This window comes from Paenibacillus sp. SAFN-054 (genome assembly GCF_051966755.1).
GTDB lineage: Bacteria > Bacillota > Bacilli > Paenibacillales > Paenibacillaceae > Paenibacillus_AQ.
Genome location: NZ_JBQCKS010000003.1, coordinates 115,344 through 157,377 on the forward strand (window position 1 = coordinate 115,344; position 42,034 = coordinate 157,377).

The 42,034-nt window shown below is 50.3% G+C and carries 39 protein-coding genes (1 of these 39 running past the window's edge); 31 read left to right on the forward strand and 8 right to left on the reverse strand.

Annotated features, from left to right (window positions below):
• The 8 genes from ACTHPM_RS16400 to ACTHPM_RS16435 form a co-directional block, all read left to right on the forward strand.
• Positions 1 to 313, forward strand: the 3' portion of a protein-coding gene (locus ACTHPM_RS16400; RefSeq protein ID WP_440396712.1) for a putative quinol monooxygenase. Its footprint begins 11 nt before the window's first position; only the last 313 of its 324 coding nucleotides appear in the window; its start codon lies beyond the left edge, outside the window; its stop codon occupies positions 311 to 313.
• 178 nt (positions 314 to 491) lie between these two features.
• Positions 492 to 869, forward strand: a complete 378-nt coding sequence (locus tag ACTHPM_RS16405) for a MerR family transcriptional regulator (protein ID WP_440396819.1) — start codon at positions 492 to 494, stop codon at positions 867 to 869.
• Between the two features lie 59 nt (positions 870 to 928).
• The gene (locus tag ACTHPM_RS16410; protein ID WP_440396711.1) at positions 929 to 1,747 is read left to right on the forward strand and encodes an NAD(P)-dependent oxidoreductase; all 819 of its coding nucleotides are present in this window, start codon (positions 929 to 931) and stop codon (positions 1,745 to 1,747) included.
• A 168-nt stretch (positions 1,748 to 1,915) separates the two neighbouring features.
• Positions 1,916 to 3,076 (forward strand): tryptophan synthase subunit beta, encoded by a 1,161-nt coding sequence (trpB, locus tag ACTHPM_RS16415; RefSeq protein WP_440396710.1) that lies wholly within the window; start codon positions 1,916 to 1,918, stop codon positions 3,074 to 3,076.
• Between the two features lie 232 nt (positions 3,077 to 3,308).
• Entirely contained in the window at positions 3,309 to 4,505 is a 1,197-nt protein-coding gene (locus tag ACTHPM_RS16420; protein ID WP_440396709.1) for a winged helix-turn-helix domain-containing protein, read from the forward strand.
• A gap of 66 nt (positions 4,506 to 4,571) precedes the next feature.
• Positions 4,572 to 6,065: a leucine-rich repeat domain-containing protein gene (locus ACTHPM_RS16425; protein ID WP_440396708.1), complete on the forward strand. Its 1,494-nt coding sequence runs from the start codon at positions 4,572 to 4,574 to the stop codon at positions 6,063 to 6,065.
• A 75-nt stretch (positions 6,066 to 6,140) separates the two neighbouring features.
• Positions 6,141 to 7,778, forward strand: coding sequence for a catalase (locus ACTHPM_RS16430; RefSeq protein ID WP_440396707.1), 1,638 nt, complete (start codon positions 6,141 to 6,143; stop codon positions 7,776 to 7,778).
• Between the two features lie 231 nt (positions 7,779 to 8,009).
• Positions 8,010 to 8,342, forward strand: a complete 333-nt coding sequence (locus tag ACTHPM_RS16435) for a hypothetical protein (protein WP_440396706.1) — start codon at positions 8,010 to 8,012, stop codon at positions 8,340 to 8,342.
• A 102-nt stretch (positions 8,343 to 8,444) separates the two neighbouring features.
• Here the strand turns inward: ACTHPM_RS16435 and ACTHPM_RS16440 are convergent, their stop codons facing one another.
• Entirely contained in the window at positions 8,445 to 9,209 is a 765-nt protein-coding gene (locus ACTHPM_RS16440) for a YheC/YheD family protein (protein ID WP_440396705.1), read from the reverse strand.
• A 130-nt stretch (positions 9,210 to 9,339) separates the two neighbouring features.
• On the opposite strand from ACTHPM_RS16440, the gene ACTHPM_RS16445 reads away from it, so the two are divergent.
• Both ACTHPM_RS16445 and ACTHPM_RS16450 read left to right on the forward strand, forming a co-directional pair.
• Positions 9,340 to 10,176, forward strand: coding sequence for a DUF4405 domain-containing protein (locus tag ACTHPM_RS16445; RefSeq protein ID WP_440396704.1), 837 nt, complete (start codon positions 9,340 to 9,342; stop codon positions 10,174 to 10,176).
• A gap of 286 nt (positions 10,177 to 10,462) precedes the next feature.
• Positions 10,463 to 11,674, forward strand: coding sequence for a hypothetical protein (locus ACTHPM_RS16450; RefSeq protein ID WP_440396703.1), 1,212 nt, complete (start codon positions 10,463 to 10,465; stop codon positions 11,672 to 11,674).
• A 129-nt stretch (positions 11,675 to 11,803) separates the two neighbouring features.
• Here the strand turns inward: ACTHPM_RS16450 and ACTHPM_RS16455 are convergent, their stop codons facing one another.
• Positions 11,804 to 13,156, reverse strand: coding sequence for an MATE family efflux transporter (locus ACTHPM_RS16455; protein ID WP_440396702.1), 1,353 nt, complete (start codon positions 13,154 to 13,156; stop codon positions 11,804 to 11,806).
• Between the two features lie 138 nt (positions 13,157 to 13,294).
• Between ACTHPM_RS16455 and ACTHPM_RS16460 the strand changes: the two genes are divergently transcribed.
• A complete protein-coding gene (locus ACTHPM_RS16460; RefSeq protein WP_440396701.1) occupies positions 13,295 to 13,981 on the forward strand; it encodes a TetR/AcrR family transcriptional regulator in 687 nt (228 codons plus the stop codon).
• Positions 13,982 to 14,235: 254 nt separating this feature from the next.
• Here ACTHPM_RS16460 and ACTHPM_RS16465 read toward each other — a convergent pair whose 3' ends face one another.
• Positions 14,236 to 15,729, reverse strand: coding sequence for a peptide MFS transporter (locus ACTHPM_RS16465; protein WP_440396700.1), 1,494 nt, complete (start codon positions 15,727 to 15,729; stop codon positions 14,236 to 14,238).
• A 384-nt stretch (positions 15,730 to 16,113) separates the two neighbouring features.
• Here ACTHPM_RS16465 and ACTHPM_RS16470 point away from each other — a divergent pair, with 384 nt between their 5' ends.
• Positions 16,114 to 17,520 (forward strand): phytase, encoded by a 1,407-nt coding sequence (locus tag ACTHPM_RS16470; protein ID WP_440396699.1) that lies wholly within the window; start codon positions 16,114 to 16,116, stop codon positions 17,518 to 17,520.
• Positions 17,521 to 17,713: 193 nt separating this feature from the next.
• Here ACTHPM_RS16470 and ACTHPM_RS16475 read toward each other — a convergent pair whose 3' ends face one another.
• The gene (locus ACTHPM_RS16475; RefSeq protein ID WP_440396698.1) at positions 17,714 to 18,076 is read right to left on the reverse strand and encodes a winged helix-turn-helix transcriptional regulator; all 363 of its coding nucleotides are present in this window, start codon (positions 18,074 to 18,076) and stop codon (positions 17,714 to 17,716) included.
• A gap of 156 nt (positions 18,077 to 18,232) precedes the next feature.
• Between ACTHPM_RS16475 and ACTHPM_RS16480 the strand changes: the two genes are divergently transcribed.
• From ACTHPM_RS16480 to ACTHPM_RS16490, 3 genes are all read left to right on the forward strand, one after another.
• Positions 18,233 to 19,423, forward strand: coding sequence for an MFS transporter (locus ACTHPM_RS16480; protein WP_440396697.1), 1,191 nt, complete (start codon positions 18,233 to 18,235; stop codon positions 19,421 to 19,423).
• Positions 19,424 to 19,551: 128 nt separating this feature from the next.
• Entirely contained in the window at positions 19,552 to 20,397 is an 846-nt protein-coding gene (locus ACTHPM_RS16485; protein ID WP_440396696.1) for an aldo/keto reductase, read from the forward strand.
• A gap of 72 nt (positions 20,398 to 20,469) precedes the next feature.
• On the forward strand, positions 20,470 to 21,264 hold the full coding sequence (locus ACTHPM_RS16490; RefSeq protein WP_440396695.1) for an SDR family NAD(P)-dependent oxidoreductase: 795 nt from the start codon (positions 20,470 to 20,472) through the stop codon (positions 21,262 to 21,264).
• 137 nt (positions 21,265 to 21,401) lie between these two features.
• On the opposite strand, the gene ACTHPM_RS16495 is transcribed toward ACTHPM_RS16490, so the two are convergent.
• Positions 21,402 to 22,853, reverse strand: a complete 1,452-nt coding sequence (locus ACTHPM_RS16495; protein WP_440396694.1) for a DHA2 family efflux MFS transporter permease subunit — start codon at positions 22,851 to 22,853, stop codon at positions 21,402 to 21,404.
• A 167-nt stretch (positions 22,854 to 23,020) separates the two neighbouring features.
• Here ACTHPM_RS16495 and ACTHPM_RS16500 point away from each other — a divergent pair, with 167 nt between their 5' ends.
• A complete protein-coding gene (locus tag ACTHPM_RS16500) occupies positions 23,021 to 23,575 on the forward strand; it encodes a TetR/AcrR family transcriptional regulator (RefSeq protein WP_440396693.1) in 555 nt (184 codons plus the stop codon).
• A gap of 48 nt (positions 23,576 to 23,623) precedes the next feature.
• On the opposite strand, the gene nspC is transcribed toward ACTHPM_RS16500, so the two are convergent.
• Together nspC and ACTHPM_RS16510 are read right to left on the reverse strand one after the other, a co-directional pair.
• Complete coding sequence (gene nspC / locus ACTHPM_RS16505; RefSeq protein ID WP_440396692.1) at positions 23,624 to 24,751, reverse strand: carboxynorspermidine decarboxylase; 1,128 nt, start codon at positions 24,749 to 24,751, stop codon at positions 23,624 to 23,626.
• Position 24,752: 1 nt separating this feature from the next.
• Positions 24,753 to 25,991 (reverse strand): saccharopine dehydrogenase family protein, encoded by a 1,239-nt coding sequence (locus ACTHPM_RS16510; RefSeq protein WP_440396691.1) that lies wholly within the window; start codon positions 25,989 to 25,991, stop codon positions 24,753 to 24,755.
• A gap of 892 nt (positions 25,992 to 26,883) precedes the next feature.
• Here ACTHPM_RS16510 and helD point away from each other — a divergent pair.
• From helD to ACTHPM_RS16555, 9 genes are all read left to right on the forward strand, one after another.
• Positions 26,884 to 29,307 (forward strand): RNA polymerase recycling motor HelD, encoded by a 2,424-nt coding sequence (gene helD, locus ACTHPM_RS16515; protein WP_440396690.1) that lies wholly within the window; start codon positions 26,884 to 26,886, stop codon positions 29,305 to 29,307.
• Between the two features lie 255 nt (positions 29,308 to 29,562).
• Positions 29,563 to 30,417, forward strand: coding sequence for an ABC transporter ATP-binding protein (locus tag ACTHPM_RS16520; RefSeq protein ID WP_440396689.1), 855 nt, complete (start codon positions 29,563 to 29,565; stop codon positions 30,415 to 30,417).
• The gene (locus ACTHPM_RS16525) at positions 30,410 to 31,066 is read left to right on the forward strand and encodes an ABC-2 transporter permease (RefSeq protein ID WP_440396688.1); all 657 of its coding nucleotides are present in this window, start codon (positions 30,410 to 30,412) and stop codon (positions 31,064 to 31,066) included. The genes ACTHPM_RS16520 and ACTHPM_RS16525 overlap by 8 nt, the downstream gene beginning before the upstream one ends.
• A complete protein-coding gene (locus tag ACTHPM_RS16530) occupies positions 31,063 to 31,428 on the forward strand; it encodes a GntR family transcriptional regulator (RefSeq protein ID WP_440396687.1) in 366 nt (121 codons plus the stop codon). Before ACTHPM_RS16525 ends, ACTHPM_RS16530 begins: the two co-directional genes overlap by 4 nt.
• A 349-nt stretch (positions 31,429 to 31,777) precedes the next feature.
• Entirely contained in the window at positions 31,778 to 32,284 is a 507-nt protein-coding gene (locus ACTHPM_RS16535) for a MerR family transcriptional regulator (RefSeq protein ID WP_440396686.1), read from the forward strand.
• The gene (locus ACTHPM_RS16540) at positions 32,281 to 32,724 is read left to right on the forward strand and encodes an SRPBCC family protein (protein WP_440396685.1); all 444 of its coding nucleotides are present in this window, start codon (positions 32,281 to 32,283) and stop codon (positions 32,722 to 32,724) included. Before ACTHPM_RS16535 ends, ACTHPM_RS16540 begins: the two co-directional genes overlap by 4 nt.
• Positions 32,721 to 33,158: an SRPBCC family protein gene (locus tag ACTHPM_RS16545; protein WP_440396684.1), complete on the forward strand. Its 438-nt coding sequence runs from the start codon at positions 32,721 to 32,723 to the stop codon at positions 33,156 to 33,158. Before ACTHPM_RS16540 ends, ACTHPM_RS16545 begins: the two co-directional genes overlap by 4 nt.
• A gap of 190 nt (positions 33,159 to 33,348) precedes the next feature.
• Positions 33,349 to 34,056, forward strand: a complete 708-nt coding sequence (locus tag ACTHPM_RS16550; protein ID WP_440396683.1) for a DNA alkylation repair protein — start codon at positions 33,349 to 33,351, stop codon at positions 34,054 to 34,056.
• Positions 34,057 to 34,084: 28 nt separating this feature from the next.
• Positions 34,085 to 35,095, forward strand: a complete 1,011-nt coding sequence (locus ACTHPM_RS16555; protein ID WP_440396682.1) for a Gfo/Idh/MocA family protein — start codon at positions 34,085 to 34,087, stop codon at positions 35,093 to 35,095.
• A gap of 110 nt (positions 35,096 to 35,205) precedes the next feature.
• Here the strand turns inward: ACTHPM_RS16555 and ACTHPM_RS16560 are convergent, their stop codons facing one another.
• Positions 35,206 to 36,279: a hypothetical protein gene (locus ACTHPM_RS16560; RefSeq protein WP_440396680.1), complete on the reverse strand. Its 1,074-nt coding sequence runs from the start codon at positions 36,277 to 36,279 to the stop codon at positions 35,206 to 35,208.
• A gap of 220 nt (positions 36,280 to 36,499) precedes the next feature.
• Between ACTHPM_RS16560 and ACTHPM_RS16565 the strand changes: the two genes are divergently transcribed.
• The 6 genes from ACTHPM_RS16565 to ACTHPM_RS16590 all read left to right on the forward strand — a co-directional run bounded on the left by ACTHPM_RS16565 (position 36,500) and on the right by ACTHPM_RS16590 (position 41,208).
• Positions 36,500 to 36,655, forward strand: coding sequence for a hypothetical protein (locus tag ACTHPM_RS16565; RefSeq protein WP_440396678.1), 156 nt, complete (start codon positions 36,500 to 36,502; stop codon positions 36,653 to 36,655).
• 19 nt (positions 36,656 to 36,674) lie between these two features.
• Positions 36,675 to 38,054: an FAD-dependent oxidoreductase gene (locus ACTHPM_RS16570; protein ID WP_440396676.1), complete on the forward strand. Its 1,380-nt coding sequence runs from the start codon at positions 36,675 to 36,677 to the stop codon at positions 38,052 to 38,054.
• Between the two features lie 83 nt (positions 38,055 to 38,137).
• Complete coding sequence (locus tag ACTHPM_RS16575) at positions 38,138 to 38,716, forward strand: TetR/AcrR family transcriptional regulator (protein ID WP_440396675.1); 579 nt, start codon at positions 38,138 to 38,140, stop codon at positions 38,714 to 38,716.
• Positions 38,717 to 38,787: 71 nt separating this feature from the next.
• The gene (locus ACTHPM_RS16580; protein WP_440396673.1) at positions 38,788 to 39,348 is read left to right on the forward strand and encodes an NAD(P)H-dependent oxidoreductase; all 561 of its coding nucleotides are present in this window, start codon (positions 38,788 to 38,790) and stop codon (positions 39,346 to 39,348) included.
• A 29-nt stretch (positions 39,349 to 39,377) separates the two neighbouring features.
• The gene (locus ACTHPM_RS16585; protein WP_440396671.1) at positions 39,378 to 40,091 is read left to right on the forward strand and encodes an SDR family oxidoreductase; all 714 of its coding nucleotides are present in this window, start codon (positions 39,378 to 39,380) and stop codon (positions 40,089 to 40,091) included.
• Between the two features lie 85 nt (positions 40,092 to 40,176).
• On the forward strand, positions 40,177 to 41,208 hold the full coding sequence (locus tag ACTHPM_RS16590) for a zinc-binding alcohol dehydrogenase family protein (RefSeq protein WP_440396669.1): 1,032 nt from the start codon (positions 40,177 to 40,179) through the stop codon (positions 41,206 to 41,208).
• Positions 41,209 to 42,034 lie beyond the last annotated feature (826 nt).

A 42,034-nucleotide genomic window follows, 5' to 3' on the forward strand; every position in this document is an offset into this window, starting at 1 on the left:
AAAGAACCGCAACGTTACTGTACTCTGGGAGGCGAGAGCTAGGGCCGGGAGAGAAGCCGAGATGAAGGCATTCATGACGGCTGCTGTCACCCCCTCGCGCAACGACCTGGGCAACATTGACTACGAGGCTCACGAGGTAGAGGGCCAGCCTGGCACATTCATCATCTACGAGCGCTGGGAAAACCGGGACGCTCTCGATCGGCACCTGAGCGCCCCCCGGATGCAGGAACTGGTGCCCCAGCTCTTAGAACTGATGGAGGGATCCATCGAGGATGGGATTCGGCTCCTGCAGCCGTTCCGCCCAGCGCAGTAAAATGCAAGGCGGAGTGGTATCTTCCAATAAGTCTCCAGCTATTCCTGGAGACTTTAAAAAAACATCCCTTAACTCCCCTTTATTTCCTTTATTTACATTTCCCAATTCAGATGCTATCATGCAAACATGACGTTAACGTTATATTATACCTTGGAAGGAGTGATACATCTTGAACCGCATGCGCATTGGTGATTTGACAGAACGAGCCGGTGTAACCCAGCGCACGGTTCGCTATTACGAGAGCATTGGATTGCTTCCAACTGGCGAGCGCGAAGGCAATGGTCATCATTACTACACGGAAGAAACGGTTGCTCGTCTGCGTAAGATTGATCAGTTGAAGAAGATTGGCTTAAGTTTGGAGGAAATCCGGGACACAATCGAGCTTTATTTTACGGATACGAGCGGGGTGCTTCCGAAGCGGAAAGTCCTCGGCATCCTACGCCAGCATTTGGCCGATACGGACGAGAAGCTTGAAGCGCTTGGGCAGTTTCGAAGTGATTTGCTGTCACACATAGAACGTTTCGAGCAATGGCTCGAGGCCAATGATCGAGAATAATTTTTTTTGACCAAAACATGACGTTAACGTCATGTTTAATATCCTGTGGAGGTTAAATGATGAGAGAAAACATTGGATTTATCGGACTCGGACTGCTAGGCTTGCCCGTCGCAACGAATCTGCTCCAAGCAGGATATGCGTTGACTGTATACAACCGCACCCCAGAAAAAGCGGAGCCTCTTGTGGCCCAAGGCGCGCTGCAGGCGGCCCGCCCGGCTGATGCCGTGACGACGGGTGGTATTGTCGTTACCTTGGTGTGGAATGATGAAGCAGTGGAAGAGATCGTTAGCAGTGAGGATTTCCTGGATCGCCTGGGGCCGGGTGGTATTCATGTGTCAATGAGCACGGTTTCGCCGGAAACGGGCCGGAAGCTGGCCGACCTGCACGCGCGGCATGGTTCCGTCTATGTAGAGGCGCCTATCTATGGACGGCCGGAGGCAGCCGTCGCCAAGCAATTGTGGGTTCCGGTAGCCGGTCCTCAGGAAGCGAAGGAGCGGGTACGGCCGCTGCTGGAAGCGATGGGAGCTAAAGGGATCTTTGACTTTGGCGAGGAGACCGGTTCAGCTGTACTCGTCAAACTGATCGGTAACTTCCTTATCGTCTCTGCTGCACGCTCACTGGAGGAAGCATTAGGAATAGCCGAGCGCTGCGGAGTTGATCCCACAGCGGCGGTCAATATGCTTACCAGCACACTGTTTCCCGCCCCAATTTATCAAAGCTATGGCAAAGTGATAGCCGAGAAATTATCCATAGCCGAAAGTAAAATTCCGCAGAAAGATGTCGGCCTCTTGCTGTCGGCGGCGCATAATTCACAATATCCAGCCCCGCTTGCCAGCCTGCTCCTTGATATGCTGCAAGAAGGAGATCGGAGCAGTTAAAAGACCCTGAATGGAGGAGGCAAAACGTTGGCAACGATCGATGATTTTACGGGGCTCCCAAGCAACATTATTTTCTTGATTCTGGAAAGGAATCATCTCTTCAGAAGCTAGGTTTCATGATAATATGGTATGCATGGATGACCTATTAATCGTTAGGGAGGCATACTTATGGACCAACAATTGCAGCAAGAGGGATACTTCGGAGAGTTCGGAGGCAGCTTTGTCCCGCCGGAATTGCAGGAAGTGCTGAACTATTTAAGTGAGCAATTTTACAAGTTTCGAGACGATCCAGACTTCAAGGAAGAGCTTAGCTATTACCTGCGTGAATATGTTGGTCGCAAGAGCCCGCTAACGTATGCCGAGCGGCTGTCCGAGGCTTGGGGTGGCCCCAAGATCTACTTAAAGCGCGAGGATCTGAATCATACGGGAGCGCATAAGATTAACAACGCGATAGGCCAGATTCTGCTGGCGAAGCGGATGGGAGCCAAGCGGATTATTGCCGAGACGGGTGCCGGACAGCACGGTGTCGCTACAGCAACGGCTTGCGCCATGTTTAATATGGATTGCGTCATTTACATGGGAGCTGAAGATATGCGCCGCCAAGCGCTGAATGTGTTCCGGATGGAACTGCTCGGCGCAACCGTCGTTCCGGTTCATAAGGGCCAGGGCCGCCTGAAGGACGCGGTGGATGAAGCGCTGGACGATCTGGTTAGAAACTATCAAAATACGTTTTATTTGCTCGGATCCGCGGTGGGTCCGCACCCGTTCCCGACGATGGTCAAACACTTCCAGGCGGTCATCAGCGAAGAGTCGAAGCTGCAGATGATGGAGAAGGAAGGCCGTTTGCCGGATGCAGTGGTAGCATGCGTGGGCGGCGGCAGCAACGCGATTGGTGCATTCGCCCATTACATCGACGAACCGGGCGTCCGTTTAATTGGCGTCGAGCCCGACAAAGCGCCAACCTTAACTCAGGGTGTGCCCAGCGTCATACACGGCTTCAAGTGCTTAGTGCTGTTGGACGAAGAAGGCCAGCCGCAAAAGACGTATTCGATCGCTGCGGGGCTCGATTATCCGGGGATCGGACCGGAGCATAGCCATCTGAAGGTGACAGGACGGGCTGAATATGTCACCGTCACCAATGAGGAAGTGCTGGAAGCCTTCCAAGAGCTGTCCCGCACGGAGGGAATTATCCCTGCTCTCGAAAGCGCGCACGCGGTTGCATACGCCAAGAAGTTAGCACCGACGATGGGCATGGATCAAATTCTCATCGTGAACCTGTCTGGCCGAGGAGACAAGGATGTTGAACAGGTGTTTGAAATGCTTAAATAATATGCGAGAGGTGTTTAGGCCGTCAGATCGAGGATCTGGCGGCTTTTTATTTACAAAATTGGTCGTGTCCGGCTGCATTTTGGATCGGGAACAAATGTTTGTTATTTTCCTTTTATTTCGAGTCCATACTTTGTATGATAAAAGAGGGGGTTCTGGGGTTCAATCCTTGGTAGGTACTCCTTAAAGTTAGAGGCTAGTAGCTGATTGTACAAATCTCGAGGTAGGTGTGAACATGATCCAATTAGCAAACCGCCAGGCACGGCAATTTCTGTTGATGAAGCATGGACTTTTGGGCGAATATAAATTCATCGGGAAGCAGGGCGTATTGGACTTTGCCCGGCAGGCCGGCTGCATTCAATTCGACCCCATCGATGTTTGCGGGAAAAACGCTGAATTGGTGCTGCAGTCGCGTATCAAGGGATTCACCAAAGGAATGCTCGCCGAGCTGCTGTATGAGGATAGAAGCCTTGTCGATTATCCCGACAAGAACCTGGCGATCATCCCTGTCGAGGACTGGCCGTATTTTGAGCGATACAGGCAAGCCGCGAGGCAACATGCGAAGCGCTATCCGGAAATGGAAGCGTTGACAGCACAAGTGCGAACTCATATCGAAAATCACGGTGCGCTAAGTTCGGATGATCTGGAATTGGATGGAGATTTCGCTTGGCGGTCGGCCATCCATTGGAGCGGTGGAAACAATTCATCCCGGTCGGTGCTGGAACAGATGTATTCGACGGGGGAGTTGATTATCCATCATAAGAAAGGAACGCGTAAATACTACGATTTAGCCAAGAAGTACATACCGGCCGATCTGCTGAATGCATCAGAGCCGCTGGAGGATGATCTGGAGCATTATAAGTGGCGAGTACTGCGCCGAATCGGCGCTGTGGGTCTCTTGTGGAATCGTGCGTCAGATGCATGGCTGAATATATGGGGGCTCAAAGCAGCACAGCGCAACGAGGTTTTTCGCCAGCTATTACACGAAGCTCGCATTGTTGCTGTTGCCGTGGAACACATGAAGGATATGTTGTACTGCCTCGCGGAGGATGTACCGCTTGTCGAAGCCGTTCTACTCAATCCGGAGCCCAAGCTGCGCTGCGAGCTTGTTGCTCCTCTGGATAATTTCATATGGGACAGAAAACTGATCAGCCAATTATTTGGCTTCGATTACACCTGGGAGATTTACACGCCTGCAGCCAAACGGAAATTCGGCTATTATGTGCTGCCCCTATTATATGGAGAGAGCTTCATTGGAAGAGCAGAAATCATCGTGGAGCGAAAAACGGGAACACTCGTTGTTAAAAACATCTGGTATGAGAAGGGCGTGAAGCAAACCACGCATTTGCGAACAGCCTTGAATAAATGTATCCAGAAATTTGCCTTATGGAGCGGGTGTGAGACGATTTCGGCAGAGTCCATATCCCATTAGGCCTGTTCTTATCCCAAAGCTCGGGGTACTATAGAAATAATACAGGCAAATGGAGGAACCCTCATCATGAATAAACGTATTGCTGCAGGCTTATTTATTTTTATTTTTGTCCTAAGTATGGTCCTTCCGGGACAAGCTTCAATGGAAGCGTCGGACCATGAACGAGTTATCAAAGATTCTCATCTCGAACAAGCGATTCATTCGTGGTTGGGTTTAAAAGGCGATGAACCCCTGACCAAAGCGGATTTAGAATCTCTCACTGAAGTATCTCTATCAGGTAAAGGCATTCAAGATCTGCAAGGGTTGGAGTATGCTGTTAATGTCACGCAACTCAATCTAGACAACAACGAAATTACGGATCTGACGCCGCTAAAGAAACTTTCAAAAATTCGTAATCTCAGCCTCAAATCCAACCAAATCTCATCCATTGAGGGATTGTCAGCTCTGAAAGAGATGAAACATCTGGAGGTAAGCTGGAATCAGATCTCATCCTTGGATGGCGTGAAACAATTGCCCAATCTGATCGAGCTCGACATCGACCACAATCAAATTTCGAATGTTCAAGCGCTCTCCGGTGCCGCAGAATTAAAGTATTTGAGAATGAGCGACAATGCGATTGAAGACATCGCTCCCCTCGGCAGCATAAGAGGTCTGGCATATCTGGATGTATCCAACAATAAAATCAAGGATTTGTCGACGCTGCGGATGCTGTCCAAAAGTCTGACGTATCTGGGGATTAACGGAAACCAGGTTACGGATCTGAAGATGCTGGAGGGATTGAGTAATCTCGGAATGCTCTCTGCGAACCATAATAACATCGAGAGTCTTGCCCCGTTAGCGAAATTAACAAACTTGTTTACACTGGATTTATCCTCGAACAAGATTAAAGATTTAGAACCGTTACAACATTTGAATCAGCTTGGTACGCTCTATTTGGATAACAACCGAGTGTGGAATCTGGAACCGTTAAGAAATCTGAAATCCCTAAGCATCCTCTATTTGAACAACAACCGGGTGTGGAATCTGGAGCCCATTCAGTATCACAGCTATGATTTTCATTGGGATACGGGGGCGGAACGATACGGACTGCAGTTGAGCGATAACTTTTTGGACTTAAGCCAGGGAACCCAAACGAATAAAATATTTACAAAATTGAATGCAGATCCTTATGGTACTAGGTCTCAGCATAAGACCCAACGCTTGACGATCGGCAGCAAGACAGCCTATTTGGGCGACAGGATCTACAATATCACCGCAGCGCCATTCATTCAGACAGGCCGTACCTATGTGCCGATTCGGTTCATTTCCGAGAAGCTTGGGGCTAGTGTAAGCTGGAACCAGAATACGAAAGAGGTAACGATTCAAAAGGACGGTAAAACGATTCGTTGGCGTGTGGGGAATAAGCAGGTCAAGGTAAACCAGCAAATCCTGATGTTTGACGCTCCATTACTGCAGAAAAACAACAGCACTTTCGTCCCTGTACGCTTTGTATCGGAGCAGCTGGATACTTCCGTTGAATATTTAAGCAGCAAAAAAATGGTCATCATATTCGAGAATTAAATGTAATGCTCGCGACTGCATAAATCCCCCATCCAAGGGTAATATTTTAATGATAAAACTGGAGGTGGGAATTTTATGTCTGAGGAACAGAAGGAACATCAAGACGTACATCGCGAAACCTTAACGACACGTCAGGGACATCCCGTTACGGATAATCAGAATATCAGGACCGTTGGTAACCGGGGACCGGCTACACTTGAGAATTACCACTTTATCGAAAAGATTTCCCACTTCGACCGGGAAGAAGTCCCGGAGCGGGTGGTTCATGCCCGCGGATCAGGGGCTTTTGGATATTTTGAAACCTATGGGAAGGTTGGGGACGAGCCGGTTGAGAAATATACCCGGGCGAAGGTATTCTCCGGGGCCGGCAAGCGAACACCGTTAATGGCCCGATTCTCTACCGTAGCGGGGGCGAAGGACTCGCCGGAGACAGCAAGAGATCCACGCGGCTTTGCGATAAAGATGTATACGGAGGACGGCAACTGGGATCTGGTGGGAAATAATTTGAAGATCTTCTTTATTCGCGATGCGATGAAATTTCCCGATATGATCCATGCATTTAAGGCGGACCCGGCTTCGAACGTACCCAACCCACAGCGGATGTTCGACTTCGTTTCCCGCACACCCGAGGCTACCCACATGATAACCTTTCTGTTCTCCCCTTGGGGAATCCCCGCAACGTACCGTCATATGCAGGGGTCTGGCGTAAACACCTATAAATGGGTAAACGATCAAGGCGATGCGGTGCTTGTAAAATATCACTGGGAGCCTAAGCAGGGAATCCGTAATTTAACCCAGGATGAGGCGGACTCCATTCAGGCAAAAAATGTAGGCCATGCGACACAAGATTTGTATGAGGCCATTGAGCGCGGAGATTTTCCGGAATGGGAGCTTTTCGTTCAAATCATGGAGGATGGTTACCACCCGGAACTCGATTTTGATCCGTTGGATGATACGAAGCTTTGGCCGGAAGATAAATTTCCTTGGCGGCCAGTAGGCCGCATGGTTCTTGACCGCAATCCGGTGGATTTCCATGCAGAAATCGAGCAGGCCGCCTTTGGGACAGGCGTTCTTGTCGATGGAATGGACTTCTCCGACGATAAAATGTTACAGGGCCGCACCTTCTCTTACTCCGACACCCAGCGGTACCGCGTAGGCTCCAACTATTTGCAATTGCCTGTGAATGCACCGAAAACGACTGTTCATACGAACCAACAGCGGGGCCAAATGGATACCCGCAATCCGAAGGAGTCGGGAGAAAGTCCGCATATTAACTATGAACCGTCCATGATTGGCGGCCTTCAGGAGGCAAGTAAGGAAGAGCGTCCCCCGCACCGTCCTACATACAATGCGGCGGTGATGAGCGAGCCTATTGATCGTCCGAACAACTACGGTCAAGCGGGTGACACGTATCGCAGTTTAGAAGACTGGGCACGCGAGGAATTGATCAAGAACCTGTCCGAAGCCCTTGCGGTTTGCGATCAGCGCATCCAGGAGGCCATGATCGAACACTTTACGCAAGCCGATGAAGACTACGGCCGTCGTGTGAAGGAAGGAATCGCCAAGAAAACGAAGGAAATCGAACAGACCCATACGGAATACAAAGTTCCAGGCCGGGATGCGGGGATTTCGAAATACGGCGAAGGCTCGGTCGATGCGAATCAAGCAGTCAAAAACGCAGTGAAGAAAAGCCACGAAGCGGATCCTTATTAATCATGGATCTTTAAATCATGAAGAAGGTTACCCTGTTGAATCAACCGGGTGACCTTCTTTTTTGCCGTTTAAGGGGTTGCATGGAACCGTATCCTAAATGACTCGAATCATTGATCAACAAACATGAGAGGCATTGGCTAACGCACTTTTTATTCTTTGTCCACATGTATACCTGACGAAAAGGATTCTATTGCATTTAATGAACATATCAAAACAAAGGAGGTTTTGAGTATGGGAACTAGAGGACCTAACGGTTATGATCCGGTTCGGATCTTTAACTCTACTTCATTTAATGCGTTTGGAAAGGTGGAATATGCATCGATCTTTTGCAGTGACGACAATTATAGTGTCGCGCGTGACGAGACTTGGGTAGCTTCCAGCCGCGGCGTCTGTTTGGTGACCAGAATCACCGCAACCGTCCGAACGCCAAGTGGAAATATTGAAGCGGAGCCGTATACTTCTTCCGGAACTTCGTTCAGCCGGTTTGCCATTATCCAGGTGGGAGTCAATAAGTTTCAAGTGACGCGTGTTGTTAGCAGAAGTGGCAAAGCAAGACGGAAGTGACATCCCAAGCGGGGTATGTGTAGGCTTCAACATGAAAAGACGACAGGCCAAGATACAAGGCTTGTCGTCTTTTTGGCTGGTATCGGCAGGAAGAACAACATCTTAATGCGGTCTATTTCCTTCGGGAGTACGCCGATAGCCGTGTTTCTTATACCATAATATTCTGCGATGCATTGAGGGATCCTTCATGCGCTTGAATGGGCGCAAGTCCGGTTGATAATTGCCTTCAATGATCCAGATCCGGCGGTCCCTGTCGATGCCGATATCAAACCCGACTTGTCTAAGCTTGGGGTAATGCTCTCCCAGCCGTTTGGCAGCAAGTAATGCGATCTGTTCCGCTTCGGCAAGCAGCCGGGGATCGCCGATTCGGGCTAATTTTAGCACCTCAAGCACGGGAAGGGGACGGTTAGTCACATTGGTGACCAGATATCCTTGCGCCGCTACTTTCGCATATGATCCTGTCACGTTCCAGGTGGATGAAGAGCCCTTTTTGCGCTGAGCCATGATCCGAATGTCGAACGGCTTGCGCCCGATTTGAGCAAGCTGAAGCCGCCTTTGGACAATATATCCGGAGCCTTTGTCTACGTTTCGAAGCTCTTTGAGCAGCTTATCGGTATCTTTCATGGTGACCGCACTTTTTTCGTTGCGAACCCGATAGGTATGCGAGCCGTTCTGTTTGATGAACACAATATTCCTTCCGTAACTCCCGTCGCGGGGTTTCAGTACGACGCTTTGATACTGAAGCAGCATCTCCGACAAAGCCTTCTTCTTCAGTAACCGTGTTTCTGGCAACCTTCCGGCGAGAGCGGACCCACGCTGAAGGATGCGGTATTGAAGCCATTTGTCCCTTTTTATGATCAGAATCACAGCCTTTTTCAATCCTTTACGGTCATTCTAAGCCAAATGAGGGATCGGCATAAGAGGTATTCGTCCATTTAAGTTTCATTTAAGTTTCAAGCCTCATATTGAGTACAGATGAATATGGAGGTGGCCAGAAGTGAAAAAAATAAATGCCGTTAAGTTTGCGCTTGATACGGTTATGGGCTTGTTGTTCGTTTTGTTTTTTAACAAAAATGTGTTGGGCGGGTTAGCTTTTCATGAAATGGCTGGCCTCTTCTTTGCCGGCGCATACCTCACTCATATTCTTCTGAATGTGAGGTGGGTCAAGAAGGTCACGTTGAAAATGTTCGACCGGAGCTTGTCCTGGAGGTTGCGCGTCAGTTATGTATTCAATTTTATGCTTCTTATTTCCATGACGTTCATCATCGTCAGCGGAATCATGGTTTCCCGCGTTGTATTTCCGAATATGCACGTAGGCAATGAGGGCTGGTTTAAAATGACTCATATTTCGGTATCCTTCTTGGTGCTGGCTCTCATCGGAGTCCATGTCGGGCTGCATTGGCAGTGGGTCGTGAACATGTGCAAGAAAATGACTGGCGTTAAAAAGAGCCGGACTTGGGTGCGGTATGCCGCTCAAGGCGTGACTTTGATGGTGTTGCTGTTCGGCGTATACCAGATCAATCAGACATCCTATGTCAGCCATCTGAGAAGCTCGGTGTCAGCATTTGGCGTGAAGACGCAGCAAGCAGGCTTCGAAGGCAGACAGGCATTCGGCAATGGAGAACGGGGCGGAATGAGGGAAGGGAGGCGTTCCCTCGGAGCAGGCCCATCCGGATTTCATCGGGAAGGAAAGGGAAGTAGTGTGAGCGTCGCTAACGTTATTTTGACTTATACCGGAATCATGGCCGTGTTCGTCATAGCGGTTTATTATTTGAAGAAATGGAGCCTTTACCGGAAGAAGAAAACCGCCGCAAACCCAAGAGTCTCTGGTTAGGATCGAATCTTTTTATACCGAAGGGGCGTTCTCATAACGCTGCATCTTTTTGATTTACGAAGGGAATTTCCTGAATTCAGGTAAAAGGTAGGTGGTTTTAGGACAACTGAACACTATAATGGAAATAAGATACACGGGGTACATCCGGGATCCGGCATAAGCTTCCGGGTACGCCGTCCGAATTTGAATTCATCACCTCCAAAAGCAAAGCGAATCAAGAAATACAGGATTCTTATCAAGGCTGGATCTCAACAATGGAGCATCTGAACCCATAGTGGAAGAAAGGATGATGGAAGTGCCAAATCATAACCAAGCCCGCCTAGCTTCGATTCGGGAAGATGGCTTGTACCCCATTGACCTGACCGGTCCGAGCAGCCACACGCTTGTCATTCGGCCCGGCGTGGGAAGCCTGTCGATCGGACCGTCACATTTGGGGAAAAGGGCGGACCTTCATGTCCCTGCCGACGCGTGCATCGATTGGACCGTATTCGATATCTTTGCGACGCCGGCGGGCTCGCCTTGGCCGCGGTTTTTGCACTATACAGGCAGCGATGCGGGCTTCTTGAAGTGGGCGCAGAAGCGGCCCATTGAAGAGATGACGTGGACTCCGGTCCTGTCTGCGGATACGATTGCGGACGCCAGCCAGTCCATTCTGCATGGCTTGCATATCGAGCTGGGCCCGTCCGGTGGGCATCTGAGCTTGAAGCTTCCGAGGGAGGCTTGCCGCCTGAGCGTGTCCGGCGATCTGTCCCGCTTCTCGGCCACTGGCGGTATGCCTTCTTCCCTGGCACTGGCACCGCGCACCAGCCGTCGCAGCAGCGATCCTCCATTCAGGATGCCGGAGCTCGGAGAACTGTATCAGGTGACAAGCCTGACGCTGCAGAACGAGCCGCTGGGACAGCCTATCTCGCTCGATTGCTTGGAACAGTTCCCGAGTTTGAGCTCCCTGAGCTTGTGGGGGAACTTTTGCGATTTGAACGTATTGGCCCGGCATGCCCGGTTAACGAATCTGGAGCTGCGCTTCATGCCGGATCTGGAGGACCTGCCGCCCTTGGATGCGTGGCCGCTGTTGGACAGATTTATCGCCTACAACGTCGAAGAGACCGCGGGCAAGCGCCTGAGGCAGCAAATGAAGGCACGCGGCAAGGTCCGCCCGTGGACCGAACATGCCTCGGTGAGTCAATTGCATAAGGCCGATTGGTGGACGACAGAATTCGGCCGCCCGTTCTCGTCCTGGCCGAAACGTCTGGCCAAGCTGGCTAACGAAGCTTACGACGCGGCACAGGCCGCACTGGCCGAGGCCCACAGCTTGGCCGCTGCCGAGGCGGCTATTACCGCTTTCACCGTGCGCTTCAATACCGTCAAAGGCATCGAAACCACCGAAAGGGAAGACCTTGGTGAAGCCGTATGGCAGCTCAGCCAATCCGGTCATCAGATTGGCCAGCCTATTACGGAAGAGATGGCTCAAGGCTGGTTCGATGCAGCGCGCGATTACTGACAAACTGGACGTAAAGATGTAATTAGGACAGCCGGAAGCGGAATGCTGAATAAAGAAGGCAGGTTCAGGGTGTTTCCCTGATCCTGCCTTTTTGACGCGTATAGGTTCTTTCCTGGTTATCGGTACCTGTTAATGCACGAGACTCTCCAAATCCGGCTGCAGCTTGTTCCGCAAAACATACAGCATGATGGCTCCGACGAGGAATGCAGCAGCATCCGCAATGACGAGCGACCTGACCACCCCGTGGAAGCCGTTCATTCGGCTCGCGATAAACAGCACAGGAATCAAAGTGACTCCTTGAATAATTGACATAATAAACGCAGCCGTTCCCTGCGCCGTGGCTTGGAAAATCCCCGTAAACAACGTGGTCATTCCTGTAATAAACAGCGATAAGAACGTCACATGCAGAATGTAGCTGCCCATTTCAATTAATTGCGGATCATTCGTGAATAATCCAATTAAGTGGTCGGAAACCAGATAGACAATGATGCCGAATAGGATGGCTAATGCTACGATAACCTTGACCGTGAATCCGATGGTTTGCTTCATCCGCAGCTTATCGGCTGTAAAAGAGAAAGCAATCAGCGGCACGACTCCCTCGCATAACCCCATCAGGATAAACTCGGGAAATTGCAATAAACGTGATGAAATCCCGTAAGCCGCTACGGCCGGATCCCCGTATTCCACAAGAAAATGGTTAAAGATGAGCGACATGGCCCCCAAAAAGATACTCATGATAAAGACCGGAACCCCGATTTTGAATACATTGCCCAGAATATCCTTGGAAGCCTTGAACCATTTAACGGAGACGGTTAAGAATGGGCTCTTCCTTCCCATGTGCAAGACGTAGAAAGCACTCGCAACCAGGTTGGAGATGACCGTGGCAGACGCAACGCCGATCACGTCCCAGTGGAACACGAAGATGACGAGCGCATCAAGAATAATATTCACGACAACGCTGAGCATCATTCCGATCATCGAGGTGACAGCTGCACCCTCTGAGCGGACAAGATTTTCCAGCGTGAAAAATAATACGACGAAGGGGGAGCCGATCAGCATAACCGTGACATAATCCTTCGTGTATCCGAAAGATTCAGGCGTTGCTCCCAGGCCATGAACGATAGGATCGATCCATGGCAGACCGACAGCCATGACGATCAGACCGAGAACTAAACTGCTATAAAAGGCGAATGAAGACACATGCTTCACATCATCCAATTTCTTCTCCCCCAGCAGACGGGAGATGAATGTACCGCTGCCCATGCCGATCAAGTTGCCCAGCGCCATAATGACCGCGAATAACGGCAAGGTTAGCGCGAGTGCGGTTAACATGGCGGTATTGTGAAGTGTGCCCAGGAAATAGGCATTCAAGATGGAATAGATGACGCTCATCGACGTGCCCAGCATCATCGGTATGGCGAAGTGGGCTACGGCTTTGGCGACCGGTGCTTTTTCAAAGTAATGAAGGTTTTCTGTATCCATGCAGGTCCCTGCTTTCCAAATATTTTTGAATTACAATCTTACAGTGTTAGTTTGAACCTTACAGTGTTAGATGATATCATGGGGTTATCCACTTGTAAAGCATAAACTTACACTGTTAGATAAAAGGACGGATACTTGATGAAAAAACAACAGCCTCAAATTTCGGAGGATAGAATCCTGGAAGCCTCGTGGGAGCTTCTTGGAGAGGAGGGCATCGAGAAGCTCAGCATGAGGCGATTGGCCGACAGGCTGGGGATTCAAGCTCCCTCTCTGTACTGGTATTTCAAGAGCAAGCAGCAGCTCTACCAGCGTCTTGCCAACCACGTATCCAAGGTGATTCTGGAGGAGTTTCACTCCGAAGGGGACTGGAAGGAGCAGCTGACAGGGCTTGCGTTCACGGTGCGGAGCGTGCTCGGCCGCTACCCTTGCTCCACGCAGCTCATGATGTCGACGCTGCCCCACGAACCGGACATTATCCGGTTCACCAACCGTATGCTGCTCTGCGTGGAATCGACGCCGCTTGCGCAAGAGCAGAAAATGCAGGTGGTTCTTACGCTTATGAATTATGTCTTCAACTTCGTTCTGGATGACTATGAGCACCAGCGCAATGTCTCCGCGATTCTTAAGGAGCATGGAGAAGGAGCGCTTCCGGGTGAGGCAATGACTCGTCTGCTGGACTCCATGAGCGAGACGGATGCGGGATTGTTCCGGAGAATGTTCACGAACGGGCTGTTCGAGATGATGGGGACCGACGAGGCGTTCGAATTCGGTTTGAAGCTGATCCTGCTCGGAGTTGAGCAGGTGATCAAGGAGCAGGAGAAGTAATATGCACAAAAAACCGCTCATCCGGTTATTGGATGGGCTGCTCTTTGCCCCACAACCTAATAAGAAGAACCTTGTGAAGGTTATTTTTTAAGAAACCTGTATATAAATGAAGCTTGTTTGTCAGGCTCATGTTGATCTCTTGAGCAAGCACAAAGAGGCGATTCTCCAATAACCGGAGAATCGCCTCTTTTTTTTGTCCACTGGAGCTGTCTTATATAGATCGTGCGGCAGTCAGCCGGTGCACGATTATTCTGTTACTGAATCCCTTTCATGTACCCTTGGATTTTGGATGAGAACATGTAGAGCACAATGCTGAGGAGGATGGCCACTCCCCCAATGACGCCAAAGTACATCATCTCTGTGGCCGGCGTATAGAATTTAACGATTTGCGCATTAATGGCTTGGGCAGCCGCATTGGACAAGAACCATAAGCTCATGGTCTGAGCCGAGAAGGCTGCGGGTGCCAATTTGGTCGTAGCGGAAAGTCCTACAGGAGACAAGCATAGCTCCCCGAGCACAACGACGAAATAGCTAAGCACGAGCCACAGCGGATTAACCAAGGCATCCTCGCCGCCAATATAAGCCGGCAAGAGAATTACCAGGAAGGAGAGTCCGGCAAACAATAAGCCCAAGGCGAATTTCTTCGGGATCGAAGGCTGCCGTTTGCCGAGCTTCATCCATAACCAAGCGAATACGGGGGCCAAAATGATAATAAATAGCGGATTAATAGACTGAAACCAGGCCGGCGAAATATGAATTCCGGCAAAGTCCAGCTGCGTCCGTTTATCCGCATAATTGGCCAGAATGGTTGACCCCTGCTCCTGAATGGCCCAGAACATAATGGCTGCAATAAACAGCGGAATATAAGCGATCAGCCTGGAGCGTTCAACGTTCGTGGTGCGCGGACTGCGGTACATGACAATAAAATATAAGGTTGGAATCAGAATCCCCAAAATGCCTACGACCACGATAAACGAATCAAACGTTAACAGGCCGAGCGGAATCGTAACGGCAACGATAACCGCGAGAAGCAAGACACCGATACCGATGCTAAGGAATACCTTCTTCCGCTCCGCCGGCGATAACGGGCTTGGGACGTAAGTGCCTGCAAGGCCAAGGTTTCTTTTCTTGGTAAACGTAAAGATGAGCAGTCCCAGAAACATGCCGACGGCAGCGATACCGAAGCCCAGATGGAAATTGTAATCCATGCCGACTGTTCCTACAATGAGCGGAGCAATGAAGGAACCCAAGTTAATGCCCATGTAGAAGATGCTGAACCCTGCATCCCGGCGCTGGTCCTGTTCGCTGTAAAGTTCCCCTACCACACTGGATACGTTAGGCTTCAGCAAGCCCGTGCCCAGCACGATCAGAACCATGGAAGCAAAAAATAAGGATATGCTTCCCGGGATGGACAAGACGATATGACCCAGCATGATTAAGATGCCGCCGTAGAATACGGCTTTGGACGCTCCGAATATCCGATCCGCTAACCAGCCGCCGATCAGCCCGGACATATAGACCAGTGAACCATAGATGGACATGATGGCGAGAGCGGTGCTCTCGTCCATGCCGAGTCCGCCTTGGCTTAATCCGTAGTACATATAATAAACCAGGATCGCTTTCATTCCATAGTAGGAAAATCGTTCCCAGAACTCTGTGAAGAACAGAGTGAACAATCCTTTGGGATGTCCAAAAAATCCCTGCTGCGGAACGCTCTCCACAATTTTTTGTTTGTCTAAATCAGCCATGCTGCGCTTCTTCCCCCTTGGTGCAATCCATGTTCTGCTAAAAAGCAGTATATTTAGTAAGTTTATCTATATATTATAAACCATTTCCGACTTTTTTCGACTATTTTTGACAAATTCGGGTTCAAATAAAAATTATATCACACGTATGGCGGGCTTTACTATTAAAAGGGTCCTTGCAGGAATTAATTGTAGCGTTATAGGGGGCGAGAAGCGCGGTGACCTTCAAAGGAGGAAGGTGGCCGGTTTGGCGGATGACATGCAGCTCTGACTGGCGAGGTACATTCTCTGATCTTTTTACATAACTCCGGCCTCTGTTTAATCCCTCCTTTACCTTTGTGTCCTATAGTTAAGCAATAAATAAAGGTGGAGAGGAACAAGACCCTTATGAGAACCTGGAAAATGGCACTAACTACACTGCTTCTGGGGGGCGCGCTGCTCCCTGCGGCTGCGACAACTCACGCGGCTTCCGGCTCAGCCCTGCAAGGGTATGAGCTGCTGCGTAATCAGATGGACAAGATCGGCGCAAAGATCACGTGGGATAGCGATGACCAGTCCGCATTGGTGAAGCTGAAGAACGGACTCGCAGGCACCTTCACGGCAGGCGATAAGGCATACCGTCTGGCAGGGAAAGCAGGCGAATTAACAACAGAGGTCAAAATCGTTGGCGGAAGAATGTACATTCCCTCGAAGCTGCTGCAAGCTATTCTGGCGGAGAACGCAAAATTCACTGATCCTGTAGATGCCATCCTCTCTTATTCGGTAACCGCCAACGGCGAGACGGCAGCGGTGGAGGATGGTGAGGATGCAGCCGACGACCCGGCCATCTGGCTTGATCCAAAGAATGCCGCCAATTCTAAAATTATAGCAACCAACAAAGGCGGGGGCGTCCTCGTCTACGATCTGAGCGGCAAAGAGCTGCAAAATTACAAGGTTGGAAAAATGAATAATATTGATGTCCGTTATGATTTCCAGCTTGGCGGTCAGAAAATCGATATTGTCGGTGCTACAAACCGTTCCACAAACACGGTTGATTTGTTTGCGCTGGACGGCGAAACCGGACAACTGAGGGATATTGCTGCAGAGCCGATCAAAGCCAAGATGGAGGAAGTGTATGGATTCAGCCTGTACCACAGCTTACAGACGGACAAGTTCTATGCACTGGTACTGGGCAAAGAGGGTGAGTTCGAGCAGTATGAGCTGAAGGATAACGGGAAGGGCCAAATCGCGGGCAAGCTGGTACGCGAGTTCAAGCTGGCTACGCAATCCGAAGGCATGGTAGCAGATGACGAATACGGCGTAATGTATATTGCAGAAGAGGATTACGCGATTTATAAATACGATGCCGAACCGGAAGGCGGCACGGAGCCTTTGTCTACGGTGGATGTGGCGGACGGACGCCGGCTGCAGGATGATATCGAGGGGCTGACGATCTACTATGGAGCGGATGGACATGGCTACTTGATCGCATCCAGTCAAGGCAGCGACAGCTATGCTGTCTATGACCGCGAAGGTAGTAATCCCTATATTACCAGCTTCAAAATTGCTGACGGAACATTTACGGACGGAACCTCAGTAACGGATGGAATCGATGTACTTGGATTCGGGCTGGGCGACCTTTACCCTTATGGTGTGTTCATCGCGCAGGATGACTCGAACATGGACGGCGGCAAGGAGCTTAACCAGAACTTCAAAATGGTGGACTGGGCACAGATTGCGAGCGGAGCCAAGACTCCGCTTCTGATGGATAACAAGGTTGATCCGCGCATGCTTCAGAACCGCAGGACGAAGTAATCGCCACGGCTTAGAATCGGATGGGGCCGAATGATAGGAATCAAGAGGCCGATGGAAATTTTATAGGCATGGTAGTGTCAGGGAGGTGCTCCCGGCACGGCCATGTCTTTATTTTGGTTTATTACCGCTTATCTTAGCAGGTCATGCTTGGCAAAAACGAAGCCATACACAAGCGTTAGCGGTCCTGCCCCGGTTACTCATTTAAAATGCTTTCTTCCAAAACCGCATGCTTGTCCCCGTATACATTGATAATATGTCTTTCTCCCCATGCACACAGAGAGTTCAAAATATCCTGCAAGCTCCATCCGTACTCGCTGAGCTCATATTCCACTTTGGGGGGAATTTGATGATGAACAATACGATTGATGACACCGTCCTCTTCTAACTCGCGCAATTGTTGGGTTAACATTTTTTGAGTGATATTTGGCATCAGACGTTTCAACTCATTGGTGCGTTTTTTACCGTGTGTCAGATGGCAAAGGATCACGCACTTCCACTTTCCCCCGATGACTTCCAAGGTTGCTTCAACCGAAATGTTGTACTTCTTTTTCTGCATGTTCGTCCTCCTGATTTATGGGCACCAAAAGGTTCCTATAGTACTTGCAAGTATCTATATTACTTAAAAGTGCGTACTTTTCTTTAGTGGCTATATATCTCATAATAACATTTGCCGGTCGACATTCACAACAAGACGATAATTGAGGGGAGAATTATGACTTTACACCATAGAAGAAGTACACTCGCGCTGCTGGCTTTGGCAGTGAGTGCATTTGCGATTGGTACGACGGAATTTATAAGCGTAGGGTTGCTGCCGCTTATATCTCAAGATCTGCACATTTCCGTAACTACAGCGGGCTTAACCGTTTCCTTATATGCATTAGGGGCAACATTAGGTGCTCCCATTCTCACGTCGCTGACATCCAGCATGTCGCGCAAATCTTTACTGCTTTGGATCATGATTGTTTTCATTGTTGGCAATACTATGGCTGCCAGCGCTACGGGTATAGGCATTTTACTGGCGGCCCGCGTTTTATCTGCGTTTTCGCATGGCGTATTTATGTCGATCGGCTCTACAATCGCAGCGAATTTAGTCACAGAAGACCGCAGAGCGAGCGCCATCTCCATGATGTTTACGGGGCTCACCGTGGCAACCGTCACAGGCGTCCCGATCGGCACATTTATCGGACAACAACTGGGATGGAGATTTGCCTTTATCGCTATTGTCATTGTCGGCGTTCTGGCCTTCATTGCCAACATGATTCTTGTCCCGTCCGACTTGCCGAAGGGCAACCGAATTACGTTCCGTGATCAGTTCAGGCTGGTTACGAACGGGCGGCTGTTGCTTCTGTTCATCATTACGGCTCTAGGGTATGGAGGTACGTTCGTCGTATTCACTTATTTATCTCCAATGCTTCAAAATATAACAGGATTTAAGGAAGGAACCGTTGCCGTCCTATTGCTCGTTTATGGGGCTGCCATTGCCATTGGTAACGTCATAGGCGGGAAGGTCGCAAACCGCAAGCCGATCGTTGCATTGTTTTATATGTTTATCGTGCAGACGATTGTGCTCTTTGTCTTAACGTTTACGGCTCCATTTAAGGTAGCGGGGCTCATTACGATTATTTTGATGGGGTTGTTTGCCTTTATGAACGTACCAGGTTTGCAGGTATATGTCGTGATGTTGGCTGAGCGTTTCGTACCGGGTGCAGTGGATGTGGCCTCAGCGATCAATATTGCCGCATTTAACGCCGGAATCGCTCTCGGATCCTACCTCGGTGGCGTCATCACGGACTCTATCGGCCTCATCCATACGGCATGGATTGGAGCTTTGATGGTTCTTGGAGCCGTGATCCTGACAGGTTGGAGCCGAGCCTTGGAGCAGAAGGATCCATCTGCGACCTAAGCAGACACCAGTTCATCCTCACAGCAGAACCAGCCAGCGCTGCTTGAAGGGAGGCGATGAGTACTACGCTGGCAGGAAATTGCGATTCATCTTATTTTAAAATTTATCATCATCAGGAGGTTCATTTTATGATAGCTCGAAACTTACAAGATACAACAACATTGCATAACGGCGTGACCATGCCTTGGTTCGGTCTCGGGGTGTTTAAGGTAGAAGAAGGCCCTGAGCTGGTTGAGGCGGTAAAGGCTGCCATAAAACACGGGTACCGCAGCGTGGATACGGCGGCAATTTACGGGAACGAAGAGGGCGTCGGTCAAGGGATCCGGGAAGGGCTGCGAGAAGCAGGCATCTCCAGAAAAGATTTATTCGTGACATCGAAGGTTTGGAATGCGGATTTAGGGTATGAATCTACAATAGCGGCCTATGAAGCAAGCCTTCAGAAACTTGGTTTGGACTATCTGGATCTATACCTTATCCACTGGCCGGTAGAGGGCAAATTCAAAGAGGCATGGAGAGCGCTGGAGACCCTGTACAAAGAAGGAAAGGTCAAAGCGATCGGGGTAAGTAATTTCCAGATCCATCATCTTGAAGAGTTAATGAAAGATGCGGAAGTCAAACCGATGATTAACCAGGTGGAATACCATCCGCGTTTGACGCAGAAGGAACTGCAGTCGTTTTGCCGGGACAATGGAATTCAAATGGAAGCTTGGTCTCCACTCATGCAAGGCCAACTATTGGATCAAGAGGTCCTGAAGGATATCGCCGGTAAGCATGGCAAATCGGTTGCGCAGGTCATTTTGCGCTGGGACTTGCAAAACGGCGTCGTGACCATTCCCAAATCGACAAAAGAACATCGGATCGTTGAAAATGCAGCGGTGTTTGATTTTGAATTAACGAAAGAAGACATGGAACGAATCGACAGCCTGAACCAGAACCACCGGGTCGGTCCGGATCCGGACAATTTTGACTTTTAACTCAGGTGAAGAGGATATAGACGGTTTTTCGTCTATATCCTTTTTACAAACGTACAAACGGGAGGGACAAGCATGCAATTGAACATACAGGGAAAAACGGCAATGGTGACGGGCTCTACGGCAGGCATCGGCAAAGAGATCGCCATGTCATTGGCAGCAGAAGGGGCCACCGTTATTATTAATGGACGCCGTGAGGATAAAGTGAATCAGACCATGCAGGACATCCGGGCAAAGCATCCTGACGCGATCCTTCTGCCGGCCGTGGCCGACCTGGGAACCGAACAGGGATGCCAAAAGGTGATCGATGAGATCTCCGAAGTTGACATTCTCATCAACAACCTGGGCATCTTCGAACCCGTAGAATACTTTGATATCCCGGATGAGGATTGGTTCAGGCTGTTTGAGACCAATATTATGAGCGGCGTCCGGCTTACCCGCTGGTACCTGAAACAGATGATTCAAAAAAGGGAAGGCAGGATCATCTTTATCGCGAGCGAAGCGGCCGTGATGCCGTCCCAGGAAATGGCTCATTACAGCGCGACCAAAACGATGCAGCTCTCGCTCTCCCGCAGTCTGGCTGAGCTCACTCAAGGAACAAACGTGACCGTCAATACGGTCATGCCCGGTTCCACGTTAACCGAAGGCGTGGAGACGATGTTAAACAGCCTGTACCCGGATGAGAAATTGACGATCGAAGAAGCCGAGAAGCGGTTTATGAAAGAGAATCGGCCCACCTCCATTATTCAAAGGCTGATCCGGCCCGAGGAAATCGCGCATTTCGTCACCTTCTTAAGCAGTCCTCTATCCTCGGCCTTTAATGGCTCTGCGCTGCGAATCGACGGGGGATTGGTGCGCAGCGTGTTTTAATCAGCCCCGGGAACGCGCAGTACACTATACGGCAAATTTGCCATCATTATAATTCAACCCCAGTGGACGAAATGGGGTGCCCGTAACTTTCGCCAAACACACCGAAAAAGCCACTCCCTATAAGGAGTGGCTTTTCATTATGCTTTCATTTCCTTCTCAACCGTAGCCTTTGTCTTCATAGGCATGAATAAGGTGATCACAAACGCGATAACGGCGAGAATCATCATGAAGTAATAGGCGTCGCTTGCCCCTAAAATAGACGTAAGGGTTTTAAGAAGACCGGGAGCCGTGGAGGGATTGTCCTGCATCACGGCAGCCGCATGGCTTTTGGCCTGCACGGTATAAATCGTAATCACGACAGCGGTACCGATGGCTCCGGCAATTTGGCGGACGGTGTTGTTCACGGCTGTACCATGCGTACCGAGTTGTCTTGGCAGCGCATTGAGTCCGGCCGTATTGAGCGGCATGGTGATGAAGCTGAGACCAATCCGCAGGCCAATGGTACGAACCATCAAATACATGTACGTGGTCGATTCGGATAAATCGGTTACCGCCCACATGGAGGGAATAATGAACAGCAGACCGATAATGAACAGAGGCTTCGCGCCGAAACGGTCGTACAGCTTACCGGTGACCGGTGACATGAACGCATTGACGATCGCACCCGGCAATAGCAGCAGTCCTGCGTCAAATGCCGTAAAACCACGTCCATTCTGCAGATAGATCGGCAGCAGAATCATATCGGCGTACATCATCATCGTGACCAATACGTTAATGACAGACGTTAGCGTGAAAATTTTATTTTTGAAAACAGACAGGTTGAGCAGCGGATCCTTGGACTTGACTTGGCGAATACAGAAGATGGCGGTCACAACGATCCCGATTGCTAAGGAAAGGATGACGATCGCGTCGTCCCAGCCTTTGCTGCCGGCGCTGCTGAATCCATATAGAATCAAGCCGAAACCGACGGTGGATAACAGAACGCTAATGACATCCAGCTTCGACTTCGATGTTTCGGATACATTGACCAGATACTTGAAAGCAAGCAGGATGACAATGGCGACAAGCGGAACGAGGCCGATAAACAACCAGCGCCAGGAGTGGTATTCGACAATGAAGCCTGCGAGCGTCGGTCCGATGGCCGGAGCGAAGATCATCGCCAGTCCCAGCAGCCCCATCGCGCTGCCGCGCTTTTCGACGGGGAAGATGGCGAGCACGACGCTCATCATGAGCGGCATGACGATGCCTGCTCCGGCTGCTTGGACCATCCGTCCCAATAAGAGTACGACAAAGCTTGGCGCCGCCGCACAAAGAATGGAACCGATAAGCAAGAATGCCATGGCGCTAATAAACAACTGCCGCGTGGTAAAACGTTTCATTAGATAGGCCGTAATCGGAATCAGAATTCCGTTGACCAGCATGAATCCCGTTGAAATCCACTGCACGGTTGCGGGCGTGACATCGAATACTTCCATCAGGTTACTCAATGCGACGTTTAATAGCGTCTGGTTGAGCGTGGATAAGAAACAACCCAGAATTAAAATGGTCAGTAAGATTCCTTTATTGATTTTCTTTATGTCTTCTTGCATGGTTGCCGTCCTCTCTTCATTGCTTTTTCGACATAGTGTCAATAAAATATATCATATCAGCGATGAAGACCGATGCCTATTTGCAATTCCGCCGAAAGTGTCGACTAATCGACAGAAGGAGGAGATTCGTTGACGAAGTAATAAAATAACGGTAACCGGAGGATGAAATGCCTGAGCATAAAAGAGTCGATCCACGGGCCCTGCGCTCGAAAAGGATGCTGAAAAACGCCGTCTTTTCATTACTGGCCGACAATGTCGAGGTGTCGCAATTAACCGTCCAAAAAGTTGCGAGCCGCGCCGAACTGAACCGTGCCACGTTTTATTTGCATTATGAGGACCTGAACGATTTGCTGCGGCAGATTGTGCACGAGATTTTTGATGACCTTTCCATGAAGGTTGAACCGCTCTTACATTTAAAAAGCAGAAACGAACAGGAGCAGCTGGTTACGTTTTTAAGTTACTTTGTGGAGTACCGCAAGGTTTTCGCCGTACTGGTCGAGCATCCGGGCTTCAAAAAACATTTGTCAAACCTGCTGAAAAACACGATCGAAAGACGCAGGGAAGCAAGGAAGATTAACGGCTCAAGGGATGTTGCTTCGGTTGATATCGTTGCATCATCGCTTCTCGGGGTGATTCTGTGGTGGATTAAGGACGGCACGGAACATAGCGCGGAATATATTGCGGATCAAATTACCCTGATGTACAAAAGAAAATATATGTAACCCAAAAAGCCTTAACCCTTGTTGCAGGGTTAAGGCTATATTGCTTCATCAAGCCAGTCTTGTCTTAAAGTCCTGATAGCCGAACTCGCGCACGACACGGCAGTTGCCGTCCTTGTCCTGCACGGCGATGGCCGGCAGCGGCATGCCGTTGAAGGTGTTGGTTTTGACCATGGAGTAGATCGCCATGTCCTCGAACACCAACCGGTCGCCGTTCTTGAGGGGCTGATCAAAGGAATAGTCGCCGATGACGTCGCCCGTAAGGCAGGTCGGTCCGCCAAGCCGGTAGGTGTACGGCTTCTCGCCGGCTTCACCCGAACCGATCAGCGGCGGACGGTAGGGCATTTCCAGCACATCCGGCATATGACAGGTCGCCGACGTGTCCACGATCGCGATCTCGATGCCGTTCTTATGGATATCCAGCACGGAAGTAACCATGTAGCCCGCGTTGAGTGCGATCGCCTCTCCGGGCTCCAGGTACACCTCCAAGCCGTATGTATCCTGCATTCGCTGAATGCAGGCCTCGAGTCTCGGAATATCATAGTCGTCTCGCGTGATGTGGTGACCGCCGCCGAAATTGATCCATTCCATTTGCGGCAGCCATGGTCCGAACTTGTCCTCGACCGCATTCAGCGTAGTCTCCAGATCGTCCGAATTCTGCTGGCACAAGGTATGGAAGTGCAGTCCCGTTACGCCCTCCAGCAGCTCCGGCCGGAAATCTTCACGCTTGACGCCGAATCGGGAGCCCGGCGAGCAAGGGTCATAGATTTCATGCCCCACTTGCGTCGAGCATTCCGGATTGATGCGAAGGCCAACCTTTCGTCCGGCCGCGAGAGCCTTCTCTTTATACTTCTCCAGCTGGGAGAAGGAATTGAAGATGATATGGTCGCAGATGGAGACAATCTCGTCGATTTCATCCTCACGATAAGCAGGGGCAAAGACGTGGTTTTCCTTGGCCATTTCTTCGTGACCGAGCCGTGCTTCAAACAGGCCGCTCGCGGTCGTACCGCTTAAATATTGCCCGATAAGGGAATACATGGCGGTCATGGAAAAAGCCTTTTGCGCCAGCACGATCTTCGCTCCCGTACGCTGCATGACGCCGTTCAATATCTTCAGGTTCTTCTCGATGAGCGCTTCATCGACGACGAAGCAGGGTGTCGGTAACTCCTCGAACCGCATCTTAACGAACGAGCTCCGGCTCTTTCGCTTCTTCAGGCAGGGCATCCACCAGCACTGGATTGAAATCTTCTACCCAAGGAAGTCCCCATTTGTTCAGCTCTTCCATGAATGGATCCGGATTGAACTCTTCGACATTGTATACGCCCGGTTTGTTCCATTTGCCGGTCATAACCATCGCTGCGCCGATCATGGCAGGAACGCCCGTCGTGTAGGAGATGGCTTGGGAGCCCACTTCTTTGTAGCACTCTTGGTGGTCACACACGTTGTAGACGTAGTACGTCTTGTCTTGGCCGTCTTTTTTCCCTTTGAAGATGCAGCCGATGTTCGTTTTGCCCACCGTACGAGGTCCGAGGGAAGCCGGATCCGGAAGCACAGCCTTCAGGAATTGAAGCGGAATGATTTGCTTGCCTTCGTATTCGATCGGCTCGATCGAAGTCATGCCTACGTTTTCAAGCGCCTTCAGGTGCATGAGGTAGCTTTGGCCGAACGTCATGAAGAAACGGATGCGTTTCAGTCCAGGCATGTTTTGCGCAAGGGATTCAAGCTCCTCATGATAGAGCAGGTACATATCCTTTTGGCCGACTTCGGCAAAGTTATATTCGCGCTTGATTTCCATCGGCTTCGTTTCGATCCATTCACCGTTCTCCCAGTAGCGGCCGTTCGCGGACACTTCGCGGATGTTGATCTCCGGATTGAAGTTGGTTGCGAAAGGATAGCCGTGATCGCCGCCGTTGCAGTCCAGAATGTCGATATATTCAATTTCGTCGAAATAGTGTTTCAGGGCATAAGCGGAGAATACGCCAGTGACGCCCGGGTCAAAACCGCTGCCGAGCAGCGCTGTGATTCCTGCTTTTTCGAAGCGCTCGCGGTAGTCCCACTGCCACTTGTATTCGAATTTCGCCGTATCTTCCGGTTCATAGTTTGCCGTATCCATATAGTGCGTTTTCGTAGCCAGGCAGGCGTCCATGATCGTCAAATCCTGGTAAGGCAGGGCCAGGTTCATAACGATATCCGGTTTTACTTCGTTAATAAGAGCAATCAGCTCCTCTACGTTGTTGGCATCGACTTGTGCGGTCGTGATTTTGGTCTTGCCTCCGTCGAGTTTGGCTTTCAGCTCATCGCATTTCGATTTCGTGCGGCTGGCGATGCAGATTTCTTCGAAAACCTCGCTGTTTTGAACGCATTTATGAACGGCTACAGATGCGACGCCCCCGGCGCCAATGACTAGTGCTTTTCCCATGTTTCGATCTCCTATTCCGAATGAATTTTTTTACATGTAAAAACGGCAACAAAAAAAGCAAGCGAAACACGCATCATGCGCATCACACTTGCTTTGATATAGTCAAATAGTAAGATCGTCCCAATAAGCATGGCATGACAAACCTCTTGCGTGCTCGTCAGTCAGCCATAAAACGCAGTGCTTTATGGAAAGGCGCTCATATTCGAATATATCATGTTAGGATCAGAGTCTATATAGCAAATAATTACTTTTACCACTCTTATTGACCGTTTCACAAGTTGTGTGCATATGCACTGGTTGTAAAGTAACCAACTTATAAAATTTGAGCTTTTAACTCAATCAATAAGGCAACGAAAGTTGCCAATCGGCATTTGACCCGGCTGTCCGTATGGCCTTAACTTCCTCATGGAAGTGGTCAAAGATTATCTGCTTGGAAAGATCCTAAAATATATCGACTATTCGCTTTCCAAAAATCACGCTACTTCATAATAGCAGGCTGGCAAGCATAGAACAAGTAAAATTTTCGAAAAATATTTAATTTCCATCAGACCTGGCAGACAGATCGAAATCCACCTCCTCCATAAATTCGATGACTTCCCCGTTGGGACTGTGCAATTGGAACACAGGGTGGTCCTCTAACGCTAACTTCATCTTCGTCCACATACCTTGGAAAAGAACACAAAAAAACCCGGCAGATCTGCCGGGTTTACATATGCATAAATTCATATTGCGCGCAAAAAAGCACTATGGTATGATTGGAAAACCAGTAGCTACTTTTTTGCAAAAAATTAAAATTATCCCATCTTATTTACAACTTAATCTTATCACAGGAAATAGCGGTTTGTCAAACGGTATTTTTCAGCAGGTTGAAATGAAGGAGGAGGGTGTTTAGATGGTGAATGCGGAGGATTGGAAGCAGGAGCAGGGGCGGCTGGATCTGGTTATGGAAAAGCTGGGGAAAAGGATGGAGGAACTCGAACCGGAGGTGTCGGGTCTGCAAGGCCAGGTGACAGATATCCGCAAGCAATTCTGGGAGGAAGTCACCGTCAATACAGGTTCGGACGAAGATTTTGAAGAGACCTTCTACAGCATCAGGCAGCAGGAGGCGTTATTATCCGAACGGGAGCGAAGCCACCGCCTGCGCGTCCAGCAATGGAAGAACATGAAAAGGCTGCAGTCGTCCCCTTACTTTGGGCGCATCGATTTTCAGGAGGATGGATTGAAGTTTACCGAGCAGGTGTACATTGGGGTGGCATCCTTCGTCGATTCGGACGGCATGAGTTTCCTGGTGTATGACTGGCGTACTCCGGTCGCGAGCATGTACTACGATCATTCTCCGGGAGCGGCTGGATATGATACGCCCGGCGGAGCCATCACAGGCGAGATGAAGCTGAAGCGGCAGTATCAAATCCGTGAGGGCCAATTGCAGAACGTATTCGACACAAGCTTGACGATCGGCGACGATTTGCTGCAGCAGGTGCTTGGGAAGGGCGCGGACAATCAGATGAGAAGCATCGTCGCGACCATCCAAAAGGAGCAGAACGCCATCATCCGCGATGACAAAAGCCGGATGCTTATCGTGCAGGGGGCAGCAGGCAGCGGGAAGACCTCCGCAGCGCTCCAGCGGGTGGCATACCTCCTGTATAAGCACCGCGAGCGGCTTAAGGCCGACCAAATCGTTCTGTTCTCGCCGAATCCGATGTTTAACAGCTACGTATCTACCGTTCTTCCCGAGCTTGGCGAAGAAAATATGCAGCAGACGACCTTCCAGGAATACCTTGACCACTGGCTAGGACGGAAGTTTCGCCTGGAGGATCCCTTCGACCAGATCGAATACGTGTTGGCAGAGCAATCGACGCAGGCGTATAAAGCGCGTCTGAAAGGGATTCATTACAAGTCATCCGCAAGCTTTCTGCAAGCTCTCCGGGATTACGCGCAGTGGCTGGAGCAGGAAGGCATGTTATTCAAAAGCATTCGGTTTCGGGATCGGGATCTGATTTCTGCGGAGCAAATGAAAACCAAGTTTTACAGCTACGACCCTTCCATTCGCATAACCAATCGCATTGCGATGCTGCAGGAGTGGCTGCTGCAGGAGCTGGCCTTGCTGGAGAGTAAGGAACGGTCGGCGCGCTGGGTGCAGGATGAGCTCGATTATCTCGATAAGGATCAGTACGCCGAGGCATATCAGAAACTGCACAAAGAGAGAGCCGTCTTTGATTTTGCCGAACGATATGAAGAAGCCCGCGAAAGGATACAGGGTGAGCGCAGGTCGGATGAAGGCGATTTTGACTATGCAGAACGGGAAGAAAGCCTGCTGCGGCAGATGATTGTAAAAGAACAATTCGTACCGCTGAAGCGAAGCGTGAAGCGGTTGATGTTCATTAATATGGTCCAGCTGTATGTACAGTTGTTCGCTGATGAGGCCGTCTTTCAGAAGATGACGAATGGGGCCGACGTTCCCTCGCTCTGGCCGGAAATCTGTGAGCAGACCAAGGAGAAGCTCGGCCGGCTTGAACTGTTCTATGAGGACGCAACACCCTACCTGTATTTAAAAGAGCTCATCGAGGGTGTCCGGACGAACACGGAGGTCCGGCATGTATTCATTGATGAGGGACAGGATTATTCGATGTTCCAATACGAGTTCCTCAAAAGGCTGTTTCCCCGTGCCCGCATGACGGTACTCGGCGACTTCGGTCAGGCGATCTTTGCGCAAGCAACGGAGCTGTACGGAGAGGATTCGCCCCTCACCAGGCTGTACGGCGAGTCGGAGACGAATTTGTTCCGCCTGGTCCGCAGTTACCGGTCCACCCGGGAGATCGTGGAATTCACGAAGCATCTGCTGCCAAGCGGCAAGGAGATCGTCCCCTTTGAACGGGCCGGCAGGAAGCCGCTCCTCTCGAACGCGGGCCTCGGGGAGAAGCGGGCCGCAAGAATAGCGGAGCATCTGATGGCGCTTCGGGCTGAAGGCTTCACCTCGATTGGCGTCATTACGAAAACGGCGGCCGAGGGCCAAGAGGCTTATGATCTCCTGACGTCGCAAGGATGCCAGGGACTGAAGCTCGTGACGAAGAACACGCCGAACTTTGAGAAAGGGACACTGATTATTCCGGTCTATCTCGCCAAGGGCGTTGAATTCGATGCCGTGCTCATCTACGACGCATCTTCGCAGACGTATCGCCTTGAGAGCGAACGCAAGCTGTTTTATACGGCCTGCACGCGTGCCATGCACCGGCTGCTGTTGTTCGCGGCAGGAGAGTGGTCTCCATTCCTCCAGGCGTTGGATGCGTCTTTGTACGAGGTGGAGGGCGACGCGTGATCGCTTCCGAGTAGTGGAAAAATGATTTTTTTTTGAGAACGAGTACCGCGTAACCCGATATTTCATATACCTGAAAGGGTTCTGTAACATGCCGCCACTGATGATAAGTACGGTTTCGTGCTTTTTCAGTGGTTTTTTTTCATGGTTGTTCGAAGAGGAATATCCAAAAATTAGGCTCATACCTCATTGACTTCATATAATTCCGGTGATATATTGTGCATACACGATATACACAATTTGTTGAGGAGGTACGGCATGCTGGCATTAGACATTCGGCATTTAAATAAGAACTACCCGAATTTTCAGCTAAAGGATGTATCGTTCCAACTGGAACAGGGTTATATTATGGGGTTTATCGGTGCCAACGGTGCGGGAAAAACGACCACCATCAAATCGATCCTCAACATGATTCACATCGATAGCGGCGAAGTGCGTATTTTGGGCAAGGATATCGCCGAATACGAAATTGAATTGAAGCAGGAAATCGGATGCGCCTTTGGCGACGTGGATTTCTATAGGCGCAGCAAGATCAAAACGCTGACCGAGGTCATTAAGAAGTTCTACAAAAATTGGGATGATGAGACCTATTACAATTACCTGAGAAGATTCAAACTGGATGAAAACAAGAAAGTCGCCGAATTGTCGACAGGCATGAAGGTTAAGTATAATTTGGCACTTGCCTTATCCCATGGAGCGAAGCTGCTCATCCTCGATGAACCGACAAGCGGACTCGATCCGGTCGCAAGAGACAATCTGCTCGATATTTTTCAAGAGCTCGTCGTGGGCGGCGAAATCAGCATTCTTTTCTCGACTCACATTACATCGGACTTGGAAAAATGCGCGGATTTTATTACCTTTATCGAAAACGGGCAAATCGTCGCAAGTTCCGAGAAAAACGAATTTATGGAGTCCTATCGCTTGTTGAGCGGTAGCGAAAGCCAGCTGAACCAGGTCAAAGACAAGATGATTTCCTATAAAGTCAATTCATTCGGCTTTACCGGATTGATCCATTCCAGAGACTTCGACTCCACTTCCGATATTAGAGCGGCTACGCCTAATCTCGAAGAGATCATGATTTATTTCGCGAAAAAGGAGGATGCGTATGTATAATCTGGTGGTGAAGGATCTGAAATTAGGGATCGGTCCATTATTTTTTATCATGCCTGTTATTTTGGGCGCCTTAATGCTCATTCCCGGTTGGCTGTATTTTATTGTTATTCTGTATTTTTGCTGGATTACCATACCGAACATGTTTGGCCAGTTTAGAGCACAGAACGATTTGGTATTCACCTCGATGATGCCTGTCACCAAAAAAGACATCGTCAAAGGAAGGGTGCTTGTTGTCGTCATCATGGAGTTATTGCATATCGTCATGGCCATGATCTTTGGTATGATCAATATCCAATTGTACTCGAATCTGACCCAGGCTTTCTTTGCGCCGCACATGGGCTTTTGGGGACTGTGTTTTGTCATGCTGGCGATCTTCAACGTGATCTTTATCCCTATGTATTACAAGACGGCGTATAAATACGGCGGGGCGGCGACCGCATCCATTACGGCCGCGATGCTTTTTGCCGGAGTCGCGCAATGGATCGGGGTTCAAAGTTCTTATGTATCCGACATTTTCAATGGGACCGGGGCAGACAATATAGCACTTCAAGTATCCATTCTGATCGCAGGAATCGTAATATTTATTGCACTTACCATGATGGCTTATCGAATGGCGGTCAAACGGTTCCATAAAGTAGAAATATTATGAACATATTCATCTCAAACACATCCGACAAACCGATTTATCAGCAGCTTTTCGAACAAATCAGCGCCCAAATTCTGAAAGGGGAACTCGAAAGCGGCTATTGTCTGCCGCCGATCAGGCAGGCAGCCCAAGAGCTTCGCGTGAGCGTCATCACCGTCAAGAAAGCTTGGGAGGAACTCGAACGAAGCGGTTTGATCCATACCGTCACCGGTAAAGGGTGCTTCGTAGCCGAATTTTCGCCCGAAGAGATGCTGCGAATCCGCAACGAAATGATCCTGAAGCAAATGGAAGGCGATACATCCTACTACAAATCCTTTGGCCTTACACTGGACGAGGTAATCGAGCTGCTGAAAAAAATTTATTAGCAATCTTGCGACACCCTTCAGCCAGCGACAGGCATTTTATTTTATCGGATATTACATTTCATTGAATCATAATAAAAGGACCGATAATATATTTTTCATCCGAATGAACATGTCTTGCAGCCCAAGCAGAGCAGAATGCTTGGGCTGCATGTATTCGTCGTCTCATAATAGAGCGGCCGATAAAGGTCGGCTTGGCTTCAAAGGGAATCCGTATGGCGTTGATATCCGAAATCCGTCAGCGCAAAAATTTCCGTGAGAGCGTCCTGATTTAGTCTTGCACCTGACGTAACGTCATGTTTTACAATAAAGGTACCGGTACATAGCTAGCGTCAAAGAGTGGGGATGGTCTATGAAGAAATATTGGAAGGTTGGGGAACTTGCCAAGCTGTCGGGGTTAACCGTTCGAACTTTGCATTTTTACGACCAAATCGGCTTGTTGTCTCCTTCCAGCCAGACGGAATCGGGCCACAGGCTGTATAGCGAATCGAACTTGTCACGCCTGCACCAAATATTATCGCTAAAAGAGCTGGGGTTATCTCTCGAGGAGATCAAGTCCGTTTTAACGGGCGGTCAGATCAGCCCGCTTGAGATCGTGGGCCTGCAGATCAATCAAATTCAGGAGCAGATCAAACAACGGCAGCAATTATTGGAGCAGCTCAGACATGCATCCAAGCTGATACAGGGCAAGGAGGAGTTGACGGTCGAGGATTTCGTCAGCATCCTGCAAGCGATGAAGGCGGGCTTTGAGAAGCCTGTCATTGAACGGCAAAGAAGTTGGGAGCGGCATTTGGACCTGCTGGGAGACTATCTTGCCGAGGAGAACGGAATGACGAAACCTAAGGAGGAAGATCAATGAACGAACGATTCGTTAAGCATGCCACCTTCGTCGTGGAGCGGACTTATGCTGCCTCGCCGGAGCGTGTGTATCAAGCATGGGCCGATCCGGCTGCTAAAGCCCAATGGTTTTCGAAGCCGGACATCTTCGATTTCCAGGTTGGCGGACGTGAATGCAGCAGCGGCGGGCCGCCGGAAGGGCCGGTCTTTACCTTTGATGCGATCTACCAGGAGATCGTTACAGGGCAGCGTATCGTCTATACGTATACCTTGGATTCGGAGGGCGCGCGCATCTCCGTCTCGATCGTTACGGTCGAGCTGATCCGGATGGAGGGCGGCACGAAGCTGATTTTCACGGAGCAGGGCGCGTTCTTTGACGGGCATGATACGCCGGAAATACGGGAGCATGGTACAAACGTGATGTTGGAAGCACTCGGCAAGGCATTGGAAAAGGAGGCATGACGATGGGTGAAAATGAACTAATGGCTACGCGCGAGTATGATGTTCCACGGGAGCTTGTATTTCGGGCCTGGACAGAACCCGATTTGTTAACCAGATGGTGGGGGCCGGCAGGCTTCACGAATACGTTTCACGAGTGCGACATAAGGCCGGGAGGCGCGTGGAAGTTCATCATGCACGGACCCGATGGCGTGGATTACCCTAACCATAACGTTTTTGTTGAGATGATGCAGCCGGAGCGGGTCGTGATTGAGCATCTAAACGTTCATGAATTTCGCGTAACGGCTACCTTTGAAGAAGTCGATGGCCGCACTCGGGTCACCTTCCGTCAACGCTTTAAGAAGAAAGAAGAGTTTGAGCAAGCGAAGCCGGTCTGCATAGAAGCAAATGAACAGCAGCTTGACCGGCTTGGCAAGGTGCTGGCGGAGATGGCTTAGCGTTCTTGTACTGCAATGGCTATGCTGTAATGGCCCGTATATCGTCGCCGTCCTACGTTCCCTGCGGGGAGTCGGACGGCGATTTTTATTTGGATAGCGCTATTTGAGGGGATGAAGGCCGCTTTATGATATATTCAAGTAAAGTTGTCCTCACTCTGAACGTCAAACCAAGATAAAGGAAGTGTGAACGATGAATTTAGAGTTGGTCATGCAGGAGCTTGAAGCCCTCGGCAAGGAGCGCACCAAAAAGATGTACCTGTCAAACGGCGCGCATGAACCGCTTTTTGGCGTGGCTACCGGCGCGATGAAGCCCATTTTCAAGAAAATTAAACGCAATCAGCCGTTAGCTGAGCAGCTTTATGCTACAGGGAATTACGACGCCATGTATTTTGCGGGCGTGATCGCCGATCCGAAGGTGATGACAGAAGCGGATTTTGAGCGGTGGATCGACGGAGCTTACTTTTATATGCTGTCGGACTATGTGGTCGCCGTTACTTTGGCAGAAACGGATATTGCGCAGGAGGTTTCCGATAAGTGGATCGCAAGCGGCGTGGAGCTGAGAATGTCTGCGGGCTGGAGCTGTTACTGCTGGCTGCTCGGCAATCGACCTGACCATGAATTTTCCGAAGAGAAGATTGCCGGTATGCTGGAGCTGGTGAAAGGCGCGATACATGAGGCTCCGGAACGCGCGAAATATGCGATGAACAATTTCATATACACCGTGGCGGTCTCCTATTTGCCGCTTCATGACCAGGCGGTGGCCACTGCGAAGGAAGTCGGCCCGGTAGAAGTGGGTCTCCACGCTGCGAAAAGCAAGTTCCTGGACGCTTCCGTTAACATTCAAAAGGCGCTTGATAGGGGGCAGCTCGGCTTCAAGCGAAAATATGTAAGATGTTAGTCATCATTGAGAAGAAAGGACATGGGATATGACAAAAATCAGATTGGCCGTGATCGGCCTGGGACATATGGGCAAGCATATGGTTCACCGTTTGATTCCCCAATTTGCCGGTCGGGTTGAATTAGCGGCCCTATGTGATCAGGAGGAGGTGCTGCGCAGGGAAGCTGAAGCAGCCGGAGGTACCCCACGGCTTTACACAGACTACAGGGCTCTGCTTAATGAGGTACAGCTCGATCTTGTATATATCGCGGTTCCTCCGTCCATGCATTATGATGTGGCGCGGATGGCCTTTGAAAAAGGCGTTCACGTCTTCTGCGAGAAGCCGCTTGCGAACAGCTTGGAGGAGGCCAAGCATCTGCTGGAGCTGGGGGCGCGCTACGATCGGCTGCATGCCGTTCACTTTTCGTTCCCGCTCGAGCCGGAAGTCCTGAAGCTAAAGGAACTGATGGAAGAGCAGGCGGTTGGAGCGATCGAGAGCATGGACCTCTATCTGGAATTTCCGCAGTGGCCCCGTGCCTGGCAGCAGAATCCCTGGATCACGACGAGGCACGAAGGCGGGTATTTGCTTGAAGTGGGTATTCACTGGATTCATATGATCCAGCAGGTGTTCGGTCCGATCATTCAGGTTAGGAGCGAGGTTGAGTATCCGCCGGATGGACGGCAGTGCGAGAGCCGGGTGAGGGCCGTCATGCGTTTGCATAACCATATTGACATCCATGTATCTGGCACGGACCGCCGTGAAGGTGAAGAACGTGTCTCCCTGGTTGTCCGCGGGGAAAAAGGAACCATTGCGCTGGAGAATTGGAGCCATCTATATATGGGTGCGAATGAAGCCGATATGCATCCCGTACTTCCCGTTGAGGCGGAGGGACAGCTGCCTATTTTCAAACAGGTACTCTCGATTCTGAACGGCGAGCCGGGCCATATCTATGACTTCTACGACGGATATAATGCGCAGGTGGTTCTGGAGGCGCTGCGTAAGCCGGGCGAAGGCTTCACAGACCTCAGATCACAGCTGCTTCAGGCGGAATATCAATAGGGAAATGGAAACAAGGGCAGCTGAAATCGCTGAGGTTATCTATTGGCATGACAGCTCGCCTTTTTACCCGGGCAAAACCTTAACGCGAGCAGAAATCGCTGCCTTTGGGACTATAAATAGATGCTCCTTGCGGTCTCGTTGAAGAAATGCGTTACGTTGTCGTACTTGGTGATATCGATCTGCTGCTGCCTCATGATTTTCTGAATGAAGATGGCATCGGCAAAGATGGCGTTGATAATCTTCCCGCACCATAACGGGGCTGCTTTGAAGTAATCGACCAGTGAATGAATTTCATCAAAGTCAAAATAAAGGATATACGTGGCATAATTTTGGATCAGCATCCGGAAAGCGTGGTCACGGTAAGGGCTGGAGCGATGATCCGCGAGAAAGTCGGCCATGATTTTAAACAAGGCTGCTTTATCGGTCGAGTACCTATGCATCAGATCATCAACATTGTTGATCAGCTGCAATACATCCTCCAGTCCTTCCTCGGCTGGCATCGTCAGCTTGCTTGATTTGCCTTCGATGGTCTTTAACAGCTCCAGCGAAAGGCTTTTGCACGCATCGATTTCAGGAGGAGATAAGTCTAGTTGCTCCCTATACTTGCCGGGGTTCTCGCGATAGTGGTCATAATAGTTGGTAAAATAGTGTTTGACCGCAATATCGGTTGTCGTATGAACGAGATCCTTCCCGCGGAACGAAAAGGAGTAGAGGGTCTCCTCGTTGACCGGGTGCGTATAGAGATAGAAGAAGAGGAAAAAGTCCCGCAGCTCTGCTCGCTGCTCTTCCTTCAGCGCCTCCGCGTCCATGCATCGGGATAACTGAAAGAAGCAATAGTTTTTCATAAAATCGTTCATCGCGTTGTAAGGGTTAACCTTCACAATCGACGTCGTCGCGTTCACCGTAAACAGAAGATAGTAGAAGACCAATTCATCGTATACGCTCAGCTGCGGAAATTCCGCCGAAAGCACGGGCTCCCAATCCACATTCGCCGTGTAGTGAGGATCACGCGGTTGTAGTTCCGAGATCCATTCACTGAATGCCGTACACGCATGACCCGTTACAAACAGCTCCGCGCCACCATCTTCGCAATCGCAGTATTCAAATCCGTCCGTTGAAACGGGCGGGAGTCCCCGCTCAAACTTTATATTTATGTATTCATGATAGAGTGTTTGAAGATTCATATGTTCTCACCCCGGTATATTAGATAAGCTTACGGGTCCGTCCCCCGCAACCTGACTAATGGAATTATAAGGTACCCGCAAAGACAGATTCAAATAATCCGCTGGAATCCAATGAGAACAATCAGTAAAAAATAATTCTTTACTGATCGTTCTCAATATGTTAGGATGAACTCACGGAACAAAAGGGGCCATTCACCCAATGTAGAATGATCATTCTCGAATGAGTGTCAGGAAAAGTAACTCTGGAAGAATAGCACGGATTGTGCAGCCGGATGGAAAGGTAGCCCACCATGCCGACGCGGGCACCGCGCTGGCCGCGAGCGAAGGGTCGAACACACGCTCCTTGGCTTGTTCGATTCATGAAGTGCAGAAATGAGGACGAGGGAGTGATCACCATGAAACATAAAACGGATGTGCTTATCATCGGATTTGGCAAAGCCGGCAAGACGCTGGCGCCCTTTCTTGCCAAACAAGGGCTGAGCGTTACGGTCGTCGAACAGTCAGCGCAAATGTATGGCGGCACGTGCATCAACGTAGGCTGCATTCCGACGAAGGCATTGGCTCATCAATCGCATCTATTCTCACAACAGGACATCCATGACCCCGAAGCGCGGCAAGAGAAGTACGCGCAGGCCATCCGGGAGAAGGATGAACTGGTTTCCCTGCTGCGTGCGAAGAATTTCGACCAGGTGAACAATCAACCGGGAGTTACCGTAATGACAGGGAAAGCGTCTTTTCAATCCGCGCATGCGGTAGAGGTAAGTTCGCAGGAAGGCAGTATCCTGGTGGAAGCGGAACGAATCTTCATCAATACGGGTGCCAAACCGGTCATTCCCGAGATTCCCGGCATCGACAGCGATAAGGTATACACCAGCGCGGAAATTCTGGATCTGGCCAAGCTTCCGAAACGTCTGGCCATTATTGGCGGCGGTTATATCGGCCTCGAATATGCTTCCATTTATGCCGGGTTTGGTACCGAAGTCGCGATACTTGAGCATGGCGATCAGTTTCTACCCAAAGACGACCGGGATATGGCCGCTGAGGTGCGGAAGGTGCTGGAGCAAAAGGGCATCCAGATTCGGCTGCAGACCCGCGTGGATCGAATCGATGACCAAGGCTCTGAAGAGGTCACCCTCCATCTGTCCTCTCCAGACGGTCCGGTGGAATGGAAGGCCGATGCCGTGCTGGTAGCAACCGGCAGAAAGGCCAATACTGATGAGCTGAATCTTGAGGCAGCCGGCATCCAGCGTACGGCACGCGGTTTCATTCAGGTTGACGAGAAGCTGCGGACGAATCTTCCCCACATCTGGGCGCTTGGCGACGTGAACGGGGGACCCCAGTTTACATACATCTCCCTTGATGATTTCCGGATCGCGAAGGATCAATGGTTCGGAAGCGGGAAGCGGACCACGCTGGATCGCAAGCAGGTTCCATATTCGGTCTTTATCGACCCGCCGTTATCTCACGTCGGACTGACAGAAGCGGAGGCTCGCAAGCAGGGCTATAACGTCCAGGTTGCCAAACTGTCCGTTACGGCTTCAACCCGGGCCCGTCAACTGAAGCAGACCGAGGGTCTGCTGAAAGCGGTTGTCGATGCGGATACCGGGCTGCTGCTTGGCTTCACCATGTTCGGCGTGGAATCCAGTGAAGTGGTGAACATCGTTTCCGTGTTCATGAACTCCGGGCAGCCATACACGGTGCTGCGGGATACGATCTTTACCCATCCTTCCATGTCGGAGATCCTGAATGATCTTCTAGGTCTAATATCAGGATAAACGTGAAGTTCCAGCCTATTCTTTATCGATCATTCCCGAAATGGTATGATGTTCGTATACGATAGTCTGGGAGGGAAGCTGAAGTGGCCAGAAGCAAAGAATTTGAAGAAAATGCCGTCTTGGAAAAAGCGATGAAGCTTTTCTGGGAGCAAGGATACGAGAAGACGTCGATGAATGATCTTGTCGAGCATATGGGAATCCACCGCAGAAGCCTTTACGATACGTTTACAGATAAACACACCTTGTATCTTAAGGCAATGGACCGGTTTGAGGAACGTACGGATGCCCATTTGGCGGCAGGCGTCAAGCAGTCCCGGACCTCGAAGGAAGCCCTGCAGTTCATTTTCGATTATATGAGCAATGGGGAAGAAGGCGCGCCGCCCGGATGCATGTTTGTCAATTCAGCCGTTGAAATGGCATGCCGGGATGAAGACGTCGATGCCAAATCCGTAAGGTCCTTCGAGAAGGTGGAGCATCTGCTTGTAGAGATTGTATCCCGGGGGCAGCAGAATGGCGAGTTCACCGATCGGTACGAAGCCCAGGAATTGGCCGAGTATCTGCATAATGCCTTAACAGGGCTGAGGGTAATGGCCCGGACGTCGGTGCCGAAGGAAAAGCTCCAGCGCATTAGCGCTTTGACAATGCAAATTTTAGAGAAATAAGTAGATATAAAATTTTTTTGAAGTATTTAGAATGATCATTCTCAAAATATTATACAGAATGGAGCAAAGACATGAAAACATTGATTATTGCAGCTCATCCGAATTTAGGGGATTCCCGGATCAACCGGGCGCTGCTCGATGCCATGAGAGATCAGCCGGATACGACTGTACACGCGCTGTATGAATTTTATGGGGATGGCCCGCTGGATATCCTGCATGAGCAGGCGCTGCTCGATCGCCATGACCGGATTATTTTCCAATACCCGCTTTACTGGTACAGTACACCCCCGCTTCTCAAACAGTGGTTCGATGAGGTGCTGGCTTACGGCTACGCCTTTGGTCCAGGCGGGGATCGCCTGAAAGGCAAGGAAATCGGCATAGCGATCTCCACTTCGGGTACTGCCGCCTCGTATCAGCCCGGAGGGTACAATCTGTTTACGATCCGGGACATTGCCAAGCCGATGGAGGCGCTCGCCAACTATGTAAGTGCCCATTATTTGCCCCCATTTGCCGTCCATGACGCGCACCATATCACGGATGAACAGCTCGCCGAGGCTCAAGCCGCGTATGTTCATCACCTGAGAAACATAAGCCATGTACAAACCGCCGGCCTGATCACGATTAACAAATAACAATCGATATCCTTAAGGAGGACATGAAAATGACGGACAACAAAATTGCACTTGTAACGGGAGCTAACAAAGGAATCGGGTATGAAGTCGCCAGACAATTGGGAGAGCAAGGCATAACGGTATTGGTCGCGGCACGTACCCAAGCGGTTGCAGATAAAACAGCGGCTGAGCTGCGTGATCAGGGCGCTGAAGCAGTTGGCATAGAGCTGGAAGTAACGAATGCGGAGCATATTGCGGCTATGGCGAGATGGATCGGCGACACCTATGGACGCTTGGATATTCTGGTGAACAATGCGGGAATATGGGCCGAAAAAGGGTCATACGAAGGGGATGCACTGCGGGATACGTTTGAGGTCAATACGTTTGCTCCCTACTACATCACGGAAGCGCTGCTGCCGCTGCTCCTGAAGAGCGAAGCCGGCCGAATCGTGAATCAGAGCAGCGCCTTGGGATCCATTCAGTATCTGCTTTCAGATGAGCTTGCACAGCGTATTGCCACTCCTGCTTATTCCGCATCCAAAGCCGCCCTCAATATGCTTACAGCTTATTGGGCCCAGAAAACGCGAGGTACAAACCTGAAGGTGAACTCGGTGCACCCTGGCCTGGTCAAGACCCAAATGGGCGGAGACAAAGCAGAGCTTTCGCCGGAGGATGGAGCCAAGACGGCGGTCCGTCTGGCTACGCTGCCTGAAGATGGCCCGACGGGCGGCTTCTATTACATGGATAGCCAGCTTCCTTGGTAATCCTGGAGTCCAATCGCATCACAAGCATTTTCTGCAAAAGTCCAAACGAAATCATTCAAATTTAAATATGAGGAGCGATCAACGTATGACACAAGAAAAAATGAAAGCCGTAGGCCTGTACCAATACCTTCCGATTGAGGATCCGAACAGTCTGATCGATGCGGAAATCGACAAACCGGTTCCAGCAGGAAGAGATCTGCTGGTCAGAGTGAAGGCGATCTCCGTCAACCCGGTCGATACGAAGGTGAGAGCCCCGAAAGCACGCGTCGAGAGTGAACTCAAGGTGCTGGGATGGGACGTGGCAGGAGTGGTGGAGCAGGTGGGACCGGATTCTACATTGTTTCAGCCAGGCGACGAGGTCTTCTATGCAGGCAGTATCGTACGCCCCGGGGGCAACAGCGAGTTTCACCTTGTCGATGAGCGCATCGTCGGTCTGAAGCCGTCCAGCACGGATTTTGCAGAGGCGGCAGCGCTGCCTTTAACCTCGATTACAGCATGGGAAGGGCTGTTTGACCGGTTGGGCATTCCGGCCGACAGATCCTTGAATTCCGGCAAATCCATTCTGGTGATCGGAGCCGCCGGCGGGGTGGGATCCATTGCAGTGCAGCTTGCCCGGTATGCCGGATTAACGGTCATCGGTACCGCCTCCCGTCCGGAATCTGTCGCATGGGTGAAGGAGCAGGGTGCGGACCATGTCATTAACCATTACGATGCATTCGTACCGCAGCTGCAGGCGATCGGATTCGAACAGGTGGATTACATATTATGTCTGAATGGTACAGAGCAGCACTGGAAGGGCATGGCCGAGGCTATCGCGCCGCAAGGTAAAATCTGTTCCATCGTCGAGACGGATGAATTGCTGAATTTGACGCTGCTTAAAAACAAGAGCGCAACCTTCGTATGGGAATTCATGTTTACGCGCTCGATGTACCAGACGGCGGATATGATCGAGCAGCATAACCTGTTGAACGAAGTCGCACGGCTTGTGGATCAAGGGGTTGTCCGGACAACCGTGGCGCAGAAGCTGGGGGCTATCAACGCCGAGAACCTCCGCAAGGCGCATGTTCTTTTGGAAACCGGCCGGACCGTGGGCAAGATCGTACTTGAGCAATTCTGAGGAATAAACCGGGTCCGGGATTGATGGCTATGCCCTAAGCATCCCTTCACCCCTGAAACGTCGGTTTCAGGGGTTGTTTTTCTTTTTGTTGAGGAGCATATATCGGATCAACTCCGTGCGTGACATTAGTGATAAAAGTACGTACTTATTCGATGAAATGGACCCAAAGAGAATAGACATTAGAAAATGCCTCGGTTACTGTCCGCGTCGCCCATGTATTCGAATTTTCGCATACATTCGCCTCGGTTACCGTCCGAGCCGCCTCATGTATTCGGATTTCCGCATACATTCGCCTCAGTTACTGTCCGAGCCGCCTCATGTATTCGAATTTCCGCATACATTCCCCTTAGTTACTGTCCGAGCCGCCTCATGTATTCGGATTATCGCATACATTCGCCTCGGTTACCGTCCGCGTCGCCTCATGTATTCGGATTTTCGCATACATTTGCCTCGGTTACTGTCCGCGCTGCCCCATGTATTCGTATTTTCGCATACATTTCCCTTGGTTACTGTCCGAGCCGCCCCATGTATTCAGATTATCGCATACATTTGCCTCGGTTACTGTCCGAGCCGCCCCATGTATTCGAATTTCCGCATACATTAGCCTCGGTTACTGTCCGAGCCGCCTGATGTATTCGGATTTCCGCATACATTCGCCTTATTTACTGTCCGCGTCGCATCATGTATTCGGATTATCGCATACATTTCCCTTGGTTACTGTCCGAGCCGCCTCATGTATTCGGATTATCGCATACATTCCCCTTAGTTACTGTCCGCGTCGCCCCATGTATTCGTTTTTTCGCATACATTCCCCTTAGTTACTGTC

Bases quoted from the DNA above. Each gene is read 5' to 3' on its own strand.
- ACTHPM_RS16555 (WP_440396682.1), top strand. From the start codon at position 34,085: ATGACAAAAATCAGATTGGCCGTGATCGGCCTGGGACATATGGGCAAG.
- ACTHPM_RS16535 (WP_440396686.1), top strand. From the start codon at position 31,778: ATGAAGAAATATTGGAAGGTTGGGGAACTTGCCAAGCTGTCGGGGTTA.
- ACTHPM_RS16475 (WP_440396698.1), bottom strand. From the start codon at position 18,076: ATGCAGAAAAAGAAGTACAACATTTCGGTTGAAGCAACCTTGGAAGTC.
- ACTHPM_RS16485 (WP_440396696.1), top strand. From the start codon at position 19,552: ATGATAGCTCGAAACTTACAAGATACAACAACATTGCATAACGGCGTG.
- ACTHPM_RS16520 (WP_440396689.1), top strand. From the start codon at position 29,563: ATGCTGGCATTAGACATTCGGCATTTAAATAAGAACTACCCGAATTTT.
- ACTHPM_RS16435 (WP_440396706.1), top strand. From the start codon at position 8,010: ATGGGAACTAGAGGACCTAACGGTTATGATCCGGTTCGGATCTTTAAC.
- ACTHPM_RS16405 (WP_440396819.1), top strand. From the start codon at position 492: ATGCGCATTGGTGATTTGACAGAACGAGCCGGTGTAACCCAGCGCACG.
- ACTHPM_RS16530 (WP_440396687.1), top strand. From the start codon at position 31,063: ATGAACATATTCATCTCAAACACATCCGACAAACCGATTTATCAGCAG.
- ACTHPM_RS16430 (WP_440396707.1), top strand. From the start codon at position 6,141: ATGTCTGAGGAACAGAAGGAACATCAAGACGTACATCGCGAAACCTTA.
- nspC (WP_440396692.1), bottom strand. From the start codon at position 24,751: ATGCGGTTCGAGGAGTTACCGACACCCTGCTTCGTCGTCGATGAAGCG.
- ACTHPM_RS16525 (WP_440396688.1), top strand. From the start codon at position 30,410: ATGTATAATCTGGTGGTGAAGGATCTGAAATTAGGGATCGGTCCATTA.
- ACTHPM_RS16455 (WP_440396702.1), bottom strand. From the start codon at position 13,156: ATGGATACAGAAAACCTTCATTACTTTGAAAAAGCACCGGTCGCCAAA.
- ACTHPM_RS16570 (WP_440396676.1), top strand. From the start codon at position 36,675: ATGAAACATAAAACGGATGTGCTTATCATCGGATTTGGCAAAGCCGGC.
- ACTHPM_RS16460 (WP_440396701.1), top strand. From the start codon at position 13,295: ATGAAAAAACAACAGCCTCAAATTTCGGAGGATAGAATCCTGGAAGCC.
- ACTHPM_RS16545 (WP_440396684.1), top strand. From the start codon at position 32,721: ATGACGATGGGTGAAAATGAACTAATGGCTACGCGCGAGTATGATGTT.
- ACTHPM_RS16585 (WP_440396671.1), top strand. From the start codon at position 39,378: ATGACGGACAACAAAATTGCACTTGTAACGGGAGCTAACAAAGGAATC.
- ACTHPM_RS16495 (WP_440396694.1), bottom strand. From the start codon at position 22,853: ATGCAAGAAGACATAAAGAAAATCAATAAAGGAATCTTACTGACCATT.
- ACTHPM_RS16510 (WP_440396691.1), bottom strand. From the start codon at position 25,991: ATGGGAAAAGCACTAGTCATTGGCGCCGGGGGCGTCGCATCTGTAGCC.
- ACTHPM_RS16470 (WP_440396699.1), top strand. From the start codon at position 16,114: ATGAGAACCTGGAAAATGGCACTAACTACACTGCTTCTGGGGGGCGCG.
- ACTHPM_RS16490 (WP_440396695.1), top strand. From the start codon at position 20,470: ATGCAATTGAACATACAGGGAAAAACGGCAATGGTGACGGGCTCTACG.
- ACTHPM_RS16425 (WP_440396708.1), top strand. From the start codon at position 4,572: ATGAATAAACGTATTGCTGCAGGCTTATTTATTTTTATTTTTGTCCTA.
- ACTHPM_RS16480 (WP_440396697.1), top strand. From the start codon at position 18,233: ATGACTTTACACCATAGAAGAAGTACACTCGCGCTGCTGGCTTTGGCA.
- ACTHPM_RS16420 (WP_440396709.1), top strand. From the start codon at position 3,309: ATGATCCAATTAGCAAACCGCCAGGCACGGCAATTTCTGTTGATGAAG.
- helD (WP_440396690.1), top strand. From the start codon at position 26,884: ATGGTGAATGCGGAGGATTGGAAGCAGGAGCAGGGGCGGCTGGATCTG.
- ACTHPM_RS16565 (WP_440396678.1), top strand. From the start codon at position 36,500: ATGAGTGTCAGGAAAAGTAACTCTGGAAGAATAGCACGGATTGTGCAG.
- ACTHPM_RS16580 (WP_440396673.1), top strand. From the start codon at position 38,788: ATGAAAACATTGATTATTGCAGCTCATCCGAATTTAGGGGATTCCCGG.
- ACTHPM_RS16550 (WP_440396683.1), top strand. From the start codon at position 33,349: ATGAATTTAGAGTTGGTCATGCAGGAGCTTGAAGCCCTCGGCAAGGAG.
- ACTHPM_RS16540 (WP_440396685.1), top strand. From the start codon at position 32,281: ATGAACGAACGATTCGTTAAGCATGCCACCTTCGTCGTGGAGCGGACT.
- ACTHPM_RS16410 (WP_440396711.1), top strand. From the start codon at position 929: ATGAGAGAAAACATTGGATTTATCGGACTCGGACTGCTAGGCTTGCCC.
- ACTHPM_RS16500 (WP_440396693.1), top strand. From the start codon at position 23,021: ATGCCTGAGCATAAAAGAGTCGATCCACGGGCCCTGCGCTCGAAAAGG.
- ACTHPM_RS16590 (WP_440396669.1), top strand. From the start codon at position 40,177: ATGACACAAGAAAAAATGAAAGCCGTAGGCCTGTACCAATACCTTCCG.
- ACTHPM_RS16450 (WP_440396703.1), top strand. From the start codon at position 10,463: ATGATGGAAGTGCCAAATCATAACCAAGCCCGCCTAGCTTCGATTCGG.
- ACTHPM_RS16560 (WP_440396680.1), bottom strand. From the start codon at position 36,279: ATGAATCTTCAAACACTCTATCATGAATACATAAATATAAAGTTTGAG.
- ACTHPM_RS16465 (WP_440396700.1), bottom strand. From the start codon at position 15,729: ATGGCTGATTTAGACAAACAAAAAATTGTGGAGAGCGTTCCGCAGCAG.
- trpB (WP_440396710.1), top strand. From the start codon at position 1,916: ATGGACCAACAATTGCAGCAAGAGGGATACTTCGGAGAGTTCGGAGGC.